General features: G+C 44.0%; 45 protein-coding genes and 1 riboswitch (1 of these 46 running past the window's edge). Of the genes, 22 read left to right on the forward strand and 23 right to left on the reverse strand.

What is annotated here, in order from left to right:
- Positions 1-886, reverse strand: partial view of a phosphoglycerate kinase gene (locus tag L4C38_RS17220; RefSeq protein ID WP_428798787.1) — the 5' portion only. The gene continues 275 nt to the left of window position 1, outside the view; only the first 886 of its 1161 coding nucleotides appear in the window; the start codon lies at positions 884-886; its stop codon lies beyond the left edge, outside the window.
- Positions 887-1037: 151 nt separating this feature from the next.
- Positions 1038-2063, reverse strand: coding sequence for an erythrose-4-phosphate dehydrogenase (gene epd, locus L4C38_RS17225; RefSeq protein ID WP_428798788.1), 1026 nt, complete (start codon positions 2061-2063; stop codon positions 1038-1040).
- A 222-nt stretch (positions 2064-2285) separates the two neighbouring features.
- On the opposite strand from epd, the gene L4C38_RS17230 reads away from it, so the two are divergent.
- Entirely contained in the window at positions 2286-2522 is a 237-nt protein-coding gene (locus L4C38_RS17230; RefSeq protein ID WP_428798789.1) for a hypothetical protein, read from the forward strand.
- 63 nt (positions 2523-2585) lie between these two features.
- Here L4C38_RS17230 and tkt read toward each other — a convergent pair whose 3' ends face one another.
- Positions 2586-4595 (reverse strand): transketolase, encoded by a 2010-nt coding sequence (tkt, locus tag L4C38_RS17235; RefSeq protein WP_428798790.1) that lies wholly within the window; start codon positions 4593-4595, stop codon positions 2586-2588.
- Between the two features lie 319 nt (positions 4596-4914).
- Here tkt and metK point away from each other — a divergent pair, with 319 nt between their 5' ends.
- The 8 genes from metK to ruvX all read left to right on the forward strand — a co-directional run bounded on the left by metK (position 4915) and on the right by ruvX (position 11413).
- On the forward strand, positions 4915-6069 hold the full coding sequence (gene metK, locus L4C38_RS17240) for a methionine adenosyltransferase (RefSeq protein WP_428798791.1): 1155 nt from the start codon (positions 4915-4917) through the stop codon (positions 6067-6069).
- Positions 6070-6335: 266 nt separating this feature from the next.
- Positions 6336-7133 (forward strand): DUF2189 domain-containing protein, encoded by a 798-nt coding sequence (locus L4C38_RS17245; protein WP_428798792.1) that lies wholly within the window; start codon positions 6336-6338, stop codon positions 7131-7133.
- Between the two features lie 71 nt (positions 7134-7204).
- A complete protein-coding gene (locus L4C38_RS17250; RefSeq protein WP_428798793.1) occupies positions 7205-7702 on the forward strand; it encodes a SprT family zinc-dependent metalloprotease in 498 nt (165 codons plus the stop codon).
- A gap of 93 nt (positions 7703-7795) precedes the next feature.
- Entirely contained in the window at positions 7796-8518 is a 723-nt protein-coding gene (locus tag L4C38_RS17255; protein WP_428798794.1) for an endonuclease, read from the forward strand.
- A 110-nt stretch (positions 8519-8628) separates the two neighbouring features.
- Positions 8629-9360 (forward strand): 16S rRNA (uracil(1498)-N(3))-methyltransferase, encoded by a 732-nt coding sequence (gene rsmE, locus L4C38_RS17260; protein WP_428798795.1) that lies wholly within the window; start codon positions 8629-8631, stop codon positions 9358-9360.
- Between the two features lie 12 nt (positions 9361-9372).
- Positions 9373-10320, forward strand: coding sequence for a glutathione synthase (gene gshB / locus L4C38_RS17265; RefSeq protein WP_428798796.1), 948 nt, complete (start codon positions 9373-9375; stop codon positions 10318-10320).
- A 54-nt stretch (positions 10321-10374) separates the two neighbouring features.
- Positions 10375-10938: a YqgE/AlgH family protein gene (locus L4C38_RS17270; protein WP_428798797.1), complete on the forward strand. Its 564-nt coding sequence runs from the start codon at positions 10375-10377 to the stop codon at positions 10936-10938.
- A gap of 46 nt (positions 10939-10984) precedes the next feature.
- Entirely contained in the window at positions 10985-11413 is a 429-nt protein-coding gene (gene ruvX / locus L4C38_RS17275) for a Holliday junction resolvase RuvX (RefSeq protein ID WP_428798798.1), read from the forward strand.
- A gap of 88 nt (positions 11414-11501) precedes the next feature.
- On the opposite strand, the gene pmbA is transcribed toward ruvX, so the two are convergent.
- Positions 11502-12845: a metalloprotease PmbA gene (pmbA, locus tag L4C38_RS17280; RefSeq protein WP_428798799.1), complete on the reverse strand. Its 1344-nt coding sequence runs from the start codon at positions 12843-12845 to the stop codon at positions 11502-11504.
- Positions 12846-12954: 109 nt separating this feature from the next.
- Between pmbA and yjgA the strand changes: the two genes are divergently transcribed.
- Positions 12955-13482 (forward strand): ribosome biogenesis factor YjgA, encoded by a 528-nt coding sequence (yjgA, locus tag L4C38_RS17285; RefSeq protein ID WP_428798800.1) that lies wholly within the window; start codon positions 12955-12957, stop codon positions 13480-13482.
- A 102-nt stretch (positions 13483-13584) separates the two neighbouring features.
- Here yjgA and thiQ read toward each other — a convergent pair whose 3' ends face one another.
- The 5 genes from thiQ to mpl all read right to left on the reverse strand — a co-directional run bounded on the left by thiQ (position 13585) and on the right by mpl (position 19112).
- Positions 13585-14289 (reverse strand): thiamine ABC transporter ATP-binding protein, encoded by a 705-nt coding sequence (gene thiQ, locus L4C38_RS17290; protein ID WP_428798829.1) that lies wholly within the window; start codon positions 14287-14289, stop codon positions 13585-13587.
- Positions 14276-15877, reverse strand: coding sequence for a thiamine/thiamine pyrophosphate ABC transporter permease ThiP (gene thiP, locus L4C38_RS17295; RefSeq protein WP_428798801.1), 1602 nt, complete (start codon positions 15875-15877; stop codon positions 14276-14278). Before thiP ends, thiQ begins: the two co-directional genes overlap by 14 nt.
- Before the next feature lie 9 nt (positions 15878-15886).
- Positions 15887-16876 carry a thiamine ABC transporter substrate binding subunit gene (thiB, locus tag L4C38_RS17300; RefSeq protein ID WP_428798802.1) on the reverse strand — a complete coding sequence of 330 codons (990 nt, stop codon included), beginning with the start codon at positions 16874-16876 and terminating at the stop codon, positions 15887-15889.
- A 62-nt stretch (positions 16877-16938) separates the two neighbouring features.
- Positions 16939-17050, reverse strand: a riboswitch (TPP riboswitch).
- 77 nt (positions 17051-17127) lie between these two features.
- Positions 17128-17754 (reverse strand): flavin prenyltransferase UbiX, encoded by a 627-nt coding sequence (locus L4C38_RS17305; protein ID WP_428798803.1) that lies wholly within the window; start codon positions 17752-17754, stop codon positions 17128-17130.
- Positions 17755-17759: 5 nt separating this feature from the next.
- Positions 17760-19112 (reverse strand): UDP-N-acetylmuramate:L-alanyl-gamma-D-glutamyl-meso-diaminopimelate ligase, encoded by a 1353-nt coding sequence (gene mpl, locus L4C38_RS17310; RefSeq protein WP_428798804.1) that lies wholly within the window; start codon positions 19110-19112, stop codon positions 17760-17762.
- Positions 19113-19439: 327 nt separating this feature from the next.
- On the opposite strand from mpl, the gene fbp reads away from it, so the two are divergent.
- Together fbp and ppa are read left to right on the forward strand one after the other, a co-directional pair.
- Positions 19440-20456 carry a class 1 fructose-bisphosphatase gene (gene fbp / locus L4C38_RS17315; protein ID WP_428798805.1) on the forward strand — a complete coding sequence of 339 codons (1017 nt, stop codon included), beginning with the start codon at positions 19440-19442 and terminating at the stop codon, positions 20454-20456.
- A gap of 126 nt (positions 20457-20582) precedes the next feature.
- Positions 20583-21110 carry an inorganic diphosphatase gene (ppa, locus tag L4C38_RS17320; protein ID WP_428798806.1) on the forward strand — a complete coding sequence of 176 codons (528 nt, stop codon included), beginning with the start codon at positions 20583-20585 and terminating at the stop codon, positions 21108-21110.
- A gap of 61 nt (positions 21111-21171) precedes the next feature.
- Here ppa and L4C38_RS17325 read toward each other — a convergent pair whose 3' ends face one another.
- From L4C38_RS17325 to tamA, 4 genes are read right to left on the reverse strand one after another with little or no spacing between them, the layout of a single operon-like run.
- Entirely contained in the window at positions 21172-21519 is a 348-nt protein-coding gene (locus tag L4C38_RS17325; RefSeq protein WP_428798807.1) for a DUF2799 domain-containing protein, read from the reverse strand.
- 36 nt (positions 21520-21555) lie between these two features.
- Entirely contained in the window at positions 21556-21903 is a 348-nt protein-coding gene (locus L4C38_RS17330) for a gamma-glutamylcyclotransferase family protein (RefSeq protein ID WP_428798808.1), read from the reverse strand.
- Positions 21904-21913: 10 nt separating this feature from the next.
- Positions 21914-25672, reverse strand: coding sequence for an autotransporter assembly complex protein TamB (gene tamB / locus L4C38_RS17335; RefSeq protein ID WP_428798809.1), 3759 nt, complete (start codon positions 25670-25672; stop codon positions 21914-21916).
- Positions 25669-27384 carry an autotransporter assembly complex protein TamA gene (gene tamA, locus L4C38_RS17340; RefSeq protein ID WP_428798810.1) on the reverse strand — a complete coding sequence of 572 codons (1716 nt, stop codon included), beginning with the start codon at positions 27382-27384 and terminating at the stop codon, positions 25669-25671. Before tamA ends, tamB begins: the two co-directional genes overlap by 4 nt.
- Before the next feature lie 124 nt (positions 27385-27508).
- Between tamA and msrA the strand changes: the two genes are divergently transcribed.
- The 8 genes from msrA (at position 27509) to L4C38_RS17380 (ending at position 33619) form a co-directional block, all read left to right on the forward strand.
- Complete coding sequence (gene msrA / locus L4C38_RS17345) at positions 27509-28132, forward strand: peptide-methionine (S)-S-oxide reductase MsrA (protein WP_428798811.1); 624 nt, start codon at positions 27509-27511, stop codon at positions 28130-28132.
- Positions 28133-28218: 86 nt separating this feature from the next.
- Entirely contained in the window at positions 28219-28770 is a 552-nt protein-coding gene (locus tag L4C38_RS17350; RefSeq protein WP_428798812.1) for a YtfJ family protein, read from the forward strand.
- An 80-nt stretch (positions 28771-28850) separates the two neighbouring features.
- Positions 28851-29144, forward strand: a complete 294-nt coding sequence (locus L4C38_RS17355) for a DUF2607 family protein (RefSeq protein WP_428798813.1) — start codon at positions 28851-28853, stop codon at positions 29142-29144.
- Between the two features lie 109 nt (positions 29145-29253).
- Positions 29254-29913: a zinc uptake protein ZrgA gene (gene zrgA, locus L4C38_RS17360; RefSeq protein ID WP_428798814.1), complete on the forward strand. Its 660-nt coding sequence runs from the start codon at positions 29254-29256 to the stop codon at positions 29911-29913.
- Between the two features lie 62 nt (positions 29914-29975).
- Positions 29976-30683 carry an ABC transporter ATP-binding protein gene (locus tag L4C38_RS17365; protein WP_428798815.1) on the forward strand — a complete coding sequence of 236 codons (708 nt, stop codon included), beginning with the start codon at positions 29976-29978 and terminating at the stop codon, positions 30681-30683.
- Positions 30680-31939, forward strand: coding sequence for an ABC transporter permease (locus L4C38_RS17370; RefSeq protein WP_428798816.1), 1260 nt, complete (start codon positions 30680-30682; stop codon positions 31937-31939). Before L4C38_RS17365 ends, L4C38_RS17370 begins: the two co-directional genes overlap by 4 nt.
- A gap of 2 nt (positions 31940-31941) precedes the next feature.
- Complete coding sequence (locus tag L4C38_RS17375; RefSeq protein WP_428798817.1) at positions 31942-32442, forward strand: DUF3299 domain-containing protein; 501 nt, start codon at positions 31942-31944, stop codon at positions 32440-32442.
- Positions 32443-32722: 280 nt separating this feature from the next.
- Positions 32723-33619, forward strand: a complete 897-nt coding sequence (locus tag L4C38_RS17380; RefSeq protein ID WP_428798818.1) for a TIGR03899 family protein — start codon at positions 32723-32725, stop codon at positions 33617-33619.
- Between the two features lie 213 nt (positions 33620-33832).
- On the opposite strand, the gene pgi is transcribed toward L4C38_RS17380, so the two are convergent.
- Positions 33833-35485 carry a glucose-6-phosphate isomerase gene (pgi, locus tag L4C38_RS17385; protein WP_428798819.1) on the reverse strand — a complete coding sequence of 551 codons (1653 nt, stop codon included), beginning with the start codon at positions 35483-35485 and terminating at the stop codon, positions 33833-33835.
- A 289-nt stretch (positions 35486-35774) separates the two neighbouring features.
- Between pgi and L4C38_RS17390 the strand changes: the two genes are divergently transcribed.
- Entirely contained in the window at positions 35775-36194 is a 420-nt protein-coding gene (locus tag L4C38_RS17390) for a secondary thiamine-phosphate synthase enzyme YjbQ (RefSeq protein WP_428798820.1), read from the forward strand.
- Between the two features lie 44 nt (positions 36195-36238).
- Here L4C38_RS17390 and alr read toward each other — a convergent pair whose 3' ends face one another.
- The gene (gene alr, locus L4C38_RS17395) at positions 36239-37315 is read right to left on the reverse strand and encodes an alanine racemase (RefSeq protein WP_428798830.1); all 1077 of its coding nucleotides are present in this window, start codon (positions 37313-37315) and stop codon (positions 36239-36241) included.
- Between the two features lie 13 nt (positions 37316-37328).
- Positions 37329-38729, reverse strand: coding sequence for a replicative DNA helicase (locus L4C38_RS17400; RefSeq protein ID WP_428798821.1), 1401 nt, complete (start codon positions 38727-38729; stop codon positions 37329-37331).
- A 232-nt stretch (positions 38730-38961) separates the two neighbouring features.
- Between L4C38_RS17400 and L4C38_RS17405 the strand changes: the two genes are divergently transcribed.
- Positions 38962-39678 carry a DUF481 domain-containing protein gene (locus L4C38_RS17405; RefSeq protein ID WP_428798831.1) on the forward strand — a complete coding sequence of 239 codons (717 nt, stop codon included), beginning with the start codon at positions 38962-38964 and terminating at the stop codon, positions 39676-39678.
- A 58-nt stretch (positions 39679-39736) separates the two neighbouring features.
- Here L4C38_RS17405 and rplI read toward each other — a convergent pair whose 3' ends face one another.
- The 7 genes from rplI to L4C38_RS17440 all read right to left on the reverse strand — a co-directional run.
- Positions 39737-40189: a 50S ribosomal protein L9 gene (gene rplI, locus L4C38_RS17410; RefSeq protein ID WP_428798822.1), complete on the reverse strand. Its 453-nt coding sequence runs from the start codon at positions 40187-40189 to the stop codon at positions 39737-39739.
- A 33-nt stretch (positions 40190-40222) separates the two neighbouring features.
- Complete coding sequence (rpsR, locus tag L4C38_RS17415) at positions 40223-40450, reverse strand: 30S ribosomal protein S18 (protein ID WP_000090472.1); 228 nt, start codon at positions 40448-40450, stop codon at positions 40223-40225.
- 16 nt (positions 40451-40466) lie between these two features.
- Complete coding sequence (gene priB / locus L4C38_RS17420) at positions 40467-40769, reverse strand: primosomal replication protein N (protein ID WP_428798823.1); 303 nt, start codon at positions 40767-40769, stop codon at positions 40467-40469.
- Positions 40770-40777: 8 nt separating this feature from the next.
- The gene (gene rpsF, locus L4C38_RS17425; protein WP_428798824.1) at positions 40778-41158 is read right to left on the reverse strand and encodes a 30S ribosomal protein S6; all 381 of its coding nucleotides are present in this window, start codon (positions 41156-41158) and stop codon (positions 40778-40780) included.
- 209 nt (positions 41159-41367) lie between these two features.
- Entirely contained in the window at positions 41368-41853 is a 486-nt protein-coding gene (gene bfr, locus L4C38_RS17430) for a bacterioferritin (RefSeq protein ID WP_428798825.1), read from the reverse strand.
- A gap of 72 nt (positions 41854-41925) precedes the next feature.
- A complete protein-coding gene (locus tag L4C38_RS17435) occupies positions 41926-42114 on the reverse strand; it encodes a (2Fe-2S)-binding protein (RefSeq protein ID WP_428798826.1) in 189 nt (62 codons plus the stop codon).
- A gap of 311 nt (positions 42115-42425) precedes the next feature.
- A partial coding sequence (locus L4C38_RS17440) for an EF-Tu C-terminal domain-related protein (protein WP_489686414.1) occupies positions 42426-42727 on the reverse strand: 302 nt, incomplete at its 5' end.

The raw sequence follows: 42727 nt of genomic DNA on the forward strand, positions 1-42727 counted from the left end.
CAGCTAGTACTGCCGTTGAATCTGGACCTAAGTCAAAAATCATGTCGTCATCTTGAACGTCAGCAACGTTCTTGATTTCAGCTTCTGCATTTTCATCAAAAGCTTTTGCACACGCTACGTCAGTTGCAACTGGAATCGCACACTCTTCCATTAGTTTCTTCGCGGTACCAACTAGGTCTGCTTCATATAGAGACTTACCTACATTGTGCCCTTCTGCTGCAATAAATGTATTCGCGATACCACCGCCAACAACCAATTGGTCAGCAATTTTAGATAGAGATTCAAGTACGGTCAGTTTCGTTGAAACTTTAGAACCACCAACGATAGCCACTAGAGGACGCTCTGGGTTGCTCATTGCTTTACCAAGCGCTTCTAGTTCAGCAGCTAGTAGAGGACCAGCACAAGCTACTTCTGCGTGCATACCTACGCCGTGAGTAGATGCTTGTGCACGGTGCGCAGTACCAAATGCATCCATTACGAATATGTCACATAGTGCTGCGTATGCTTTAGATAGTTCTTCTTCGTTTTTCTTCTCGCCTTTATTAAAGCGAACGTTTTCAAGAACAACAAGCTCACCAGCGTTTAGTTCTAGACCGTTTAGGTAGTCTTTCGCTAGTTTAACGTCACAATCTAGTGCGTCATTTAGGTAATTAACTACTGGTTGTAGAGAGAACTCTTCAGCGTATTCACCTTCAGTTGGACGACCAAGATGAGAAGTAACCATCACTTTAGCGCCTGCTTCTAGGCAAAGTTTGATGGTTGGAAGAGATGCGATGATACGTGCATCCGAAGTTACTTTACCGTTTTTTACTGGCACATTTAGGTCAGCACGGATGAATACACGTTTACCTGCTAAATCCAGGTCAGTCATCTTGATTACAGACATGATTTGTCCTCTCAAATATTAAATAAAATTTTGAAAACTCGGCAGCCCTGCCAAGTCTGTGAATTCTTCAAACTGGTTATGAATATGGAGATTTTCTGCATTTATTTCAAGCTTTGAAATAAATTATTTCTCCATATTCATTAGAGGCTCATTATTTTGCTGCCTGCATCGCTAATGCTGTATCAAGCATTCGATTGGCAAAGCCCCATTCGTTATCACACCACACCAACATTTTGACTAATTGACCATTGCTCACTCGTGTCTGAGTACCATCAACAATAGCGCTGTGTGGATCGTGATTGAAGTCCACCGAAACCAGTGGCGCTTCAGTATAGTCAACTATATTACGTAATGTACACTGAGATGCGTTAATAATGGTTTGATTTACGTCATTAACTTTCACATTTGCACTAATTGTGACACTTAAATCCATTGCAGTGACATTTACTGTTGGAACTCTTACAGAAATCGCTTCAAATTTGTTGGAAAATTTCGGGAATATTCTTTCTATTCCGTGATGAAGCTTGGTATCAACTGGAATGATCGATTGGCTAGCTGAACGAGTTCGGCGTAGATCAGGATGGTAAGCATCAATAACTTGTTGATCATTCATCGATGAATGAATGGTGGTGATGGTGCCAGAATCAATACCGAATGCGTCATCAAGTACTTTAATGATCGGAACAATACAGTTTGTCGTGCACGATCCACTAGAGACAATTGTCTGTTCAGCGGTTAGCGTTTCATGGTTAACTCCATAAATAATGGTGTTATCAAGATCATTTTCACCCGGATGAGAGAATAAAACCTTCTTCGCTCCAGCTTCGATATGCGCTAAGCCATCAGCTCGGCAGCCATAAACACCAGTACAATCGAATACGATATCAACATCGAGATCGCGCCACGGCAGTAGATTAATTTCATTTAAATGTAGGATACGTACGGCATCATGCTCGCCATTGTCATGATGAATGTAGAGATGTTCTTGATCGTGGCTAATTCGTTTGCCAAACCGACCATGGGTAGTGTCATATTGAAGTAGATGCGCCATCGCCTCTGCTTGGGCTAATTCATTAACCGCAACTACTTTAATGTCTTGATGCTTACCGCTTTCATAAACAGCACGTAAAACATTGCGACCGATTCGACCAAACCCATTAATCGCTATTTTTAGCATAGTTTCATCGCCTATATTATTATTGTGTAACACGTGACCGATGTTACTCCATCTCCTTTGTATAAGCAGCAAAAGAGTGGCATATCACGCACGCCTCAGCTGTACACTTATGTAATACTTGATGCAACTATCAATTTACACCTGTCACCGTTAATCTGACGTAAAGTACTTGGTGCCTTTTGGCGGTTTTGTTTAACTATTTATCAACCAAAGGAATCGGATATGTTTTCATTTCCAACTTCGTACTTTTGCAATAAATGTCAGGCAGATACCGCACATAGTGAGGTGCTGGTTCGTAAGCCAAGTCGTTACGATACCGACAAGTCAATATTGGGTCGTATTAAGTTACTTATGCACTCTTTTATTAACGGCGGTAACTACTACGACATGGACAGGCGTGTTCAGTGTAAAGTTTGCGGGCAAAAAACGCTGGATAACAAAGGCTGCGAATTAGAGTAGACATAAAAAAACCGAGCTTTTCCGCTCGGTTTTTTACTTTATCGACGATTTATACTTGCATCATTACGCAAGTAATTCGTTGGCTGTATTCAATACGTTTTCAAGCGTGAAGCCAAACATTTCGAATAGTTGATCAGCTGGTGCAGATTCACCAAATGAAGTCATACCGATAATACGACCATCAAAACCAACATACTTGTACCAGAAGTCCGCAATGCCCGCTTCAATTGCAATACGCGCAGTGACGTCTGATGGAAGTACAGATTCACGGTAAGCGGCGTCTTGCTTGTCAAATGCATCGGTAGATGGCATTGAAACAACACGTACTTGCTTGCCTTCAGCGGTAAGCTTGTCAGCCGCTGCAACCGCTAGTTCAATTTCAGAACCGGTCGCAATTAGGATCAACTCAGGCTTGCCTGCGCAGTCTTTTAGGATGTAAGCACCTTTAGCGATGTCAGCTACTTGCTCAGCGCTGCGCTCTTGTTGTGCTAGGTTTTGGCGAGAGAAGATCAGAGCCGTTGGGCCGTCTTTACGCTCAATAGCCAGCTTCCAAGCCACTGCTGATTCAACTTGGTCACATGGACGCCATGTGCTCATGTTTGGCGTTAAGCGTAGCGATGCAACTTGCTCAACAGGTTGGTGTGTTGGACCATCTTCACCCAAACCGATAGAGTCGTGCGTGTACACTTGTATATTCTGAATTTTCATCAGAGCAGCCATGCGCATTGCGTTACGTGCGTATTCCATGAACATTAGGAATGTTGCGCCGTAAGGGACAAAACCACCGTGAAGCGCAATACCGTTCATGATAGCTGTCATGCCGAACTCACGTACACCGTAATGGATGTAGTTACCTGCGAAATCGCTTGCTTCTAGAGACTTAGAACCTGACCACATAGTTAGGTTAGAAGGCGCTAGGTCAGCAGAGCCGCCCATGAATTCAGGAAGCATTTGACCAAATGCTTCTAGTGCATTTTGTGATGCTTTACGCGATGCAATGTTTGCAGGGTTAGCTTGAAGATCAGTAATAATTTGGTTTGCTTTCTCTTCCCACTCAGCCGGAAGTTCACCGTTCAAACGACGCTTAAGCTCAGCCGCCTCAGTAGGGTATGCCGCTGCGTATGCCGAAAACTTATCGTTCCAAGCTGCCTCTTTAACTGCACCAGCTTCTTTTGCATCCCACTGCGCATAAATATCTTCAGGGATAACAAACGCAGGGTGCTCCCAACCTAGGAATTCACGCGCTGCTACGATTTCGTCTGCACCTAAAGGAGCACCGTGACAATCGTGTGAGCCTGATTTGTTTGGCGAACCAAAACCGATGATAGTTTTAGTACAAATCAATGTTGGACGAGGATCTGTTTTTGCCGCTTCAATAGCTGCATTGATTGCGTCAGCATTATGACCGTCTACCGCAGGGATAACATGCCAGCCGTAAGCTTCAAAACGCTTAGGTGTATCATCAGAGAACCAGCCTTCAACGTGACCGTCAATAGAGATACCGTTGTCATCCCAGAACGCAATCAGTTTACCTAAACCCAATGTTCCCGCCAAAGAGCATGCTTCGTGCGAGATACCTTCCATCAAACAACCATCACCCATGAAGACATAAGTGAAGTGGTCGACGATGTCATGATCTTCTTTATTGAACTGAGCCGCGAGTGCTTTTTCAGCCAACGCCATACCAACCGCGTTAGTGATGCCTTGACCTAAAGGACCCGTGGTCGTTTCGATACCCGGTGCATAACCGTACTCTGGGTGACCCGGGGTTTTTGAGTGCAGTTGACGGAAGTTTTTCAGATCGTCAATTGATAACTCGTAACCACTAAGATGAAGCAAAGAGTAAATCAGCATTGAGCCGTGACCGTTAGACAGTACGAAACGGTCACGATCAGCCCACTCTGGGTTTGCTGGGTTGTGGTTTAGGTGAGAGCGCCAAAGAACTTCAGCGATATCGGCCATACCCATTGGTGCGCCTGGGTGTCCAGAGTTAGCTTGTTGAACACCATCCATGCTTAGGGCACGGATTGCATTAGCGAGCTCTTTATTCGAAAGAACGTTACGAGAAGACATGTCTGATCCTGAGTGTAAGTAAGCGAGTTAATATTACGGGAAATAATGGTGAGTATTCTCTCAAAGCACCTAGATCACTGCAAACGTTTTCCAAGCATAAAACACACTATTATTTGCATTTTTCTCGTATGTTTCGCCTAAGTTAGAAGGTTGATACAAGAATGACGCAATCGATTGGTTTCTTGTAATGATAAAAAATAGCTTGTAATTAGAACTGGCGAACTTAAAATAGACGTCTAGATGTAGAAACACCTACAAAGCTTAAGACTATTTTAATACAGGCCATAAACACTGTATCCCTTACAAACATGGAGTCCACATGGCTAAGCACCTATTTACTTCTGAGTCAGTTTCAGAAGGCCATCCAGATAAAATTGCAGACCAAATCTCTGATGCTGTTCTTGATGCGATCTTAGAGCAAGACCCAAAAGCACGTGTAGCATGTGAGACTTACGTGAAGACGGGTATGGTCATGGTAGGTGGTGAAATCACCACTTCAGCATGGGTTGATATCGAAGAGCTGACTCGTGAAACTGTTCGCGAAATTGGTTATGTACACTCAGACATGGGTTTCGATGCAAACTCTTGTGCTGTACTAAACACTATCGGTAAACAGTCTCCAGACATCAACCAAGGCGTTGATAAAGCCGATCCTAAAGAACAAGGCGCTGGTGACCAAGGCATCATGTTTGGTTACGCTTGTAACGAAACTGAAGTGCTAATGCCTGCTCCAATCACTTACTCACACCTCTTAGTTCAACGCCAAGCGGAAGTACGTAAGAACGGTTCACTACCTTGGTTGCGCCCTGATGCAAAATCACAGGTAACATTCCAATACGATCAAGGTAAAATCGTCGGTATTGATGCAGTAGTTCTATCAACTCAACACTGTGACACAATTTCTACGCCAGACCTACGTGAAGCAGTAATGGAAGAGATCATCAAACCTGTTCTTCCTGCTGAATGGTTGAGCAAAGATACTCAATACTTCATCAACCCAACCGGTCGTTTTGTTATCGGTGGTCCAATGGGTGACTGTGGTTTAACTGGTCGTAAAATTATCGTCGATACCTACGGCGGCGCAGCTCGTCACGGTGGCGGTGCGTTCTCTGGTAAAGATCCATCGAAAGTAGACCGTTCTGCAGCATACGCTGCACGTTATGTGGCGAAAAACATCGTCGCTGCTGGTATGGCTGACCGTTGTGAAATTCAACTGTCTTACGCAATCGGTATTGCTGATCCAACCTCAATCATGATTGAAACGTTTGGTACTGAAAAAGTAGCACACAACATCATCATTGAAGCGGTTCGTCAGTTCTTCGACTTGCGTCCATATGGTCTACAAGAAATGCTAAACCTGCTGCAACCGATTTACAAGAAGACAGCGGCTTATGGTCACTTTGGTCGTGAAGAATTCCCTTGGGAAGCGACTGACAAAGCAGCACTACTACGTGAGTTCTCTGGTCTAAAGTAATCGACTGACTCTCTGCTATTTCCAAGCCCTTGCCTATGCGAGGGCTTTTTATATCTGCCTATCACCATTCTCTTCAATCAAAGACTATTCCGAAATAATTTGTAAATTCTCTCATCTACGCCAATAGTTACAATAATGTTAAATATCATTTTGACGTAAAACCTACGATGCGGCTCACGACAATAAGGTGTCCTAAACGTTAGCTCGACATCAACCATAGCCACAAATCGATAGTGGCATCCGTGAGAGACAATCAAGGAGGAGTCATGCCTCGAACCGTGAACCCGTCAGATTTAAAAAGTGAGAAAAGAGAGGTACCCAACCATGAGTACGCTCGAACCTTTCCATGCAACACAGTAAGTATGAGTTCGCCTTTCCATTGGCTCGCTTTAGGGCTTAATGACTTTGTACGTATGCCTATTATCAGTGCCTTTTATGGGCTGTGTTTTATGGCTGCGGCGGTTGGCATCGTATTACTAATTCAATGGCAGGGAACCCATTTAGTAATTATGCCAAGCTTAGTGGTGTATATGTTAATTGGTCCTTTCCTCGCACTCGGTCTCTATGACGCCAGTTGGGAAAGAGAAAGAGGGCGCAGTGCTAGCCTGTTCCATTCGATTAAAGCCATAGGACGAAATTCTAGCTCGCAATGGGCATTCGCAGTGTTACTTGCAGTATGTATGATCTTCTGGATGCGGATTGCCGCACTACTACATGCCCTTTACCCATCAGTGCAAGGCGCCCCATTAGCTGAATTCTTACCATTTCTAGTCATCGGTTCAATGGTCGGTTTTGTACTGGCATGCGCCGTCTTCAGCATCTCAGCTTTCTCAATTCCGCTGATGATGGAGCGACAGGTCGATATTATGACCGCAATCTTTAGCAGCTTTAATGCTGTACGTTCTAACATTCCGGCAATGATTGTTTGGGCAGCAATAATCTGTGGCGGGATTTTAATTGGCTTTGCTACCTACGGAATAGGAATGCTATTTACTATGCCTATTCTTGGCTATGGAACATGGCATGCTTATCACGAAGTGATCAAGAAGAAACATCAGTCTTAACAGCGCCACCACTTCACGTTATTATCACTTCAGCCCAACCACAGTGTTGGGCTTATTTTATTGGAGTGGTTGTGGATCTAGAACTTCGCTATCGAGCCCAGCAAAAAGTGGCTCAATGTATTTTGCAAGCCGAACAGGCATTCACATGTGTTTTCCCTAAGCCATGTATGAGCTTTAAATTACGTGGCAAAGCCGCGGGTAAAGCCTACTTGCAACTCAATGAAATTCGCATTAATCCAGTATTGTTTACTGAGAATTCACAAGCATTTCTCGATGAAGTAATCCCCCATGAAGTCGCTCACTTGATCACTTATCAAGTGTATGGTCGTGTGCGACCACATGGCAAAGAATGGCAAGGCGTAATGGAAGCGGTATTTCATATTCCGGCAAGAACCACACATAGCTTTGCCGTTGATTCGGTGAAAGGGAAAACCTTCGAATACCAATGTCAGTGCACCCTTTACCCACTGAGTATTCGTCGACACAATAAAGTACTGCGCGCTCAATCGAGCTACCGATGCCAGCAATGTAAGCAGTTACTCACCTTTACTGGTAAGCAACTCAGCTAAATTACGCTTTAATACAATTAGTATAATTATCAGCTAACAAGTGTTTATTTGGGTGATATCATGCAAAACATCATCCTTATATAAGACTTTTCCATGCGTAAAATCTCTTGTCTGTTACTTGTTTTCGCAGCAAGTAGTGTCGTTGCTGCACCGCCAAGCTCCTTTTCTGCGGCGAAACGTGAAGCGGTAAATATCTATAAAGATCTAGAAAGAGAATTGGATTACTCAACCAGTTTTTACTGCGGCTGTGAAATCAATTGGCAAGGTAAAAAAGGCACTCCTGATCTAGATGCATGTGGCTACAAAATTCGTAAACAAACACAAAAAGTTCGTGCAACCCGCATTGAATGGGAGCATGTCGTGCCAGCATGGCAATTTGGTCATCAAATGCAATGCTGGCAAGATGGTGGACGCAAAGAGTGCTCGAAAAAGAAATACCCTCAGTTTCGTATGATGGAAGCCGATCTGCACAATCTTACTCCCGCAATTGGTGAAGTGAATGGTGATCGTTCAAATTACAACTTCAGTCAATGGAATGGTTTAGATGGCGTCACTTATGGTCGTTGCGAAATGCAGGTCAACTTTAAGCAACGTAAAGTCATGCCGCCAGATCGTGCTCGTGGCTCGATAGCCCGCACCTATTTATATATGAGCCAAGAATATGGCTTTACACTTTCTAAGCAACAAAACAACCTAATGTTAGCTTGGAATAAACAGTACCCAGCGCAACGTTGGGAATGCGAACGCGACAAACACATCGCTAAAATACAAGGCAACAACAACACATTTGTCGTTGAGGCCTGCCGAAAGCAGTAACTTAGCCAATTAGTTAACAATTTAACTCACTAGAGACTACCCTTGTTTTTTCGACTTAACGCATCCATGTTAGTCTCTATATATCTCAACCCAGCTGGAACTAATACCCCATGCGAATTCCTCGAATTTATCATCCTGAAATTATTCACACACTTGGCGTTATCGCATTGAGCGACGATGCCGCTGGTCATATTGGTCGAGCATTGCGCATGCAAGAAGGTCAACAGGTGTTGTTGTTTGATGGCAGTGGTGCAGAGTTCCCAGCCGTTATCGCGTCGGTATCGAAAAAATCAGTTGAAGTCAAACTGACTGAACGTGTCGAACGCAACAGTGAATCACCACTCGATCTTCATTTAGGTCAAGTGGTATCACGTGGTGACAAGATGGAGTTTACTATTCAAAAATCTGTTGAGTTAGGCGTGAATACCATTACACCTCTCATTTCAGAGCGCTGTGGCGTGAAGCTCGATCATAAACGCTTTGAGAAGAAGCTAGAGCAATGGCAGAAGATCGCAATCAGTGCCTGTGAGCAATGTGGTCGCAACACAATTCCAGAGATCCGCCCGATAATGAAGCTAGAAGAGTGGTGCGCTGAAGAATACGATGGTCTAAAGCTCAACTTACACCCTCGTGCAAAATATTCGATCAACACGCTGCCTAGCCCTATTGAAAAAGTTCGTCTACTTATCGGTCCTGAAGGCGGTTTATCTGCTCAAGAAATCGATATGACACAAGAATACCAATTTGAAGAAACACTGCTTGGTCCTCGCGTATTACGCACTGAGACCGCAGCGTTGACAGCAATTACAGCCCTGCAAGTTCGCTTTGGCGATCTTGGCTAACCGGAGAAGTTCATGATTAAACTTGGCATTGTGATGGACCCAATTTCGTCCATCAACATTAAAAAGGATTCTAGTTTTGCGATGTTGCTAGAAGCACAGCGTCGTGGCTATGAAATCCACTACATGGAAATGAATGATCTACACCTTGAACAGGGTGTTGCCATTGCAGATACAAAAGTGGTTGAGTTAAAAGAAGATCCAACTGGCTGGTACCAATTCAAATCTGAACAAACCATCAAACTGGCTGACCTTGACGCTGTACTAATGCGTAAAGACCCACCGTTTGATACAGAGTACATCTACGCAACTTACATTTTAGAGCGCGCTGAGATTGAAGGGACTCTGATTGTAAACAAACCGCAGAGCCTGCGTGATTGCAATGAAAAGCTCTTTACTGCTTGGTTCCCAGAACTGACCCCGACAACTATCGTGACACGTAAAGCGGAAAAAATTAAAGCATTCCGCGAAGAGCATGGTGATGTGATCTTAAAACCGCTTGACGGTATGGGTGGAGCATCAATTTTCCGCGTAAAAGAAAACGATCCAAACGTTTCAGTAATAATTGAAACTCTGACTAACCTTGGTCAAAACTATGCGATGGCACAAACGTTCGTTCCTGATATCAGCAACGGCGACAAACGCATTCTAGTGGTTGATGGCGAGCCAATGCCTTACTGCTTAGCGCGTATCCCAGCTGCGGGGGAGACACGTGGTAACCTTGCAGCAGGCGGTCGAGGTGAAGCTCGTCCATTAAGTGAGACAGATAAACAGATCGCTGAAGCTGTAGCGCCTACACTTAAAGAAAAAGGGCTGATCTTTGTTGGCCTAGACGTTATTGGCGACAAACTAACAGAAATCAACGTAACGAGCCCAACTTGCATCCGTGAAATCGAAGCTGCTTTCGATATATCCATCACTGGTAAGCTAATGGATGCGATTGAACGTCGAGTTAAAAAATAGAACCCAACGGGGGGATCTCCCCCCCTACTAGGTTTGACATAAGGCTGGATACTTATGAACTTAACTAACCATTTTTTGGTCGCCATGCCGGGGATGAAAGATCCCTACTTTAAGCGCAGCGTAATCTACATTTGTGAGCATAATCATGAAGGCGCAATGGGCTTGATGATTAGCTCACCGATTGAAATCACCGTGGGTAAAATGTTGGAGCAAGTTAACGGTCAGCCCGTTCATCCACAGCGAAGCACTGAAAGTCTCGCGATGCCAGTACTTAACGGCGGTCCCGTTGCAGAAGACCGTGGCTTTATCCTTCATCAACCTAAAGACAGTTATGAGTCGAGCATTCAGATGACCGACCATATCTCTGTCACCACCTCGAAAGACATTCTAGGCGTGTTAGGCACCGAAGCTGAGCCCAATCATTACTTGGTTGCACTTGGTTATTCTGGTTGGGAAGCAGGGCAGCTCGAAGTGGAATTGGCAGAGAATTCATGGCTAACCATAGAGGCTGATCCGAGCGTGATATTTGAAACTCCTGTCAACGATCGCTGGCAAAAAGCAGTGCAGATATTAGGCTTTGATATCGCACAACTTTCTAGTGACATTGGTCATGCCTGATCTCACGTTGTAATTTGAAATAAGCTACTCATTAGAAGAAATAATTATGTCCCACAGAACCATCATGGCTTTTGATTACGGTACTAAAAGTATTGGTAGTGCCATTGGTCAAGAAATCACTGGCACCGCCTCACCACTGAAAGCGTTTAAAGCCAATGACGGCATCCCAAATTGGGATGATATCGAAAAGCAAATCAAAGAATGGCAGCCAAATTTAGTCGTGGTTGGGCTTCCAACTGATTTACATGGCAAAGATCTAGAGACCATAGCTCCGCGAGCGAAAAAGTTTGCCCAACGACTGCATGGCAGATTTGGCGTTCTAGTAGAGTTGCACGATGAAAGGTTATCGACCACCGAAGCACGTGCCGACTTATTTGCGATGGGTGGCTACAAAGCATTATCGAAAGGCAATGTCGACTGCCAATCAGCAGTGATCATTCTGGAAAGCTGGTTTGAAGCTCAATGGGGTGAATAATTTCACCTCTTAGCTTTCAAACAACAAAAATCCCGAGCCATCTAACTGTACTCGGGATTTTTTATACTTTGAATCACTTAATTAAAAACTACTCACCAGCAATTTTCATCGACTCAAGCAAGATTGAACCCGTTTGAATTTGCGAGCGGGTTTCAACATCATCACCCACAGCGACAATTTGCTGGAACATGTCTTTTAAATTACCAGCAATGGTGATTTCCGATACAGGATATTGCACTTCACCATTTTCCACCCAAAAGCCCGCAGCACCACGCGAATAATCGCCTGTCACGACATTTACGCCCTGACCCATAACTTCCGTAACTAGCAGACCGGTGCCCAGCTCTTTCAGCATCTGCTCTAAACTTTGTCCGGTAGATTTCACATACCAGTTATGGATACCACCAGCATGACCGGTTGGGGTCATATTCATTTTTCGTGCTGCGTAACTCGTCAACAGGTAAGTCGCCAGTGTACCGTCTGTAATGATTTCAAGATCGCGAGTGTATACACCTTCACTATCAAATGGGCTAGATGCTAAGCCACGTAATACATGAGGACGCTCTGAAACATTAAACCAGCTTGGCAAAATTTGCTTACCTAAATGGTCAAGTAAGAAGGAAGATTTACGGTACAAATTGCCACCGCTGATCGCCATAATTAAGTGACCAAGTAAGCCTGTCGCCACATCAGCAGCAAACATTACCGGGTATTTACCCGTTGATAAACGTTTAGCATCAAGACGGCTAACCGTTTTTTCAGCTGCCATTTGCCCAACTCTTTCAGGTGCCCATAAATCATCTTTATGGCGTGCAATGGTATAACTGTAGTCACGCTCCATTTCACCATTAGCACCTTGTCCAATCACACAGCAACTTGTGCTATGACGACTGCTAGCGTAGCTTGCTAATAAGCCATGGCTGTTACCATAGACTTTAACGCCATAGTGGCTGTCATAACTTGCACCATCACTCTGTTTGATTTTACTGCTAACAGAGAGTGCGCGCTGCTCAGCGGCAATCGCCACTTGCGCAGCGTAATCAGGATCAGGTGTGTCAGGATGGAAAAGGTCAAGATCAGGAATATTTTGTACCATTAACTCTTTTGGTGCAGGTCCTGCGTACGGATCTTCAGAAGTGTATTGAGCGATATCCAATGCCGCTAAAACCGTTTGTTGAATTGCCTTTTCACTTAAGTCCGATGTTGATGCACTACCTTTACGCTGACCACGATAAACGGTAATACCAAGTGCACCATCACTATTAAATTCAACGTTTTCCACTTCACACATGCGAGTAGAAACACTTAAACCAGTCGACTTAGTAATGGCAACTTCAGCAGCATCCGCTTTTACTGCTGCCATCTCCAGCGCTCTCGCTACTGCAGCCTCTAGCTCAGCGCGCTGCTGAGCGACTTGCTCTTTTACGTCCATATTTCTTCTAAATAGTCATGGGTATTGCATCTAGGATAACAAGAATTTCGCTTTCTCCCCACGTTTCTTGTTAAAATAGAGGAATAGATAGTCAAATAAGGCAAAACAGATGGCACGCAAAAATCAAAAAGCGCCATGGGAACCGGAAGAAGAGATCATCTGGGTTAGTAAATCTGAGATGAAACGCGATATGGAAGAATTGCAAAAATTGGGCGAAGAGCTGATCGGTCTAAAAGCATCAACTCTAGCAAAATTCCCTCTAAGCGAAGAGCTCGCTGAAGCAATTAAAGATGCACAACGCTTTAAGAATGAAGCTCGTCGCCGTCAACTGCAACGTATCGGCAAACTGATGCGCTATGAAGATCCAGAGCCAATCCAAGCGGCACTCGATAAGATTCGCAACAAACACTCGCAAAATACCGCGGTGCTGCACAAACTTGAACAACTACGTGATCGTGTCGTTGAAGAAGGCGATGCAGCGATTGCTGATGTGGTGAACCAATACCCAACAGCGGATCGTCAACGTCTACGCCAACTGGCGCGTCAAGCAGCAAAAGAAAAAGCATCAAATAAGCCACTTAAAGCTTATCGCGAAATTTTCCAAGTGCTAAAAGAGTTGAATGACGAAGGTATTTAACTGCAAAGTTATTGATTTCGTTGTCAGCAAGCCTCTATAGAGGTGAGTTGAAAAAGGTTGCCTTACGGCAACCTTTTTATTTGCTAACAAGACTCCACCCGACTAATTTCCTGCCTTTACAAAGGCAGCCAAAGCAGGATTAGCATGCTGTGCAGAAAGCGCAGTGATCTCATCAACCACTTCAACACAGCGATTATTAATAAACGCAAAATCCGTCGCTATCGAACGAGCATCACTAATATGGTGCGTGACCATCACTACCGTAATCTTTCGCTCCGCTGCCAATTGCTTAACTAAAGCAAGCATCTCTTCACGTAACAACGGATCCAGTGCAGAAAACGGCTCATCTAACAGCCAAATTTGGTGAGGTTGAACAAAACAACGCGCTAAAGCAACCCGCTGCCGTTGACCACCAGAAAGCTGCTCAGGTAAACGATCAAGATACTCTGTTACGCTAACTTGCTGCGCAGCACTTTCAACTTTTTCCTGCTGTTCAGGTGTCAATCGCAACCCCGGATGTAAGCCTAAGCCAATATTCTCTCGTACCGTCAAATGGGCAAACAAATTGTGTTCTTGAAATAACATCGCTACTGGGCGTTGATGTGGTGCTTTACCTACCAATGACTGCCCTACCGCAGTAATTTCGCCGCTGAGCGGTTCAATAAAACCGGCCATCAAAGCCAGCAAAGTCGACTTACCTGCGCCACTTGGTCCCATCAACGCGAGAATAGCGCCCGCTTTAACCTTAAGATCAAAATCAAACGGCTCGTTATGATAAGTATAATGGACTCGATTAACGCTTAGCATCATTCACCTTTGCATCCGATTTAAACAGTTTTTCTATCAATGTGAAGCAAACCACGCTCAAAATAAGTAACGTTAGTGATACCACCGCTGCGGCTTCCATCTGGTAGCTACCGAGCAGTTGAAACAAGTAAAGTGGCAGCGTTCTAAACTCTTGCCCACCAAACAAAGCCACTGCGCTAAGGTCACCAATTGCTAACATAAAACTGAGGGCGAACGCGTGAGCCATTGGTTTTTTTAATCCTCGCCATTCGACGACTTTAAAGCGCTGCCAGCCGCGTAAGCCTAAACTTGCTACTAGATGCTGGTATTGTTGCTCAATCTGTAACATCGGTTGTGATAACGTTTTGATCACATACGGTAATCCCATCAACGCATTGACCGCTATTACAATAAAAAACGCCATGCTAAACACATCGGTAAAATTGCGTAGAAGTAAAAATAAACCCGTTGAAATTACCAATCCCGGAGTCACTAAAATAATGGTGCCTAACAATTCAATTTGATCGGCGCGGCTATTTCTCGCATTTAAACGTAAACGACGACTGGTGGTTAAAATCGCAATCCCAGCCGAAAGAGAAATGACACTCGCCACCATCGCAACCTTTAACGATGCAAATAATGCCAGCCAAAAACGCTCATCCGACAACACGTGAATGATTTCCATGTTCATGCCACTTATCACCACCATGAACAATGGTGGAACCACCAGCAGTACTGCTAAGGTTATCCATGCCCCATCCCACACTCGCCAAGCAAGATTATCTTTAACCAAGTAACGCTGCGTTGTGGTCGCCCCCGCAGTGACCGCAACAGGCTTTGCTAATTTTTGGATTGCTAACGCTAAAATACCACACAGCAACATTTGCCAAATAGCTAACAAAGCACCGGCTTGTAAATCAAAATCGAATTTAATTGCTTGGTAGATCGCAAGCTCAATGGTGGTTGATTTTGGACCGCCGCCTAACGCCATTACCGTGGCAAAACTAGTAAAGCAAAGCATAAACACTAAGCCTGACACATGGGGAAGCTGCTGTCTTAATCTCGGCCATTCAACCCATTTGAATTTTTGCCACTGGCTCATGCCAAGGTGCGCACACAACTTATGTTGTTCTTGTGGGATAGCTTCCAATGATTGCAGCAATAACCTCGCCGAGTAAGGTAAATTGAAAAAGACATGCGCGAGTAAAATTCCGTTTAGTCCATAGATCGAAAAGGGCAACGCTTGGTCAAACTGAGCAAGCCAATCAGCCATTAGCCCTGAATTACCATAAATGGCGAGTAAGCCAAAAACGCCAACTAACACTGGCAAAACTAGCGTCGAACTAAACAACTTAAGTAGCAAATTTTTCGCTTTGAAATCGCGTTTAGACAACGCATGTGCTACCGGCAACGCTAAACCTACACTTAACAGCGTTGATAACAATGATTGGTAAAAACTGAACTGAGTGACGTGGCGGTAATACGGGTCTTGCCACACTTGCAACACGTTGAGGGAAGGTGCCGCCATAAACAGAGCGGCAAGGGCTGAGAAGACAAAGGTCGCGATAAACATCGCGACCCAAAACCCTATTTTAGGCGTACGGTTCAAACAAACACCTTAGCGCGTTAGAGCATTTTGCCATTCACGGATCCATGCTTTGCGTTGCGTTGCCACTTCATCGGAAGTGAAGCTTAGCGCTTTGTCAGGCACAGTGAGTGATTGGTAACCTTGTGGCAATTTAATATCGGTGACTGGGTACATCCAGTTACCGGTCGGCATTGCTGATTGGAAACCGTCACTCAAAATAAACTGCATAAATTGATCAGCTAACGCTTCGTTTTTAGAGCCTTTAACTTTCGCAGCGACTTCAACTTGGGTGTAGTGACCTTCAGCAAAATTCGCAGCTGCAAAGCGCTTATCATCTTCAGCAATGATGTGATAAGCCGGTGAAGTGGTGTATGACAACACCATATCAGACTCACCTTTTAAGAACATAGAGTACGCTTCTGACCAGCCCTTGGTGACCGTTACCGTTTTACCTGCCAGCTTTTGCCAAGCTTGTGAGACATCATCACCATAGATTGATTTCATCCATAGCATAAAGCCTTGTCCTGGTGTTGATGTACGTGGGTCTTGATAAATCACTTTCAAATCATCACGCTGTTCAACCAACTCTTTTAAGCTCTTTGGTGGGTTGGTCAGCTTCTCTGTGTTGTAAACAAAAGCGAAGTAACTAAAGTCATATGGCACAAACGTTTTATCTTGCCAGCCCCCCGGAATCGTCACCATCGAGGTATCAACTGAGTGCGCAGTCAACAAACCGGTATTCTTTGCTTCTGTCATTAGGTTGTTATCAAGACCTAGCACAATATCTGCTTTGCTCTTGCCGTTTTCCAATCGAAGGCGATTTAGAATAGAAACACCGTCATCTAAAGCAACAAAGTTAAGCTCACAACCACATTGAGCTTCAAACGCTTTTTTGACCGCGGGAGCTGGCCCCCAATCTGCAGCAAAGGAATCATAGGTATAAACGGTTAAGGTATTGTCTGCCGCCAAAGCAGAAAAAGAAGCACTTGCGATCGCTAGGGCTGTTAGAGTGGTTTTCACTGTTCGCTCTCCGAAGTTGAGCGGCACAGGTTTGAGGTCGAGGCTTAATTTTCCGTAATAATCAATTATCCTGACTCAATTCCTACGCCAGCATTATCTGGTTCAGGTCCACGGGTCCCGACAAAATGTCGATCTCAGCTAGTGTTCTACCACTTTGCTCCCCGATGAGTATGGAATGGATTGTAATCATTCCACCTATCAATAGCTATATACAATCGCTAGAAAATTGAACAGCTAAACAATTGAGATTGCTATAAGCGTTGGTCATAGCCCCAGCGTGGTACCAGACCTTGCTCAACACCAAGATGATCCAAGATGCGCGCGACCATAAAATCGACTAAATCTTCGATGGTTTTAGGCTGATGATAAAAACCTGGCGCGGCAGGCATAATAGTCACCCCCATTTGCGACAACTTGTGCATGTTCTCTAAATGCAGCGTAGAGAACGGGGTTTCACGTACCACCAACAATAACTGCCCGCGCTCCTTCATTACCACATCTGCCGCGCGTTCAATCAGATTATCGGACATGCCGTGGGCAATCGCAGCAACGCTACCCGCGGAACAAGGACAAACCACCATCTGTTTTGGTGCGGCAGAGCCTGAAGCTACTGGTGAAAACCAGTCATCCTTACCGCAGACAACTAATTTAGCAGGGTCACAGTTGAGATGCTCAACCAGTGCTTGCTTTGCAGCGTCAGGACCACTGGGGAGCTTTAAGTTATGCTCGGTAGCCATCACAACTCGCGCAGCTGACGATATTAGTAAATAGACTTGGAAGTCTGCTGCTAGCAGGCATTCTAATAAACGTAAACCATAAGGCGCCCCTGAAGCTCCGGTAAACGCCAATGTGATCGCTTTGTCACTGTGCTTTGTCATGCTATTTATTCCGCCAAGCTCGCTAATAGTTTGTCGTGGATACCTTCAAAGCCACCATTGCTCATCACCAAAATGTGATCTCCGGACTTTGCGCTTGCGACAATTTCTGCAACTAATAAATCAATGTTAGCACTGGTGCTCGCTGGCTGGCGGCACTGTTTCGCTACCTCTTCCACCGACCAATCAATGCTATCTGGTTGGTATAGGAAAACTTGATCGGCACTGTGAAGCGAAGCGGCTAACGTGTCTTTATGTACTCCACGTTTCATGGTGGCAGAACGAGGCTCTAAAACCGCGATAATTTTATCTTCGCCAATCTTGTTACGTAATCCACCTAGTGTCAGTTCAATCGCCGTTGGGTGATGAGCAAAGTCATCATAAACCGACACGCCATTCACCGTGCCTTTAAATTCTAAACGACGCTTTGTGTTAATAAACTTACCCAGAGCTTCACAGGCAAGATCAGGCGCAACACCAACGTGACGTGCAGCAGCAACCGCCATCAATGCATTATCAACATTGTGATCGCCAACCAAACCCCATTTTACCGTACCAACTTGCTGTTGTTTTAAGAAAATATGAAATTCTGAGCCATCTTTTTTCACTTTTTCTGCTCGCCAATCACCTTGCTCACCAGTGAACTCATTTTCACTCCAGCAACCACGCGCTAATACATCCTCAATCGCCTGATCTTTCTTCGGTGAAAGGACGCGACCATTGCCCGGAACCGTGCGCACTAAATGATGAAATTGACGCTTTATCGCTTCAAGATCGTCGAAGATGTCTGCATGATCAAACTCAAGATTATTGATGACTAAAGTACGCGGATGGTAATGAACAAACTTTGAACGCTTATCAAAAAAAGCACTGTCGTATTCGTCAGCTTCCACCACAAAAAACATGCTTTCGCCTAAACGAGCAGAAATACCAAAATTACCTAATACACCGCCCACTAAGAAACCTGGCTGATATCCGCAATCTTCTAATACCCAAGCCAACATACTTGAGGTGGTGGTTTTACCATGAGTACCTGACACCGCAAGTACCCATCGGTCATGCAACAAAAACTCCTGTAACCACTGCGGTCCTGAGGTATAACGAAGGTTACTATTGAGTACATATTCCACACACGGATTGCCGCGACTCATCGCGTTGCCAATGACCACTAGGTCTGGTGCAGGGCTTAATTGCGAAGGGTCGAAACCTTCTATAATTTCAATACCTTGAGCTTCAAGCATTGTACTCATGGGAGGGTAAACGTTTGCGTCACTACCTGTGACTTTATGACCAAGTTGACGAGCCAACGTTGCCGCACCACCCATAAAGGTGCCACAGATCCCCAAGATATGAATATGCATAAACTTAACCTTGTTCTACGCGAAAATTACCGACTCATTATGGCGACAATAGCAGCAAAAGCGAACCATTTTGATCACGCTAATACGACTAAAACGCTTTATTTGATGAGTATTTAGCCATTCATTTTACGGCATGAGACTCCTTATCCAGCAAGTAAATAAAACGAGATCTCAATCAGTTACTTCATTACCCATAAAAAGATATACGACTTACACTTACCTAATAATCATTCGTTCAACCTATCGAACGTAACAAAACCGATGAGGCTTCGCCGAAAGCCCATCAGTTATTAAGCCCCAATAGCTAAACTTAAAAAAGGAAATATCATGTCTGGAATGCGCACCCTTGGCGAATTCATCGTTGAGAAACAAGCAGACTTCCCTCACGCAAGTGGCGACCTTTCTTCGTTACTCTCTTCTATTCGCTTAGCGGCTAAGATTGTAAACCGAGAAATTAATAAAGCTGGTCTTGCGGATATCACAGGATCTGTAGGCGCAGAAAACGTACAAGGTGAAGAGCAGCAAAAACTTGACCTATACGCTAATGATAAGTTCAAGGCCGCCTTAGAGGCTCGTGATCAAGTTTGTGGTGTTGCCAGTGAAGAAGAAGATGAAGCTGTCGCATTTAATAAAGAGCTCAACAAAAACGCAAAATATGTTGTATTGATGGATCCTCTTGATGGTTCATCCAATATCGACGTGAACGTTTCTGTTGGCACCATTTTCTCAATTTACCGCCGTGTATCACCGATTGGCACCCCACCAACACAAGAAGATTTCCTGCAACCAGGCAACATGCAAGTCGCTGCTGGCTACGTTATCTATGGTTCATCAACCATGCTGGTTTACACCACTGGTAACGGAGTAAACGGTTTTACCTACGATCCTTCTTTGGGTACCTTCTGTCTATCGCATGAAAATATGATGGTCCCAAAAGATGGTCAGATTTATTCAATCAACGAAGGTAACTATTTCCGTTTTCCTCTCGGCATTAAAAAATACATTAAATATTGCCAAGAAAATGACTCGGCAAGTAATCGCCCGTATACATCTCGATATATTGGTTCTCTTGTTGCCGATTTCCATCGCAATCTATTGAAGGGTGGTGTCTACCTTTACCCTAGTACACAGAACTACCCACAAGGAAAACTACGCCTGCTTTACGAGTGCAACCCAATGGCTTATATCATTGAGCAAGCTGGCGGTACTGCATCAGACGGCGTTGCTCGTATCATGGATATTAAACCAACTGAACTACATCAACGTGTGCCATTTGTGGTTGGTTCGAAGAACATGGTCAGCAAAGTCGAAGAGTTTATCGAAAAATATCGCGACACCGAGTAATAGAGAAAAGCGCCTTAGGGCGCTTTTTTTAGCTCTAAATTTCACAACAGTTTGTTTACATCGATCACTATTTACCAGTAAGGTAATAGACGCATTTTTGACCAAGTAAATATAAGGATATAACTCATGAGCTTAAATGACGTACCCGCTGGGAAATCACTACCGGATGATTTGTATGTAGTAATTGAGATTCCAGCTAACGCAGATCCAATTAAATATGAAGTAGACAAAGATTCAGGCGCCATATTTGTCGATCGCTTTATGTCTGCTCCGATGTTCTACCCATGTAACTACGGATATGTGAACCACACCCTTTCATTAGATGGTGACCCAGTCGACGTGTTGGTTCCTACGCCCTACCCGTTGATGCCTGGCGCTGTTATTCGTTGTCGCCCTGTTGGCGTGCTAAAAATGACGGATGAATCCGGAGAAGATGCGAAAATAGTGGCGGTACCTCATACCAAGCTGTCAAAAGAGTACGACCATATTCAAGATGTTGATGACCTACCTGCATTGTTAAAAGCACAAATCTCACAGTTTTTCGAACGATACAAAGAACTGGAAGTCGGCAAGTGGGTGATAGTGGATGGGTGGGAAGATGCAGAAGCCGCTCGTCAAGAAATTCTAGAGTCTTATCAACGCGCTCAGAAGTAAACCAGTCATTCCTGACATCAAAAAAGCCAGCATTGCTGGCTTCTATTTTCTTAGGTATGAGTTACCACTGTCTAAGGGCATTATTATAATCCGATTGAAAAAACGGATCGATATCATCGCAGATTCCACGATATGGCTTACCAATGCGCCCGAGCATGCGCGCATTTTGCCCGCAGTATTTTTCCTTACCTATCTCGTAACCATCTAAATAGGCTTGATACAACTCAGCGGGTACTTGCCCGGATAATGAGTGGGCTAATAGCGTTTTTTCAGATTGAAGTCTATAGCCCTCTTCTGCCCGTTTTTCGCCATAGCTTTGCCAAGCTGACGCATCGTCGGGAAGCGTGGGTGTGATTTGGGATGAACAGCCAATCAAGATAAAAGACAGTAATAGTACTTTCCATTTCATTGGCTTTTCCTCGCATTTGTAAAGGGACCATTATGATTATATACGCTGGCACCAATCGCCTGAAGAAATGATCACGTCTAACAAAGAGGCATCTTGATAAAGGTATATCCAAGCCTGTCCAAATGGCGTATCAATCAACTCCCGACGATATTCCACAGGGACATCTTCTAACGCATCTAGCGCTTTTAATATCACATCATCAATCAGGTAAACCTCACCGAATATGACCTGATGTCCACTGATTACGGCTGGGTATGTACCAAGATCATAAAGCGCGTATTCTGGTGGTGTTTCATGCTGACCAAGACGTTGGGCTTGAGATAGAATACCGTGATTGCTCTCGCCTTGTCGTAAAGTCCCATAAACAAAAATTAAATGCTGCATGACAAACCTCTTAGTCAAATTCGAACTGATAGAGAATATCCACCGCGCTATCTAAGCCTGAAACAGCTTCTAGATAAAGGTTCTTCATTAATCGATAACGAACGGTAAACTCGCCCACTGAATCAAAAATACCAACGCCATATTTTACTTGTAAGCCCGGCAATACGTATCCACTGACCGTCACTTGGGATTCGTCACCTGAACCCGCTGTATCAAGCTGCAGATCTTGAACGCCAAATGCTTCACCAAGCTCACCAACCACCTTACCACTTTTGGCCAAACTTAACCCTATTAGGGTGGTGGTCATTGCGTTACCACCTGATTCACCATCAATATCTTGACCACGTAATAGATAAGAGAGTGCATTCGCTTGTGGCATGGCTGGATCAGAGAAAATGGTCAGCTGAGGTTCATCAGCTGGACCAATCACTTTCACTCCAGCGGTGACATCATCTTGTGTATTGTCTGGGTTACGAATCGCCTTGATTTGGACGTAGGGTTGATCCACCGGACCATTCATCAAAATCTTACCTTCCGATATCAACAGATCTTGTCCAAATGATGTATAGGAACCATCCACAATGTTAACTTCGCCAGTGATGAACGGACCTTTGTTTTTCTGTGTCACATTGAGCTTGCCGACCAGACCACCTTCAAGCCCAAAAGCAGACAGTTTAAAATCGTCACCAATACTAATATCGATGTTAGTTTCGATATCAAATGGCACAGTGTTGTCATCTTTCACAGGCTTACCTTGTGCATCGACAATCACTTGGTCCTTTGATATACCAACTGCACTTGGTGGTAACTCATCAACTACGATTCGCCCCCAAGGTAATGCAATAGTACCGTTAATTTGCGCATGTTTAGGTGTCGCTGAAATTGTCATATCAGGTATCACTTTTACCCGAACCATCGGCGGCATAACAACTTTAAGTTCCTCAGCAAACACTCGCATTTTTGTGCGCCAATCACTCAAATCTAACCAATCAGCGTCACCAATAACATTAAGTTGACCATCCGGCGTTTGCAACACTGCATTCAGTGATGCATCGTAACCTGAGAAATCAATCGTCAATTGACCAGAATCTACTTCTATCGGTGAAACATCACCTTGCAGCAATATGTCATCAACCACAAATTTACCCATTAGTTTAGGGTGCAGCAGTGGACCAGACACCGTGAGATCGGTTTCAATATTTGATTTTAATGTACTGTATTCACCCACCAGAACATTGAGAAAGTCTAGATTAAAAGAGCCTAAAGTAAATCGACCTTCAATTTGTTTATCTTCTGCCTGAATATTAGGAATGGTTAATTCACCACTAACGTCACCGTTGTCAGTAACATCAAATAACCAATCGGCATTTAACTTACCATTGGCAATATTGGCATTGAGTTTGACACTCTCCCAACCAAATACCAAAGGTTGCTCGAGTAATTGGGTGACCTGTCCTTTAGGCATCGTAATCGATGCTTTCAATTCAGGCGGTGCATTTGGTGTCCATTTAGCCCACACCGAGCCATTAACCAACCCAGCTAGATCGGTTTTATCTGGTAGGAACATGCCAATTTGCACCAAGCTAAATTGGTTGATGGAAAGCTGAGCCTCGCCACTGGTACCCACTTTGATATCTTTATCTAAACACAAAGACGAATCACTTTGACGCCAGCAATGAGCGCCCACCGATGCCTGTTGTGTCGTCATATCAAAACCAAGCAACGTTGCTTCATCAAGCTTCCACACGCCTTGCTCGGAGCGCAACATCATACGATTCAGCTGCCCAAGCCAATTAAGCTCTGGTTTAGTGGTTAAACTACCGCTCAAAGCTAGGCTAGTCGAAACCAAACTGGATTTAACATCCAACGTTAACTCATGCGCTTGCTCTGTTCCTGATGCTTTCAGAGTAATATCATCAATCAATCTATCTTGATAATTCACCCCTTTAACGACAAGATTTGCCTCACCATGTGGTGCAGGAAGGGGCATAACATCAGCTTGTAATTGCGCCGACGCTACCTGCGCTTCACCTTGCCAATCGATATTCTCAACCGACATATTCAAACCAACTCTTGGCTCTGTTAGTTTGCCACTCAACAGCACCGAGCCAGCAGCACTGCCCTTTAGCTCTGGAACTGATTTTGCAAGATCTGGAAGGTTTAAACGAATATCCATATCCCACAATTGCTCTAGCTCACCTTTAACTTCAAGGGAATTGGGACCATGAGACAAGACTAACTTCGGCGTTTGAAAAGAAATAACCCCTTTGCCTTTTTTATCTGATACATCCAGCCCACCGACAATCTTTAATGGGTATTGACGCAACATACCATCGATATCCAGCATCGGTACCGAAGCTTTCCAGCCACCTTGTTTAGTCAAACTGCCTGTCGTACTTAGCTTGCCGTTGATATTACCTTCCGCTTGTTGCCATTGCAGACCCGGCTGAATATTCGCCATGTTCAAATCAGCAGCCCAATTAATTGGGGGTTGCCAATTGGTCATCGCATTACCTTTGACCGAACCGCCTAAGGTTTCAATATCAAGTTCAGAGACCTCTATCTGCGAAAGGTCCCCTTTACCTTTAAGATGCAAAATGGCATCCGGAATTTGTTGTCCACTTGCTTTACCATCAAGCGTTATTTGATAACCTTTAAGTGAGCCCTTGCCACTAAAACGAGTAATATCCGCTTGATAGTCCGCTTTCCCTTTCAGCGGCCATTGCGCTTTGCCGCTACGCAGTGAGATATCAAAAGGGATATTTGGCTCAAGTGGTTCAACTTGAGCATCAATTTCCGCTTCGACTAATTTATCCAACTTCACCTTCAACTTAAGTTTTTCAACACTACCTGACGCAATCAAATTCACTTGTTGACCATCAATAGAGTCTATACCCAGCGTCGCATCAAGCGAGATATCCAACGGATAATCCTGTGCCAAGGTCACTTGCCCTGACAATTGCCCTTTCACTTGAGGCATATCTAGCTCTAAAGTTGAAACATTAATGCTCGAAGCGGAGGCAAAAGCAGACAATCCTAAGTGATGCACTACTACTGGATCTGCTTGATCAAGTTTGAAATTAGCAATATCTAAGCGGCTCAAATCAATTGAAACTGGCAGTACTACCTTTGGTAAAACAATCGCCTGAACATCTTTTACTTTGTTCTGTTCCGTTTTAGCGGCTTTGTCTGTACTGGGAGCTAACTTAACGCTCGCACCATTGAGAACCGTTTTATTGATGTTTAATCGATTACCTTGAAATAGCAAACCTGTGCCAAATGTCTCCCATTGAATTTGGTGACCTAATATATCAAGGTTCACATCCTTGAGCAGCACGCGCCCAACCCGAATAGGCAATGGCGAGGTAATCGACGTATTAGTGGTTGGCGGCTCTGGTTGTACGGATGCTTGAGATTGGGGCAGCTCAGTCAATGAAAACGTCACCCCAGTTAACGTCAGTTCATCAACACAAATACTAGGTTCAGTAACACAGGCGGGCTTAGTGGCTAACGTTAATGATTGGATCGATGTATCAATATGCAGTTGATCATCTTTAAACGTAACTTGTTGCAGCGTGAAGCGAGGGAAAATAGCCCCTTGATAATCACCAACTCTTAGTTGTGGCACAAAACGCTCTGCGCCCCAAACTACCAACCCTAGCCCAGGCTTGGTAAATAACAATACGCTGAACGCGATTAAAAGCGTTAACACTAGCCCCAGCAAGGCTAAAGATAGCCATTTTGACCATTTCAAAACCACTTTGGTCATAGCTCAGGTCCTAAAGTAAAGTGCAATTGGAACTCATCACCGGGATTAGCATCTAGCCCCCAAGCAAAGTCTAATCGAACTGGTCCTACTGGCGATCCCCAACGAAGACCAACCCCCACACCACGTTTAAAATCTGGTGTGTCGTTAAATGCATCCCCGTAATCATAAAACATCGCGCCCCACCAATTACCAACCAGTCGATATTGGTATTCTAATGAAGTGGTCGCCATGAATTTAGCACCGCTCAATGCACTACTGCTGTCTCGAGGAGAAATAGATTCATAACCATAGCCGCGCAAATTATTATCACCACCAGCAAAGAAACGTAAAGACGGTGAAAGCTTATCGAAATCATCCACGACATTGGCACCACCATCAATGCGGAAAATGCCCCTATGATTGTCGCCTAAACTGCGGATCCATGACATGCCGCCTATCGCCCTCAATACTTGTGTTTCCGACAATGCATGAGGATCCCCGTATTCAAGAGTCAGGCTTTGTCTATCGCCCCAAGTTGGCATGGAGCCACCTCGTGCTCGAGTTCGAGAGAAGGAAACTCCGGGCAATAAGAATTGAGCGTTGTCATCTTGAATGCCTTGCTCGTAGTTCTCGAGCAAGTAACGAATAAATAAGGTTCGGTGCCAACCATTATCTAACGTCCAATGACGTTCTAGCGCTAAGTTAGATTCAAAGCTTTTGGTATCACGGCTGTCGACTTGCTTCATTCCGTACTGAACTCGGTAGTATTCATTCAATACATCCTCTAACGGAATTCGATAACCTGCTGTGATCGTCTGCTCCGGCTTAGACAGTAAAAAACTACTGTCAAAACTATGCCCGCGAGAATTCACCCATGGCTTCTTCCACTTAAGCGAACCTCGAACGCCAACATCGGTGGAGTAACCGATACCTGTTTCGAGTTTATTGCGCGCTTGTGGCGCCAACGATACCTTCATTGGTAACTCACGCTCTTGCCCCAACAAACTTAAATCCGGCTCGACAAATACCGAAGAGAACCAATCTGTATTGGACAAATTTTGGTTATACTCACCGACCTTAGACACAAGATAAGGGTCGCCGACTTTATATGGCTCTAACGAATGGACACGATCTTCTTTAATCTGGCTGCCAGTAATCATCGTTTCACCAAAGTGATAACGGATACCACTATCGTAATGAAGCCGAATATAAGCTTGGTTAAGATCGGGAGAGACCTCTAAGCGGCTGATCTTGTAGTCACCTTCAAAATAGCCTTTTTGTAATGCTAGGTTACGTATGTTCGACTTAAGTCCATCATACAAACCGTGATTCAAACGCTTGCCAACTTTTAAGCCGCTTTTTTTAACTAGTGTGGCAAAATCTGGATCTTGCTTCGACTCACCTTCAAATTTGATATCCAATTGATTAATCAAAACTGGCGCGCCTGGCGTAACAGTGACGATCAACTCATCACCTTTCTCCGAGACACGAAAGCTAAAAGTTGGATGGTAATAGCCCAAGGCATTGAGAGACTCTGTAATGCTGCGCTCTAAACGCGATTGAAAACGAAGTGATGTGTCATATTCCTTTTCTGGAATCGAAGAAATATAAACTTCCACATTGGTTTTTACCTTTCCTTTTAAGCCTTCAATTGATAGCTCTACATCATTCGCCGCTGCAAGAGTTGGCAGACAAAGAAGGGCAATGATGGTGGCTAACGGCTTTTTTATCATGGGCTTTTGGCACTATTGTTACGTATTGTTTGTAGTAAATGATAACTTGAGTTATTAAATTCGTCTGTAGGAAAAGCGTTAAATTCCCGGTCTTGTTTACCAATAACTATGTAAGGAAAGTAATATGTTAGATAAACAAACCCTCATTGCAGCTGAACTCGCGCTAGCGGGTCGTAATGAACCACTGATCATTGAAGATAAACACTATGTTAATGGTAGCAGCATTAACGCTCCTTTAATTGCTGAGCAACAACAAGTATTGCTTGGTATGGGGTGCTTTTGGGGTGCAGAAAGGCTGTTTTGGCAACTCGATGGTGTTGTCAGTACTTCTGTCGGTTACTCAGGTGGTTATACGCCTAATCCAAGCTACGAAGAAGTATGCAGTGGTAAAACTGGGCACACCGAAGTGGTGCGAGTGGTGTTTGACAATAGCAAGATCTCATTGGAGTCATTATTGCGCATCTTTTGGGAACGCCATGACCCAACTCAAGGTATGCGCCAAGGTAATGACCTCGGTACGCAATATCGCTCAGTGATTTATGTTTATGATCAACAGCAGCTAGAAATAGCACAACAGTCGAGAGAAACTTACCAAGAGTTACTCGGCAATTCTATAATCACTACCGAAGTAATGATGGCGGACGAATATTATTTTGCGGAAAACTACCACCAGCAATATTTAGCAAAAAATCCTGAGGGATACTGTGGTTTAGGTGGCACTGGTATCTGCTTCCCACCGCAAGCGTAGTAGACGATGGTCAGGCTAGTGGAACTACAAATTGAGTATATACTTTATTACTGTCAGCTAAGTATGACCAAAACAGGAAGAAAATAATGACGAATAAAACTCTACTCGCACTGGCTATTGCATGCTCTCCAATGTTTGCCGCCGCTCACAACCTTACTGTCGGGCAATCGACTCCAAGTGTTGAAGTCACTAGCTATGGTGAGATCCTTGTAAAAGATAACGACACTGCATATCAAGCATGGAGCAGTGATAGCATGTTAGGTAAAGTTCGTGTGGTTCAAGCCATTGCAGGAAGAAGCAGCTCTAAAGAAATGAACGCGCCATTAATGACCGCCATTACCGAATCAAAATTCCCTTCTGCCAGCTATCAAACCACCACAGTCATCAACCAAGATGATGCGATTTGGGGTACGGGATCTTTCGTTAAGTCATCGGCACAAGACAGTAAAACAGACTTTCCATGGTCTTCAATGGTGCTCGATGAAGATGGCATACTTGCCAAAACTTGGGGATTACAAGCTGAATCATCGGCAATCATAGTGCAAGATAAGCAAGGTAAAATCTTATTCGTAAAAGAAGGCTCACTGTCTAGCAGTGACGTTAAACAAGTTCTTGCATTAATTACACAAAATTTGTAGCAGAATAAATTTCTTCTGACGTATTCAAGCGTAATTGTTATAGTATAACAATTACGCTTTTTATTAGTTAATGAGTTTTCATGCATCGCTTTGGTTTGTTGTCACTGCGCAGGATTATGGTTGTACTTGCTACAGTCATGCTTTTGCTATGGAGCAACATTGCAGTCATCCACCACCAATTGGATCTCAACACCCAACATCATGAGCACCATAACTGCCAGTTATTTGCTAGTGTTTTGCATGGAGCGAAAGCCAGTCATTTTTCCCTTCCAATATTAAATTCCCCCGAAGCTCCGCCTTCGCCTGCTGTCTATCAATATCTAGAAGTTCCAGTGATTGCGCACTCTGCGCGAGCACCACCTAAGCTTAGCTAAACAAATTAAATATCAACTCTATATCCCAATTTATTGACGGGTACATTTCATACTCACGCCTTTAATTGAGTGGGTACAAAGATAAATAAAATTAGCTTAGGAAAACAATATGAACAAATTCTCTCCCCTTGCGATCGCCCTTGGTTTAATCATCTCGCAATCGACTTTTGCTGAAGAGGGATTCCGCCAGCATGATGCGCATGTTCATGGCGAGGTGGAATTTAATATTGCTCAAGACGGTAATGAACTTCTATTTGAAATTACCGCTCCCGGTGCAGACGTTGTCGGTTTTGAGCATGCTCCAGAAAATCAACAACAGTCAAAAGTATTGGAAAAGGCACTTGCTCAGTTAAATAAACCAGCAGCAGTGATCACCCTTACCGAGTCTGCGCAATGCCATATTGAACACACCTCCGTTCGCCATACTTTGAGCGAAGATGAACACCACGACCACGACCACGACCACGACCACGACCACGACCACGACCACGACCACGACCACGACCATCATGCTGATGAAAGCAAACATCATCAAGAAGAAAATGATGATAAACATCATAATCATAAGCCGCATACTGAACAGTCAAGTCATGGTGAGTTTACCGTCGAATATCACTACCAGTGCGCTCAAATCAATCAGCTTGAACAGATAAACACACAATGGTTCAAACTCTTTGCTACAACGGAAAAAATCCGCGTGAACTTGCTCACTGACGCGAAACAAGCAGCATACGAGCTGAGCCCAAAAAACAGCAACATCGACATGTAATCAGAGTTGAGCTTGGCAATATCGCCAAGCTCAACTGATATTGATATTGATTGGAAAACACAATGAATACCCCCTCTCTATCTAAGGTAATCGAACTCAAGCAACTGCACTACACGTGGCTAGGCAATCAAAGCCCAACGTTGATAATTGAGCAGTTAGACGTGGTTCGCGGTGAGCACTTATTTATCAAAGGTCCTAGCGGTTGTGGGAAGTCGACGCTACTCGGGTTACTCACTGGTATTCATCAAGCGCAACATGGCTTGGTAAAGATTCTGGGGCAAGATCTTAACTTACTCAATAACCGTCAACGAGACCGTTTCCGCGCCGATAATATCGGTTATATTTTCCAGCAGTTTAATCTTCTACCTTACTTAAGCGTGGTAGAAAATGTCATGTTACCGTGCCAGTTTTCACGGCAGAAACAACAGCAGGTTGACGTCGAATTAGCGGTGCGTGCCACTGAAATACTCAACAAACTCCACCTCCCCGCAACGCTACTGAATAAGCCAGTAACGGAACTCAGTATCGGTCAACAACAACGCGTGGCAGCCGCGCGGGCATTAATTGGCAATCCACCACTAATCATTGCCGATGAGCCAACCTCATCATTAGATCATGAAAACCGCTCTGCGTTCATTGAGCTGCTGTTAGATCAGGTCAACCAAGCAAACGCAACGCTACTATTCGTTAGCCATGATCCTACCTTAGAACCACTGTTTGATCGCAGCTTAGATCTGCGCCATATCAACCAAGCGGAGACCATCACATGACACCAACACTAATGCTGGCATGGAAGAGTGTCAGGAACCGCCGCCTCACCGCTTGCTTGACCATACTAACCGTTGCTGTATCACTGCTCTTACTGCTCGGTGTTGAACGGATACGTACCCAAGCAAAAAGCAGTTTCGCCAATACTATTTCAAGCACAGATCTCATCGTCGGTGGACGTTCAGGGCAAGTGAACTTACTGCTCTATTCGGTATTTCGCATCGGCAATGCAACTAACAACATCGATTGGAAGAGTTACCAAGAGTTCAGTCAACATCGTTCTGTCAAGTGGGCAATACCACTCTCACTTGGCGATTCTCACAAAAGCTTTCGTGTTTTGGGCACCAACCAAAGCTACTTTGAGCATTATCGATACGGCAATAAACAGAACTTGCACTTAGCTCAAGGAAAACCATTTAATGGTTTGTTTGAAGCCGTCATTGGTGCGGATGTCGCAAAAAAGTTGGGCTACCAAATTGGCAGCGAGATCATCATTGCCCATGGTATTAGTGATGTTGGGTTTAGCCGTCATGATAACCTCCCTTTCACTGTGGTCGGTATTTTTTCACCAACGGGCACACCGGTGGATAAAACCGTTCATGTATCATTAGAAGCCATTGAAGCTATCCACGTAGGGTGGGAGTCTGGAGCGAGATTGGGCAATACGCCTTCGGCAAATCAGCTCGAGCAACACAACTTTCAGCCAAAGCAAATCACCGCCATGATGGTTGGTTTGAAATCTAGAATCCAAACCTTTGCTCTGCAACGCCAAATTAATACCTACCCCAAGGAGCCACTCAGTGCCATTTTACCCGGAGTCGCCTTACATGAACTCTGGGGCATGATGTCGATTGCAGAACAAACATTGATGGTAGTTTCAGGCTTTGTCGTCGTCGCTGGTTTACTGGGGATGCTCTCTAGCCTATTAACCAGCCTACAAGAAAGGCGACGTGAAATGGCCATCTTACGAACGATGGGCGCAAGACCAAGGCACATCTTCAGTTTATTGATACTCGAAGCCAGCGTGCTGACGTTTATTGGTATACTGGTGGGTATTACGATGCTTTACGCACTACTTGCGCTTATTGGTCCCATTGTGGCTCAATATTACGGCATTCAACTGCCTTTAATAATGCTGTCATACTATGAGTTAGGGTTGATCGCTGCTGTCCAGATTTCGGGGACAGTGATTGGCATTTTTCCTGCGCTGCGAGCTTATCGTCAATCTCTTAGCGACGGTATGACAATACGAGTATAACCATGAAAAAAACCATACTACTTCTATGTTCGCTAATGGTGTTAGCGGTCCCTACATATACTGCAGCCAATGAAGATCTCTTGGTACTGGACTGGATTGACTTGATCCCTGAATCGGAACGCAATCAATTCGATGCGATGGGAATGCCAATGGTGAACAACCATTCAGGTGGTGCAGTTCAACAAACAAAGGTTGGTTCAATCAGATCAGAACTCAACGGAAGTGAAGTAAAAATTCCGGGATTTGTTATTCCCCTGGAAGGAGATGAAGAAAAGATCACTGAGTTTTTATTAGTGCCTTATTTTGGCGCCTGTATCCATGTGCCACCGCCGCCGCCGAACCAAATCATCTATGTGAAATTTCCTAAAGGTGCACCCATTCAACAACTGTGGGACGTAATATACGTAATTGGTATATTGAAAACCGAGACGATGAATCATGAGTTGGCGGAAACAGGCTATATATTGGAAGGAAGCACCATAACTGAATATGATGATTATTAACAAACTGACAACCTGCTGATATACCTTGTTATATGAGATATCTAGATAGATACACCAGTACTGCTAGATAGATAAGCAGAAGCAAAGCGATTGACAGGTGTCTTTTCAGTTTATTACCTCTGGAATACTTCATGACAACCTCGTTAATACCGATAACAACTTTAACAAAGTATTATCAAAGGGCATAGCTAATTTTGCCGAGCGCTCTCACAATAGTTTTTCTGGTAGCCATTAGATGTTCGAGGTAAAGTTATAACTCACTGTTGGTTAAGGTAATCCCATGTCTGAGAGCAGCAAACCAGTCACCATTGAACACGACTCAAAACCAGAAAGTCGCCAAGAAAAAAAGTCAAATTATGTAAAAGACAGTGCAAGTCGTATTTTACTTATCGCTCAATCACATGGGCTAGATGCACTATTACAAAAAGAGTCACCTCAAAAGCAGGTTTTGGATAGGGCTTTGGTACGAGAACGCCAAAGACGAGAACAGCGCCAAAAGAACTTGGAGCAGATTTTAAAACTTGCCCACAGCTCGTGCAGCGATGAGATAGCCGGTGAACCAGAGCAAGATTGGTTATATCGCTTTTTCGACATGGCGCAAGAAGTACATAACCCTTCCATGCAGCGATTATGGGCCCAAGTATTTAAACGCGAAGTGACAAATCCGGGTTCAACATCGATGAAAGCACTTAAAGTGCTACAAGACATGGCACCAAAAGAAGCGCAGATCCTGCAACGAGCAGCTTCTCTCGCTTGTAGTTTTGGGCACGATAGCAGCCGGAAACTATTGGTCGGGTTTCGCTCTCAAGGTGGTATTTTTAGTTTTGGCAAGCGCAATATCACCAACAATATCAACGTTGGCAGCTACCAACTCCCCTATTCCAGCTTACTGGTGCTGTTTGAACTAGGGTTGATGCATGGCACTGAATTAGAGTCGGGGGAAATTGAACTAGAGTCAGCATTGCCTCTCATATATCAAGGCAAAAACCTCCAACTGCAAGCACATAGCAAAGGCGTACGCTTGCTTTATTATCGCTTCACACCAACCGGCAATGAACTATGCAAACTGCTAGGCAATAAACCCAACATACCCTACTACGATCAGTTAGTTGCGTTGCTGGGACAGAAGTTTGCCATTCAGACTGAAGTAAAGAGTTCGGTTCACCATACAGTTTAAACATGAACGCTTCGCTACGGATGCGGGAAAGCAGAATTAAGGTAGAAGAACGCCAGCAAAACGCTGGCGTTTTTATTATTCATTTATACATAACCAAAATAATTGACGTTGTAGCTAGGCGACAAATCAATTCAACCCTAGGAGCATAGTAAACTATGTGACTAGGGTGAATTTATGCCGTCAACAACGCTGCAGCTTCAAGTATGAAGGTTATTAAGCTTTGAAGGCTTTAAACGCGTTAATTAAGCCATTAGTTGAGCTGTCATGCGTGTTGATCGCCGACTCATCAGCAAGCTCTGGTAGAATTTGATTGGCTAGCTGTTTTCCTAGCTCTACGCCCCATTGGTCGAAGCTGAAGATATTCCAAATAACGCCTTGTACGAAGATTTTGTGCTCATACATTGCAATCAAGTTACCCAATGTGTGCGGAGTAATCTGCTTAACAAGAATAGAGTTAGTTGGGCGATTGCCTTCAAACACTTTGAAAGGAGCCAAAGCTGCCGCTTCATCTTCACTCTTACCGGCTTTAATAAACTCTGCTTTTACTGTTTCAGCTGTCTTACCAAATGCAAGCGCTTCGGTTTGAGCAAAGAAGTTAGACATCAGTTTTTGATGATGATCGCTGGCTGGATTGTGGCTAATGGCTGGCGCTATGAAATCACAAGGGATTAACTTGGTACCTTGATGGATCAACTGGTAGAACGCGTGTTGACCATTCGTTCCTGGCTCCCCCCAAATAATTGGACCTGTTTGATAAGTCACAGCATTGCCTTCACGGTCAACATACTTGCCGTTTGATTCCATATTACCTTGCTGGAAATACGCAGCGAAACGGTGCATATACTGATCGTAAGGCAAGATTGCTTCTGATTCTGCGGCATGGAAGTTGTTGTACCAAATGCCGATCAAAGCCAAGATCACTGGAATATTACTTTCTAGCTCAGTTGATACAAAGTGGCTATCCATCTCATGAGCACCTTCTAGAAGCTCAACGAAATTCTCATATCCTACTGAGAGAGCAATAGACAAACCAATTGCTGACCATAGAGAGTAACGACCACCTACCCAATCCCAAAATTCAAACATGTTCTCGGTATCGATACCAAATTCTGAAACCGCAGATCCATTGGTCGAAAGCGCAGCAAAATGCTTCGCTACGTGAGCTTGGTCTCCCGCTGTTTCTAAGAACCAATCACGAGCACTATGTGCGTTAGTCATGGTTTCTTGCGTCGTAAATGTTTTAGACGCAATTAGGAACAATGTTGTTTCCGGGTTTACTTTTTTCAATGTTTCGACGATATGAGTGCCGTCAACGTTAGAAACAAAGTGTAGATTTAGGTGATTCTTATAAGGCGATAGCGCCTCTGTCACCATGTAAGGACCAAGATCAGAACCACCAATACCAATATTTACGATATCAGTGATTTCTTTACCAGAATAGCCTTTCCATTCACCGCCAATAACGCGTTCAGTGAATGATTTGATCTTTACTAATACCGCGTTAACGGCAGGCATGACGTCTTCGCCATCCACCATTACCAGTTTATTTGCGCGATTGCGTAGTGCCGTGTGCAGTACTGCGCGCTCTTCCGTTTGGTTAATTGATTCACCACTGAACATCGCATCAATCGCAGATTGAAGCGATGTCTCTTTTGCCAAAGCAAAAAGATGCTGTAACGTTTCTTGGTTGATTAAGTTTTTAGAGTAATCGATAAGAAGATCGTTACCAAAACGAGTAGAAAACTTGTCAAAGCGTGCTGCATCGTTAGCAAACAACTCAGTTAAATCCATATCTTGAGCAGATTCAAAATGTGCTGTTAACGCTTTCCACGCCTGCGTTTGCGTTGGGTTTATATTTTTCAACATGGTCTCTATTCCGATGTTACAGTAGCTCTTATTCCCCGGTTTTATACAAAACCTTTGGAATCCCCGATTTAAGCAAAAAAAAGAATCTTTTCTAGGTATCTAAACTAATTATCACAATACAAAATTATGTAATTTTTTTTCAATAGTGAATTATGGCTCAGTCTTAATTTGATCACATTGAGTTATATCACGTTCAATAGCTTAGTTCATGTACGAAATAAACTAGAATATGTGAAGTTAGACTAGCTATCTTCGCAAATTTTGCCAAATAAATGACTAAGGAAACTGTATGTGGTCTCAAGCAACGATAGATTTACAAGCAAAGCCGCGTGGATTCCACCTAGTTACGGATGAAATCACACAGCAACTACCTCCAATTGGCTCACTATCAGTAGGTTTATTACATCTTTTTATTCAGCATACTTCGGCAAGTTTAACCATTAATGAAAATGCAGACCCGACCGTTCGATCTGATATGGATCAGCACTTTAATCATTTTGTACCAGAGCAAGCACCATATTATCAACACACCTATGAAGGCGATGATGATATGCCAGCACATATAAAAGCATCAACGATTGGGTCGAGTATCACGATTCCCATTAGTAACGGTCGTTTAGCGTTGGGAACATGGCAGGGTATTTACTTAGGTGAACATCGTGATCTAGGTGGGAGTCGAAGAGTGATTGCAACGATTCAGGGTGAATAGCGAGATAGAAAAAGGAGCACCATCTGTGCTCCTTTTAAAAATGATTAGTCTGAGTAGACCATATCAACGCGCGGTGTCAGTTTAGTAACCAGTTCATACGCGATCGTGCCTATGTGTTCTGCCACTTCTTCGGCAGGCAACTCTTTACCCCAGAGAGTAACTTCATCACCAACTCTATCGACTGCATCAAATCCTAAATCGACGCTCAACATATCCATAGACACGCGACCGGCTATAGGCACTTTTCGACCGTTAACAAACACAGGTGTCCCATTAGGCGCCGTTCTAGGGTAGCCATCACCATAACCAATTGCGATTACACCCACTTTGGTATCTCGCTCACTGGTCCAAGTACCACCATAACCTATACTTTCGCCTTTTTTCACTTCACGCACCGCAATGATATGCGACTTCAGTGTCATGACAGGTTGGAAACCTAGCTGTGTTGCCGATTTATCCGAAAATGGCGACACACCATACATAATGATACCGGGTCTCACCCACTCTAGGTGGCTTTCTGGCCAAGCTAATATGCCAGCAGAGGCTGCTAAAGAACGCTCACCTTCACAACCATCAGTTAATGATAAGAACAGCTCGATTTGTTGATGAGATGTCACTTTATCCAATTCATCTGCACTGGCGAAATGGCTCATATAACGTACCGGCTTCGCTACGTTGTCGCAGGCTTTTAGTCGGGAGATGAAATCATCTAGCTGTTCAGGTCGAACACCAAGGCGATGCATTCCACTATCAACTTTCAACCAAACTTGAACTGGCGTTTCCAATATTGCATTTTCAAGTGCTTCAAGTTGTTCTACACAATGCACCACGGTTTGAATATTGTTCGTTATCAGCACAGGTAAATCGCCCGGCGAATAGAAACCTTCTAGCAATAAAATCGGTTTTACAATACCGGCTGCACGTAGTTGCAACGCTTCCTCAATACGGGCAACACCAAAGGCATCCGCTCCGACTGAATTCTTAGCGATTTGATGTAAACCATGCCCATATCCGTTGGCTTTCACCACTGCCATCATTTTGCTCTGTGGTGCCTGTTGCTTCAATTGTTGCCAATTGTGCTTCAATGCAGCGAGATCGACATGAGCCGTCGCTGCCTTCATATAACTCATATCTTTACTCGTCATCCATATCAAAGGCTGGGCCGCCATAGTTATCGAATCTTGAATACTGCCCTTGGAAAGTCAAACGCACAGAACCGATCGGACCATTACGTTGCTTACCCAAAATAATTTCTGCCGTACCTTTCATCGAACTATCTGGGTTATACACCTCATCACGATAGATAAACATGATCAAATCCGCATCTTGCTCAATTGCTCCTGATTCACGCAAATCCGAGTTGATCGGTCTTTTATCTGCGCGCTGCTCTAGGGAACGGTTAAGCTGGGAGAGAGCTACAACTGGGACGTTAAGTTCTTTTGCTAATGCTTTCAACGAGCGTGAAATTTCAGAAATTTCGAGAGTTCGGTTATCTTGCATACCTGGCACACGCATCAATTGCAGGTAGTCGACCATAATCATAGACAAACCATCATGTTCGCGCGCAATACGTCGTGCTCGTGAGCGAAGTTCTGTCGGTGTTAAGCCTGAGCTATCATCGATGTACATGTTTTTCTTCTCCATCAAAATACCCATGGAAGAAGAAATTCGAGCCCAATCTTCATCATCTAGCTGACCAGTACGAATCTTGGTTTGATCAACGCGAGAAAGAGAAGCTAACATACGCATCATGATTTGATCGGCTGGCATCTCTAGTGAAAATATAAGCACAGGCTTATCTGAAACCATTGCTGCATTTTCACATAAATTCATCGCAAAAGTCGTCTTACCCATTGAAGGACGAGCAGCAACAATCACCAAATCCGACCCCTGAAGACCGGCGGTTTTTTTGTTCAGATCAGTGAAGCCCGTATCAACACCTGTCACACCATCTTGCGGTGACTTATAGAGTAGCTCTATTCGTTCAAGCGTTTTTTCAAGAATGTTATCGACACTCTGTGGACCGTCATTCTCTTTCGTGCGAGATTCTGCAATCGCAAATACTTTACTCTCCGCGAGATCAACGAGGTCGGCAGATGAGCGTCCTTGTGGATCATAGCCAGCATCGGCAATTTCGTTCGCTACACCAATCAAACCACGTACTATTGCGCGTTCAGCGACGATATCTGCGTAAGCATTGATATTGGCCGCGCTTGGGGTGTTCTTAACCAAATCGGCAAGATAAGCAAAGCCACCTACATCTTCAAGATGCTCATGCAGTTCCAGATGCTCAGAGAGGGTGATCAAGTCCAACGGCTTATTGTCTTCCAGAATACGCTTCACCGCTTCAAATATGATGCGGTGTGGACGACTATAGAAATCACGCACTACGACACGCTCTGCAACCGTGTCCCAACGCTCATTGTCCAGCAATAGTCCACCAATAACCGACTGTTCAGCTTCTAATGAATGTGGTGGTACCTTGATTGCGTCAACTTGTGCATCAGGGGTTTTGCTTCTGCGATTATCTGCCATGGTTTTGCTCAACTACTTTCAATGACCGATTATTATAACGAGAATACAATCTTTGTCTTCCATTGAGCCAAAGATTGTCTGAATCACTGCGATAATTAACGCATTGCTGACCGAGAATTAATGCTTTGCTACTACCATTCCGTGTTATTTTGTACCCGCTTGCTGTTATTTATTGTTGAGGACGTCTGTGACAAAAGTTTGGTTGGTCTGTTTTGGTTTATTTAGTGCCACTCTGGCACACGCACATGAAACGGAAACCTCTAGTGACATTGAAATCCCATCGCCTTGGAAAAGCGAAGTGGAGTTTGGCTATCAAGCTCACTCAGGTAATTCGAGTTCAGAATCACTCAATTCACGCATTGATGCTGAATACATTCGAGGACGCCATCGTACCAGTGGCGAATGGAAATTCTATCTACTTTATAAAGATGGCGAAGAAGATAAGCGCCAATCGACCTACAGCGCGCAAACGGACTACAAACTCACCGCAAAAACCTACCTATATGGCAGCTTTAAGGGTGTCGATTCCCGTTATAGCGCTTATTACAAAGATTACACTTTATCGGGGGGATTAGGTTACCAGTTTGCCAATACCAAGGATGTAGTTCTTGAATTGGAATTGGGACCAGGTTTTCGTTACCAAGAGCCGAATTTAGATGAGATTGATGACGACGATATCATTTTCCCAGATATCGTTGAAGAAGCAATTTTTCGTGGAAAAATCAACTCCAAGTGGCAAGCGTTAGACAACTTGGCATTGGAAGCAGCAATGACCTTGGTTGCTGGTCACAGCAATACTAGAATTGACACCGATGCGAGCATTATCAATGCCATCACCGAGGATATCGCACTCAAGCTTGCCTATTCAAGGCAGTATCATGACAGTGTTCCGGAAGGCTTAAGCAACTCCGACAACATTTTTTCCGTCAATTTACTATTTGCATTCTAGAGACATAAAAAAAGCACCTCAATGAGGTGCTTTTTATTAATACGTCTTGAAACTGAAATTATTTTTCAGCAACAACTTGTAGGTTTACTGTAGCGAAAACTTCAGAGTGAAGTTGAACGCTGATCGCGAACTCACCAGTGTTACGTAGAGCGCCTTCAGGAAGACGAACTTCGCTTTTCACAACTTTAACGCCAGCAGCAGTGATTGCTTCAGCGATGTCGCGAGTACCGATAGAACCGAATAGTTTACCTTCGTCACCAGCTTTAGAAGCTAGTACAACTACTTCTAGTGCGTTAACTTGCTCAGCGCGAGCTTCAGCAGCAGCTAGTTGCTCAGCAACTTTAGCTTCTAGTTCAGCACGACGAACTTCGAACATTTCAACGTTAGCTTTAGTAGCCATAACTGCTTTACCCTGTGGGATAAGGAAGTTACGAGCGTAGCCAGATTTAACGTTTACTGCGTCGCCAAGTGCACCTAGGTTACCGATTTTATCAAGTAGAATAACTTGCATTATTTAATCCTCTGTCTTAATAAAACGAACCGATTACTGATGCTTATCAGTGTACGGTAGTAGAGCTAGGTAGCGTGAACGCTTAATAGCACGAGCTAGTTGACGCTGGTATTTAGCACTTGTGCCAGTGATACGGCTAGGTACGATTTTACCAGCTTCAGTGATGTAGTTTTTAAGAGTTGCTACGTCTTTGTAATCAATCTCTTGTACGCCTTCTGCAGTGAAACGGCAGAATTTACGACGACGGAAGAAACGAGCCATGGGCTATCTCCTGATCTTAAATTTGAGTAATGTTGTCGGCATGCAACACTAATTTACCAACGCCATTTCGGCCGGTTTGGTAAGCGACAAAGCCTCCTACCTTAATGTTACTGCCTTGTACTAAATTGTGAGTTAATGCTTGTGACTTAAGCCCACTGACAACGACTGGCATACGACAATAAACTTGACGAGCTAAATCGGCTTCAATAACAGTGGAACGGTGCTCAAGCCAAAAACGGCAGTGCTCTATTCCACTAGGGCTTTTACTACGAATAGGAGGCTTAGCGACGCTGCCACTGAGCTCCATTCGATTAGTCATGCAAACAATTACTCAGCAGCAGCTTCTGGACGCGAATCTGTACGCTCTTCACGACGAGGAGCACGCTCTTCGCGTTGCTTAAGCATGATAGATTGCTCAGTGATCGCTGCTTTAGTACGCATGATCATGTTACGTAGAACTGCATCGTTGTAACGGAAAGCAGTTTCTAGTTCATCGATTACAGCTTGGCCAGCTTCAACGTTCATAAGAACGTAGTGAGCTTTGTGAAGCTTGTTGATTGGGTAAGCCAGTTGACGACGACCCCAATCTTCTAGACGGTGTACAACACCGCCAGCTTCAGTGATAGAACCAGTGTAACGCTCGATCATGCCAGCAACCTGCTCGCTTTGATCAGGGTGCACCATGAATACGATTTCGTAATGACGCATGTGTTGCTCCTTACGGATTATTAGCTTCCACGAGTGGCCCGGTCGTCCAGAGGAAGCAAGGAACTAAAGATAATTGACCGAGTTTTAAGGAGCACGAATAGTACAGAAAGAGAACAACTTAAGCAAGAGAAATGTCGTGAATGCGAAATAATGAAGTGAAGCAAAAGCGCCCGAGAAACCAAGCGCTGAAAGAGAAAGAAAAGTAAGGCTTAGTCGTCCTCATCATCGTCAACAAACTGAGCTTGCAAATAGTTCTGAATACCCGTCATGTCAATTAAACCAAGTTGAGTTTCTAGCCAATCGACATGCTCTTCTTCATCTTCCAAGATATCTTGGAATAGATCGCGAGATACGTAATCATGTATATCCTCGGCATAAGCAATCGCAGATTTAAGATCAGGAATCGCCATCATCTCAAGTTTTAAGTCGCACTCAATCATTTCTTTGGGATCTTCACCAATCATCAGCTTGCCTAAATCTTGCACGTTCGGCAGCCCTTCTAGAAACAAAATACGCTCGATAAGATGATCAGCGTGGTTCATTTCATCAATTGACTCGTGGTATTCCTTATCAGCTAGGTGCTTCAAGCCCCAGTCTTTGTACATCCGAGCATGAAGGAAGTATTGATTAATCGCGATGAGTTCATTGCCAAGTATTTTATTTAGATGTTGGATAATGATGGGATCGCCTTTCATGTAAAACCCTCCTTTGTTGGTTCACTTAACTGTAGAACCAATCAACTAAGAGTCAAAAAGCGAATAGCCAACTTAGCAGGCTTGTTTATACAACTGCGGAGCTGTTTCGTTAATAATTTGCTTTGCTTGCTTTATACACTTACCGCATTGCGACCCCAAAGCCGTGCATTTCTTAATGCTACGCATATCGGCAATGCCTTCTTCCAGAACTAACTGTTTGATTTTTTTATCGGATATACCATGACAAAGGCAAACGTACATTTAAATCCCCTACAACTGACATCTCGCCAAGGAATATAAACAAGAATCGTTCTTGTTACCAGTTAGATTTATGTGCTTGTTAAGACCAATTTGTTATATGGAAAACACGATTATGGAACAGCAGCTGAAGATATGAAGTCTTTCGTTTAGAAAGCTGAAACTGGACTAGGCTAACCCTTTGATTTGAAGATGTAAGCGGATGGAGAGTCTTAAAAAAGCATAAAATCTAGATATAACCAAAACGAAAAAGGGAAGCCGAAGCTTCCCTTTTCTAATGCGGTATCGTAATACCTTCAATTAATTCCTAAGAATTATTCGAAGATCTTAGCAACAACACCAGCACCTACTGTACGGCCACCTTCACGGATAGCGAAACGTAGGCCATCATCCATTGCGATTGGAGCGATTAGCTCTACAACCATTTGGATGTTGTCGCCAGGCATTACCATTTCTACGCCTTCTGGTAGAGAGATATCACCAGTTACGTCAGTTGTACGGAAGTAGAACTGTGGACGGTAGCCTTTGAAGAACGGAGTATGACGGCCGCCTTCATCTTTAGAAAGTACGTATACTTCTGACTCGAACTTAGTGTGTGGAGTGATTGAACCAGGCT

Origin of the sequence: Vibrio kasasachensis (assembly GCF_050337565.1) — a bacterium.
In the GTDB taxonomy this organism is placed as follows: Bacteria; Pseudomonadota; Gammaproteobacteria; order Enterobacterales; family Vibrionaceae; genus Vibrio; species Vibrio kasasachensis.

Coding starts and splice junctions, on each gene's coding strand:
- epd (WP_428798788.1), bottom strand. CDS start 2,063: ATGCTAAAAATAGCGATTAATGGGTTTGGTCGAATCGGTCGCAATGTT.
- L4C38_RS17230 (WP_428798789.1), top strand. CDS start 2,286: ATGTTTTCATTTCCAACTTCGTACTTTTGCAATAAATGTCAGGCAGAT.
- tkt (WP_428798790.1), bottom strand. CDS start 4,595: ATGTCTTCTCGTAACGTTCTTTCGAATAAAGAGCTCGCTAATGCAATC.
- metK (WP_428798791.1), top strand. CDS start 4,915: ATGGCTAAGCACCTATTTACTTCTGAGTCAGTTTCAGAAGGCCATCCA.
- L4C38_RS17245 (WP_428798792.1), top strand. CDS start 6,336: ATGCCTCGAACCGTGAACCCGTCAGATTTAAAAAGTGAGAAAAGAGAG.
- L4C38_RS17255 (WP_428798794.1), top strand. CDS start 7,796: ATGCGTAAAATCTCTTGTCTGTTACTTGTTTTCGCAGCAAGTAGTGTC.
- rsmE (WP_428798795.1), top strand. CDS start 8,629: ATGCGAATTCCTCGAATTTATCATCCTGAAATTATTCACACACTTGGC.
- gshB (WP_428798796.1), top strand. CDS start 9,373: ATGATTAAACTTGGCATTGTGATGGACCCAATTTCGTCCATCAACATT.
- L4C38_RS17270 (WP_428798797.1), top strand. CDS start 10,375: ATGAACTTAACTAACCATTTTTTGGTCGCCATGCCGGGGATGAAAGAT.
- ruvX (WP_428798798.1), top strand. CDS start 10,985: ATGTCCCACAGAACCATCATGGCTTTTGATTACGGTACTAAAAGTATT.
- pmbA (WP_428798799.1), bottom strand. CDS start 12,845: ATGGACGTAAAAGAGCAAGTCGCTCAGCAGCGCGCTGAGCTAGAGGCT.
- yjgA (WP_428798800.1), top strand. CDS start 12,955: ATGGCACGCAAAAATCAAAAAGCGCCATGGGAACCGGAAGAAGAGATC.
- thiQ (WP_428798829.1), bottom strand. CDS start 14,289: ATGCTAAGCGTTAATCGAGTCCATTATACTTATCATAACGAGCCGTTT.
- L4C38_RS17305 (WP_428798803.1), bottom strand. CDS start 17,754: ATGACAAAGCACAGTGACAAAGCGATCACATTGGCGTTTACCGGAGCT.
- mpl (WP_428798804.1), bottom strand. CDS start 19,112: ATGCATATTCATATCTTGGGGATCTGTGGCACCTTTATGGGTGGTGCG.
- fbp (WP_428798805.1), top strand. CDS start 19,440: ATGTCTGGAATGCGCACCCTTGGCGAATTCATCGTTGAGAAACAAGCA.
- ppa (WP_428798806.1), top strand. CDS start 20,583: ATGAGCTTAAATGACGTACCCGCTGGGAAATCACTACCGGATGATTTG.
- L4C38_RS17325 (WP_428798807.1), bottom strand. CDS start 21,519: ATGAAATGGAAAGTACTATTACTGTCTTTTATCTTGATTGGCTGTTCA.
- L4C38_RS17330 (WP_428798808.1), bottom strand. CDS start 21,903: ATGCAGCATTTAATTTTTGTTTATGGGACTTTACGACAAGGCGAGAGC.
- tamB (WP_428798809.1), bottom strand. CDS start 25,672: ATGACCAAAGTGGTTTTGAAATGGTCAAAATGGCTATCTTTAGCCTTG.
- tamA (WP_428798810.1), bottom strand. CDS start 27,384: ATGATAAAAAAGCCGTTAGCCACCATCATTGCCCTTCTTTGTCTGCCA.
- msrA (WP_428798811.1), top strand. CDS start 27,509: ATGTTAGATAAACAAACCCTCATTGCAGCTGAACTCGCGCTAGCGGGT.
- L4C38_RS17350 (WP_428798812.1), top strand. CDS start 28,219: ATGACGAATAAAACTCTACTCGCACTGGCTATTGCATGCTCTCCAATG.
- L4C38_RS17355 (WP_428798813.1), top strand. CDS start 28,851: ATGCATCGCTTTGGTTTGTTGTCACTGCGCAGGATTATGGTTGTACTT.
- zrgA (WP_428798814.1), top strand. CDS start 29,254: ATGAACAAATTCTCTCCCCTTGCGATCGCCCTTGGTTTAATCATCTCG.
- L4C38_RS17365 (WP_428798815.1), top strand. CDS start 29,976: ATGAATACCCCCTCTCTATCTAAGGTAATCGAACTCAAGCAACTGCAC.
- L4C38_RS17370 (WP_428798816.1), top strand. CDS start 30,680: ATGACACCAACACTAATGCTGGCATGGAAGAGTGTCAGGAACCGCCGC.
- L4C38_RS17375 (WP_428798817.1), top strand. CDS start 31,942: ATGAAAAAAACCATACTACTTCTATGTTCGCTAATGGTGTTAGCGGTC.
- L4C38_RS17380 (WP_428798818.1), top strand. CDS start 32,723: ATGTCTGAGAGCAGCAAACCAGTCACCATTGAACACGACTCAAAACCA.
- pgi (WP_428798819.1), bottom strand. CDS start 35,485: ATGTTGAAAAATATAAACCCAACGCAAACGCAGGCGTGGAAAGCGTTA.
- L4C38_RS17390 (WP_428798820.1), top strand. CDS start 35,775: ATGTGGTCTCAAGCAACGATAGATTTACAAGCAAAGCCGCGTGGATTC.
- alr (WP_428798830.1), bottom strand. CDS start 37,315: ATGAAGGCAGCGACGGCTCATGTCGATCTCGCTGCATTGAAGCACAAT.
- L4C38_RS17400 (WP_428798821.1), bottom strand. CDS start 38,729: ATGGCAGATAATCGCAGAAGCAAAACCCCTGATGCACAAGTTGACGCA.
- rplI (WP_428798822.1), bottom strand. CDS start 40,189: ATGCAAGTTATTCTACTTGATAAAATCGGTAACCTAGGTGCACTTGGC.
- rpsR (WP_000090472.1), bottom strand. CDS start 40,450: ATGGCTCGTTTCTTCCGTCGTCGTAAATTCTGCCGTTTCACTGCAGAA.
- priB (WP_428798823.1), bottom strand. CDS start 40,769: ATGACTAATCGAATGGAGCTCAGTGGCAGCGTCGCTAAGCCTCCTATT.
- rpsF (WP_428798824.1), bottom strand. CDS start 41,158: ATGCGTCATTACGAAATCGTATTCATGGTGCACCCTGATCAAAGCGAG.
- bfr (WP_428798825.1), bottom strand. CDS start 41,853: ATGAAAGGCGATCCCATCATTATCCAACATCTAAATAAAATACTTGGC.
- L4C38_RS17435 (WP_428798826.1), bottom strand. CDS start 42,114: ATGTACGTTTGCCTTTGTCATGGTATATCCGATAAAAAAATCAAACAG.